This window comes from Wocania arenilitoris (genome assembly GCF_021728535.1).
Taxonomy (GTDB): domain Bacteria; phylum Bacteroidota; class Bacteroidia; order Flavobacteriales; family Flavobacteriaceae; genus Wocania_A; species Wocania_A arenilitoris.
Genome location: NZ_JAKKDU010000014.1, coordinates 33,563 through 91,233 on the forward strand (window position 1 = coordinate 33,563; position 57,671 = coordinate 91,233).

Sequence of the window (57,671 nt, forward strand, 5' to 3'; positions counted from 1 at the left end):
TAAGTGTTGAAGTATGAATAGAAATAAATCTGAATTAGATTACAACAAATCGCATAATCCATCAAAAATTTTTTCGTCAGTGACGAACCAGTAGAAAAAACATTACTCTGAAAGAACCTGAAAACTCAAACCAAAATTTTACAAATTAATTTACTATAGAATTGTTTACCATTGAATGACTTTGAAGTATAAGTCTAAAATGGGTTAAGTCCAAGAAAGTCTCATTACAAAAAAGATGACCAAGCAGTGACTGCTTTTTTAAAAACTACCTAATACGCTAAACAACATTAGATTAAGTCTAAATAAAGATAAGTATGAAGTTGTGAATCGATATTTTCAAGATGAGTCTAGGTTTGGGCTCATTATTAGAGCATTCTTTTAATTAGAGCTTCTAATATTATGTAAAATAGAAATTAAACTGTAGAACTTTTTTAGGTTTCATTTATCTTTTTTTTTTTGATAAAAAAAGAAACAAAATAATCAAGACTGCATAAAACTTTGGAAACAATTAACGGTTCGTTGCGCTATATTTTAGACTATTTAGCGTTTAGAGAATGTCCAGTGGACATTTTTAGCTAAATACAATTCGAAGCAAACTTTTAGTTAAGTGTTATATACAAATCCAATCATCCACAGGATAATTGCATTTGTATAACCTATAATATGGTCACTCCACTCTCCTATTGTTTTAGCCAAAGTTTTATGAGGTCAGATTAAAGGAAAGCATATATAAAAAACCTTATGCTTAAAAGTATTTAATGAAGTTTATTTTTAAAAAACTGTCATTTTTAAAGTTAGAAAGTATTAGTTCTTGACTATCTATATTTTGAAAAAACCTACCAACTATTTCTAACTTATAACTACTTCCAAACCTTCTTGATGCTTCAATACTTAATATTTTACTACTATTTTCAATATCGGATATCATACCAGCCAAAATAGAAGTATCTTGTATATCGTTAAATGCTATTCTGGTTCCAATGAAAATATCATTTTGCATAGCACTTAATGCCAAATCATCCCTTTCATCATAGAGGTATTCCCCAATAAGCCCAACATCCATTCCAGAGTTTTTAATATTACTTATGGTATACTCAACACCAGCAGTCAATGCAAAAAAATCTTGAAAATCACTTTGTCTATATATGCTCTCCATCTTCCATAAAAAAGCATTATGAGTAAGCTGTAAATCTAAACCTGTTTGGTTAATCACTGGATAAAAAGCATCAATACCTCCTTGATTAGTAAATTGAAATAAAGGCTCTCTCCCAGTACCATAAAAATGTGATAACCCAATGTCAATTATTGAAAAGCTATGAGCATATCTTATAGCGAAATCTTGATGCCATTCTTTTGATGAAGATTCATATTTAATATCATCTGAATGGATTACAGTTGAAAACCTAAAGCGTCCTTTTTCGCCTGGATAATTTCTTTTGCGATGAAAGGGTAAATAAAAAAAATCTAATGTGCCAAAGCTTGTATTTAATGAATACTGCACCATTGGCTGTCCTAACTTTTGTTCACCATCAAAGCTTTCTACTACATCTGTTTGGTTTATGATGTCAACTAAATGGTTGCTTTCTGTAACGCCCCAAAATATTTTTTTAAAACCAACGCTTAATTCCCAATTGTTTTTAACTGTTTGGTAGTATAATTCTCTAATATCCCAATGAGTACGCTCATTATCTATATCTAATCTAAAAAAAGTTTCTGTATTTATACTTTCATACCCTTTATTCCAGTCTAAAGTATATTTTGGTCTAAATGCCATTGATGGAAAATTACTTTTTTGACCGTCAAAAGAAGGTGAGTTATAAAAGGATCTGTATTCTGCTTCAAGGTCTAACTCAAAATCGTGATTGACACTTGCATTTTGAGCACTTACTGCGTGAGCAAATAATGTGAATATGAATAAATAATTAATTTTCATGACTTTTGAATTTGCGGATAGAATACCGGAAACCAAAACTCTGTCTCCGGCCTCTATCAAATCAACAAACAACTAACTAAACCAGCTAATACTACCAATCAATTTCTTTTTAAGGCATTTTGAGTAAAATCTTCTTCGTTTAGATTTGCATCAAAATTATAATCGAAGAAGTCCAATAAAGTTTCTTTTTTACTTTGGTGATTTACCATTTTTAAAGTATTGGCTCTCCAAAATTTATCTTTATACAGTTTATAAAAAGTGTAATTGAGAGTTTTCAACAGCATGTTTTTCCTGTCAAAAAACTCTATTTTTTCAATTCTATACCCTTTATCTTTATTGTAAGTAACAATCCTTCTTGTGTAACCAGATTTTGGGTCAACAGGGTCTTGTTCTACAATTAATAGATTCTCTTTTTCTTCCAAGAACTTATAATTATACTTTTCTATTTCTTGAGAGGATAAGTCTTCATACGCAAATTCGCTACCCACAAAAGGGCCAGATTTGTTGTTTGAAGAAATTCTTTTAACACGTTTTATAGATGGCAGATACAACCATTGGTCATCAGAGCCAATTTTGTGGGTATAAGTTAGCGTTGATGTTCCTTTAACATCTCTTGGGCTTTCAAATACTATAAGTGATTTATCACCGTCTTCGTGCAATTCAAGGGTCTTTATTGTTAATGCACGTTCACTAATTTGTCCATTACTATTTGTTAATAGCATTTTAAGGTTCACCATTGAACTATTAAAACCTAAATCTGCTTGAACTGCAGCTTTAGCAATTTCTAATCCTTTGTTTTCTTGAGCTATACCCATTGCAGTAATCGCAATTGAGGTAACCATTGTAATAATTAAATTTTTCATTGTTTTGAATTTTTAAAGTTTATCTGAAAAAAAAGAAAGATGTGTACTTCTTTTTGACTTTCTTTTTTTCTTTATTTGTTAATATTAGTAATGATGGTAATAGAATAAAATCGATAATTAATGCTGATATAATAATTACCACTGTTATTCTTGCCATATAACTGTTAAGTGCAAATGAAGATGTTGACAACACTGCAAAACCAGCCAAGAGAACTACTGTTGTTGTTATTAATGCTTGTCCAACAGTTTCAAATGCATACTCTACAGCTTGATTAGCATTATAACCATACTCTCTTTTAGCCCTTAAGAATTTACTCATGAAATGAACTGTATCATCGACTATAATTCCCAAGGTCATACCAAACACTATAACCATTCCTGTATTAATTTGCGCTTTATATAATGCCCAAATACCAAAACCAATAAGCACAGGTGCTACATTAGGAATTATACTCAACATTCCTAATTTAAAGTTGCGTAAAGCAATCATAAGAACAAGAGATATTAATATGAGCGCAATAATGTTTCCTTTAAGCATACTATCTGCTTGTCTAAAACCAAGTTTAGAAAACATTAACATTGGACTTACACCAATGGCGTGCATTTCTGTAGGTGTGTTATCTCTTAACCATTGTTCTCCCCTTTTTGAAAATTCAATCATTTGAGGACTATCAAGGTTTTTCACTGTAACTGTTACTCTTGTTTCAGATTTATCTACATTAATTTGATTGTTTAAGTCTAAACCAAAGGGTAATGACAGTTCATAAAGTAATAAGTACTGTGCAGCTTCTTCACGAGTGCTTGGAATTTTATAAAAACGCTCATCATCTCCATTCATAGATTTATTAATACGCCTTGCTACTTCACTAAAAGCGTTTACATGAACTACTTCCGGTTGCTGTTTTAACCAGTTTTCAAATTCATTAAGTTTATTGAGATAATTTGGGTTGTTAATACCTCCACTTTCTCCACTTCCAATTGAGTACTCTACATTATATACTCCTGTTAAGTTCTCGCTTATATAATCTGTATCTGTTCTAAATTCAACACTCTCATCGAAATAATTAATAAACTCATCATTAAATGTGTTTTTACTTGCCAAGTATGTTAAAAAACCAATTGCCAAAAATGAAATAATTGACAATTTTATAGGTTGCTTTATTACAAAACGTGCCAATTCTGAATACCAATTAAAATAATATACTGGCTCATTTTCTTTAATTTTAGACTTAACCTTTATTGGAAGAATTGCCATTAATGCTGGTAAAGTAGTAGTTGAAAAAAGAAATGCCATAGCCATCCCAAAAGCTGTAATATTTCCTAAATCCCAGAATGGTGGAACATCTCCAAAATTCATTGTTAAAAAGCCAATAACCGTTGTGAGGCTTGTTATAAAAACTGGCATAAAATTTAGGCGCATAGACTCTATTAAAGCCTCATTTTTGTTTAAGCCATCTTTACGCATTTTTTGTAGCATTGTTATGATAATATGTATACTATCTGCTACTGCTAATGTTAATACCATAGTAGGAAAAACAGAGGATGGTGGTGTCAATTTAATTCCTGTAAGCCCCACAAACCCTAACGTACTAATAATAGAAAACATAACAACAACAAGGGTTGTTAATGTGCTTTGAATGCTCCTTGTAAGTAAAAATGTTGTAATAATGACAATTAATATCATTATACCTGTTAATCCCATATCTTTCATTGAAGCCTCAAAAAATGCAGTGTTTAGAGGAACCATTCCAGAAATGTGTACATCGAAATGTGGATATTTACTCTTAAAGTTAGACACCATATCTCTAACATATTTAGTTACTTCAGGAACCTCTTTTGCACTATCCTCTCCTGGTAATCTAACAGTAATATTAATAGCAGTGACGCTACCTTCTTCATTAACAATCCTATTTACCAACATTGGCTCTTTTAAAGCTATTTCTTTAATTTTATTAATCTCTGCTTCGCTTTTATTTAATGAATTATAGGATAAATCGTCAACATATAAATCATCACCATGAGCACTTGTATGCTGAAAATTTGTAATTGCATCAACCCTCGAAGAATATGGTGTATTCCATGATTGAGCCGTTAAATCCTCTATTGCTGTTAAGTTTAATTTTGTAAAAACATCTTTGTTAGATGGTGATAATACCATAATTACATTATCATCTTTTGTGTATTTTTCTTGTAATGCATCAAAAGCCTCCAATTCTGGATTTGATTCACTAAAGAACACATGGTAATCTCCATCAAACTCTAATTCACCTTGAGAACCAAGACCAATTACCAATAAGAATGAAAACATCAATACAGGCCATTTATTTTTTATCACAATTTTTGCCCAATTACTTGCAAATTTGTTTGTCGAGTTTTTTATTTTTTTTATTGCATTCATCTTATTTAATTTTTAATAATCTGATTAATTATTATTGCTTCACTGATGAAACTATTTTACTGTTTCTCTTGTTTTAATATTTCTTTAAAAATATTTACCACTGGTAGCATTATTTGCCAATGTGTTAGAATCAAAATATCTAACTCATCACTTGACACTAATTCTGATGACAATAATGTTTCAAATGTTAAACTGCTTTTTGTTTTTCTTAATTCACCACAATAGCTAACAAATGTCTGTTTGCTTATTATTGGGTTTACCAAGTGCATATTATTGCCTATATGCTTCATTTGTTTTGGTGTTAGCTTAAAACAACCACCTGAAATTTTTATATCAGTTGCACCAATTTCTAAATAGAAGCCTGGTTCTGCTTTATGTCTTCTTCCTTTTGAGCTAATTAAAGCAGATTTAAAAACCTTATATGGCGACTTATCTTTTGAAAAACGCAAGTCTCTATTTAATCTAAAAATCGCTTCACTTGCATTAATCCTTATTGTTCCATCAAGTTTGCATAAGATTTCTAATAACCTTTTTACAAATAGGTTAAATGGTTCGTCTACAAATTCTTCATAATTGGGTTTATTTTTATTAAACCATTCTTTATTATTATTACTTTCAAGCTCTTTAAAGAATTTGATAAAATCTTGCGTGAAATATTTTTTTGTACCATTCATGTTATATAGTTTTTATTATGTTTAAGGTTAATTTGAAATTAATTTGGGCTTCTTTTCAAGAATCAACTTTCTTAACATAAAAACATGTAATAAAAGAGCCATTGGTGCGGCAATGCCTATAATAAGCATCATAGGAAAAGACCCAGCAGAAGCTGTAGAAGGAATAGCACTACTCCAGATTGGATATTTGGTAAGAAGAATAAAAAGAACTATGAGTAAGTCAACTACTCCAAAAGCTACTAATCCAAACATTGATATTTTTGACCAACCATATCCTTTACTTAAAGACCAAACTGTAAGAATGGCTATTGCTCCTGTTGTAATATCACCTATTCCTGAACCAATAAATTCTTTTGGACCAATACCTGATATGGCAACTAAAAAGAAAATAGCTCCTAATACTCTCCAAGTTTGACCTAATGCCAAATATCTAAAGGAAATATTGTTAAGTATTGTTCTAAGATTTTTGTTGCTAAATAGAATTAGAACAGCGCTTACTGGAACTAACAACCCTAATAAGAATTTAGGAAAGCTTTCTCCTTCATTATATGAGAAAAAGTTATTTAGTGTTAAAAGAAACACCGCCAATACCCAAAACGATACTCCAATGAATAATAGTCTATTAAATTTTAATTTTAGTTTTGTTTCAAAGTTTGAGTTTTTAATTCCCTCTCTAATATTAACATAGAAGAATGTTGGTGCTATCAAACTTATTAGCACAGATACAATTTGAATGATTTTAATAGTTTCCATAATTTATTTATTAATTGTTATTTAATATGATTTCTCCTGTAAAGGCGTACTGGTCCCATTTTGGTAATGGGTGAAAATTACCAGCTTGAACGTCTCTAAACATTCTTTCTATTGAATGACTCTTATAAAAACTTTGTCCACCAACTGCGTCCATGCATTGATTAACAGTATCTATACAAGCATCGCTGACGTTTGTTTTTAAACTTAAAATGTCTATAGTCTTTTGATTATCTGGGTCAAATCTTAAGTTGTTAGCAGTAAGTACCATACTATGCCATTGGGTTAATGCCAGTATATAAGAGTTGTACATTTTACCTACTATGTACTTAAGATGCTTATGATTTCTTTGGTATTTTTTACCAATTTTTATTGCCTCACTATAAGCACCTTTGGCAATACCAACATAGGCCGCCATAATCAATGGCATTGCAACAGGAATTACTACATTCCAAACACCATGAAATTCACCTTGTGGTCTCTCTAAAGAAATGGCTGAATTAGGAATAAACACATTATCAAAAACAAGCGTTTGAGACCCAGTAGACCTCATCCCCATAACGTGCCAATCGTCTAATAAACTAACTCCTACTGAATTAGTTGGCACTCCAAAATGCAAAACACTTTTTTGGTTATTTGTATCTTCATAAATACTACTTGTAATAACCATATCTCCAATAGCAGATTGGCTTGCAAAGTGTTTTTTTGCAGAGAATAGGTAGCCTCCATTGGTTTTTTTGAGTTCTCCATTAGAGCCTAACCAATCTCTTGCTCCTGTACTAATGAGTATCAATTCATGATTTGAAACATTTCGCAATAATGTTTCGTTTGAGCCATCTTTAAAATACTTCCAAACACTTGCTGCAATTAAATGCTGATGCATGGATAAAGCCAAAGCGGTAGAACCACAAGATTCACCTACAATTTTGACACATTCACACATAGCTGTATGAGATAACCCTTCACCGCCTAACTCTTTAGGTATCATGGCAGAGAAAAATTTATGTTCTTTTAAAACATTATAATTTTCGTGTACAAATGTGCCACTTTCATCATGTTGTTTTGCTTTTTCAGCAAATCCTTGGGATATCTTTTCTGTTAATGATATCCATTCTATATCTGTTTTATTCTTAAGCATGATTCATTTATTTTATGATTCAATGCAAAGGAACGTGACAAAGAGAGTTTAGATTATCCTTAAAGGCTCAATCACTTGACTGAAAAGCCCAATGCTATTTTTGTAGTGATTATTTAGCATTTTTAAATGAAGATGGGGTGATATTATACTTGATTTTGAATGTTCTACTAAAATGAGCAGTACTTTCAAAACCACAATCATAAGCAACTTGCGAGATTGACTCAAAATCCGATTTTAATAATTTTGCGGCTCTTGACAACCTTCTATCAAGTATCCATTTACCAGGGCTGCAGTTATAATGGTTTTTGAAGTCTCTTTTAAAACTTGACTTGCTTCTATTACATAAAGTTGCAAACTCGTCGAGTTTTAAATTATAGCAAAAATTAGCTTCCATTATATTAGGTAATGAAGGAAGTTCGTTTAACGCAATATTTTTTAAATGAGAAGCAATCTCTAAATTTTGCTTACTATTAATTATATTTAAAATAAGTTCTTTTACTTTTAATTCTAATATCCCTTCTAATGGCATATTTTTATCATGAAAATATCCCAATGCAGATTGAAAGAATGTTTCTAATTGATTATTTATCTGAATTTTATTGATAACAAATAAATCTGCTTCGTCAATATTTTTTATAGGTGTAGCTTTTATTACATCATCTAAAGTATGTCTAATTAAATCATCTGAAATAAAAAAGCCAAGCATACAAAAATCATCATCAAACTTCTGTTCGATAATTGTAGCACCTTTTTTAATATATAATGCTTCACCTTTTTTGGCTACCCAAGATTTTTCTCTGGTGCGCCAAGTTTTTTCTCCACTTAAAATGTATACAACATAGTCATACTTTGACCAAATTTCAACCACATCTTGTTTTAATGGACACTTGTATTCTACGAAAAGGACATTGTCGACTTCAAATTTATTGAAGACAACTTCACTTTTCATTATTGAATAAAAATCGTACATACTGGATATTATAATTTATGTAATACTAAAAGCAAATTTAGTTAATAAATATTATCATTTCCATTCCACACACATTCCACTTCTCTTCTATCGTCGCTTCGTGTAAAAAGTGTTTCATTAACATAATCAAAAGAAGCTTTGGATAATAAAACTTTTAAAATAAAAATCAGCAAATGAAACTATTGCTTTTACCAAAGCAAAGTAACATAATGCGGACCATTATAATTCATTTTCAATATTATATTCGACATTATATAAAATGTCTTTATAACATTAAAAACGTGAGTTTTATTGTAAATAAACAAAGAAAAATATAGCTATAAATTCTTTTCGTAATCCATACTTTGATTTAGCACACGAACAATTAAAATATCAATATCTGTAGCTAAATAAAAAATAGTGTGAGATTTATACGAAAATCTCTTTAATGATAGCATAAATTCTGATGCATCACGTCCAAGAGTGGCATTATCAGCTAATATTTGAAAAAGCGTGTGCATTCCTAATAAATACGCTTGGGCTTGTTTTAATCCAAATGTTTCAATACCATATTCGTACATTTTGGCAAGATCAATTTCGGCTTTTCCAGATACTTTATAAACGCCCATCAGCTTGCATACGTTCTTCGACTTCCTTCATAATATCAGGAACAGATTTAGCACTAATACCACTATTCATACCTTCAGTTATAGCTGCTTTAAGGGCGGAAAATTTAGCGTTCTTTGCTTGATCACGTCTTACTAAATCACGAAGGTATTCACTATCATTAGTAAATTCTCCTATTGTAATTCGTGACTTTATCCACTTATCCTGCTTTTCCGTAAATGTTATTGTTTTTCTAATTATTGCCATAAGATATGTGTTTTAATAATCATACTATTGGTGCAATTTAACATATTTGATTGAATATTACAAAAAATAGAGTTCTAATTTCATGTATTTAGCGACTATTCCCATTCCATACACATTCCCACTTCGCTCCTATCGTCACTTCGGGCAAAGCGTATTCCATTACAGTATCCAAAGAAACATTTGAGAAGAAAAAAATAAGAAAAGGAAGTAGTTTAAACTTCGCTTTTACCAAAGCAAAGTTGCATAACGCAGAACATTATAGTACATTTTATAAATAGGTTTATCCTGTGGATGAAGCTATTTATAACACAGATGGTGCGTTGGCGAAATTATGATGTTATACGTTAACATTCATTTATAAAAACATTTGATAGCTATAATGTAGTATTATGTAAAATATCCTAGAAGCATTTGTTTTCATTTGATATATAATATACAATAAACCACTATGGATTTGAAATCCATAGTTTTAAACAAAAGAATGAAATTCTTTCTTAACACTACTCTAATATCCAGTTGCCTTTTTCTGAATTTGGCTTATCCTCGTGATGCTCTAGATATTCCTGAACCATCTCATCTGTTATCTTTCCAGTACTCCAAGCCCCATAACCCAAAGCCCAAAAGTGTCGACCCCAATATTGCTTATTCAACTTGGGGAATTCCTGTTGTAAAATGCGAGATGAGCGAACTTTTAATTTCTTTACTAAAACACTTATACTTAATGATGGCGGATACTCAATATGCATATGTATATGATCCTTACTCACAACACCTTTTAGAACATGGACATTTTCAGAATTACAAATCTGAATTAACAAATCACGACAGCGATGTTGGATATCTCCTTGTAAAACATCATATCGATATTTGGTTGCCCATACAACATGGCAACTCAAATTAGTTATCCAATGTGAATTCTTTAGGTAATCTGACACATAACAAATCTATAACATTTATAAAAACTAAAGTAACTGCAATGAAATTGCAGGGTTTTAACCTTTAACTAGATAATAAAAGCTTACTTAATGTTACCACCAACTTGCAGCCCACTTGGTACTTTTTCAGGAATAGTTTTGTCAAAACCTTCATCATTTAAAGTATTTAAAAATGAAATGATAGACGACATATCTTTAACTTTTAATGTCAAATTTTTAGCCAAAGTATCAATAGCATTTGTAGCAACTTCGATATTTCTTGACTTATTAAATGATAAATCCTCGTAAAACTCTAATACCATTTTAAGGTTTGGTAACGTGCCATTATGCATGTAGGGTGTCGTAAATCTTAAATTACGTAACGTTGGTGTACGAAACCCAAATTGTTTCTCGAAACCATCGTCAACCTTATCGAGTTTATCATTTTCAGGCACGCTCAACGTGTGTATTTTATAATCTGAAAACATGGGTCCGTTATGACAATTAACACACCCCACTTTTTTAAACAACTCAAAACCTTCTTTTTCTCCCAGCGACATACTATTTGTATCACCACGCATGTATTTATCAAAACGAGAGTTGTTAGTAACTAACGTCCTTTCATATGCAGCAATAGCTTTCCCAATATTTTCAATACTTATTGGTTCTTCTTCTTCATTAAATACCGTTTTAAAAAGGACTTTATATTCAGGGATATTTTTTAGTCTTAAAACCACTTCGGTTAAAATTTCGGCTTCTGTGTAATGCGCTCCACGCATTTCTTCAAACGCTTTAATAGGTTCTATAGCTTGGGCTTCTAAGCTATTAACTCTAGAATCCCAAAACATAGGGGCGTCTTCTGGATTATAATGTTTTGAAGGGGTTATGCCATTAAATGCGGTATTTAAAACCGTATGTGCATTGCGTTTTACAAAAGGAATATTATTGGGATTATTAAATTTACGATTAATACCAAAACCCTTGCCGTTTGCACCAATGGAAAGGTCTCTAAACTCTGCATAACCGTTATCTGGATGATGACACGTAGCACAAGCTACATCTTTGTTTCCAGATAAAATAGGATCGAAAAACAAGAGCCTGCCTAAGTTAATTTTTTCGTCAGATTGCGAATTATTTACTGGATGCTTTATGTTTAAAGGCAGTGCATTTACACGGGTATCAATTTTTATTATATTGGTGTATGCTTCAGTATTCTTTTTCTTGTTTTCAGAAAGGCAACCAACAATAATTAAAACTAATATTAACAAAACGATTTTATATGTTTTTTTTAAAATTAATTGCATTTAATTGTAATTATATGTGATAAAAAAGAATACCTAAAATTACTTATTTTTTTCTATTTATCGCAAATACTCATTGCCTTTTACAAAATGTTTATGTAATGATTTAAAAAACAAAACAGATTTTAAAAATTATTTTGCTTTTAATAATTATTTTAAAGTCGAGTTTACAAATACAGATATTTTTTTCATTGATTTACAAGTGCTTAACCCTATTCTCTGTTTTTTGGCACGCTGTTTGTAAATACATAATCGTAACCCTTAAAAATTTACAATTATGAAAAAATTAATATTCTTATTAGCAGGTTTAATCCTTACAGGATTTACAGCTAATGCAACGGCAACAAACACAACAGAAAACACTATGGCAACTTTTTATGGTGGTTATAGTAATTCTTTCATATTTGTAGAAGATGGTATCGAGTTTTCGGTATTCCGAGATGGACAATTCGATTTTAATATACTAAGAGGTAACTCGCGCTTTGGTGTATCAGTTGGTTCTAGAAATGTGAATTTAAGCTTTAACTCTGGTTTCGATTACAACGCTTACGTACAATATGATGAATTTGGAGCTATAATTCAAATAGAAAATACGCCAATTTTTTACGATTATTACGGACGTGTAAATCAAGTTGGTAATGTCAATATTTATTATAACAATTTTGGTTATATCTCTAGAATTGGTGGTTTATATGTACACTATAACCGTTTTAACCACTACTCGCATTTTACGGGCTTTATAAATATTTATAACAGAGGTTATATTTACAGACCATGGCACAGATTTTACAGTGTACCTGCATACGATTACTGTGTAGTATATAATAGACCTTACAGACAATTTTACAATCCTATCCGTTATACTTATAACAGACCGTTTTATAATAATTACAGACCAAGAACTGCAATTGCTACAAGACGTGGAAATAAAATTTATAGAAATAGAAATTACGCTACGGTTAACAGAAGTGCAAGAAATAAAACGCAAATAAACAGTCGTGCAAATTCTAGGCGAGATATTGCTCAAGCAAATTCTACAAGACGTAACAGCACTTCTAACATAAACAGAAGTTCTAGAAATAGTAATGTAGATGTTGATAGAAGGTCTTCTTCAAGAAGAAATAACTCTTCTACTGCTAATAGAAATACTAGAAATACTAATGAAGGTGCAAGAAGAACAGCAATAAGTCGTAAAAATATAAGTACTAGAAATAGTACGCGTATAAATAACACTAAAAGAACAACAGAAAGCGTTACTAGAACTACAAGACCTAATGTTAAGAGTACTAGAACAGTAACTAGAAAAAACACTTCGGTTACAAGAAAACCAAATAACGCTAATACGCGTATATATAATAGCAGAGATAATAAAACTAGAAATACACAACGTGTTGCTACACGAACTGCTCAAAAACCTAGATCTGTACAACGTTCAGTAACTAGAACGAGTAAACCAAGAACAATTCAAAGAACGGTTACAAGACCTACACAAAGACAGAGTAAACCAAGAGCAACACAAAGTAGAAGTACTTCTAGAAACAATAATACAAGATCGACTTTAAGAAGAAGATCATAACAATTTTGGTTGGTTAGTTGGAAAGCCCCGCGATACGTTTGCCTCAAAGCAAATTCGTGGGGTTTTCTTTTTAGTGAAACTCAATATCTTAAAAATTGTAAAACAATGCATTAAATATTGATAGTTGAATTAATTCTGAACTAGTTTCAGAATCTCTTTATAAATCCAAAATAAAGAATTTTTTGAAACCAACTATCCTCGAGGCAGAGCCATAGAGGTATTTCACTGGTTTCATTTTGACCTTTTTTAGGTCAAAAACCAAAATTCTGTATTTAGATTTCCGTTTTCACGGGAATGACAATCTAGCGCTTCAACACTTTATCAATTAACTCTGTAATATTATCTGAAAACTTAAATAGGTAGATAGCAAGACCATATAAAACGGTAATCAATGCAGATTTTAAAATGATATTTATAATGGGATGAAACGAAAAATCCCAGAAATAAAAAACTAAAACTCCAACTAGAATACACGCTCCTATTTTTAATGTATTGGCACTAAAAGGTAACATTTTAAATTTTCTGTAAACAAAGAAGAGTTTTATAGAATTATATAAAAAGACGGCTAAAAAAGTTGCTAAAGCAGCGCCATTAATACCATAAAGCGGAATAAATAGCATGTTTAGAAAAATCATTACAATAACCAGAATAACCCCAAAAAACAACACCATTCTGTAATAATCGCTATTAAATAAAATAGCATTATTACTGCCTAAAATAGCATCGTACAACTTGGCAACACTAATTATAAAAACTACAAAAAGACCGCCATTAAATTCCTCTGGAATAATGTTATACAACTGGTTAATATTTAACACAATGAGCAAGAAAATAAATCCACTTACTATAAATAGGTTTAAAGAGCTTCGTTTGTATAAGTCTTTTAAATCAACAAAATTATTTTCGTTTAAATATTTAGCCGATAATGGCATTAATATTTGATGCATAGAGCGCATTGGAACTGCTATAACTGCTGAAATAAATATAGCTACATTATAATAGGCAATCTGTTCTATGTCAATATAATGCCCTAACATTACTTTATCAATATCTAAAAGAATGGTTGCAATAGAACCCGCAATAATGATTAAAAAAGAATATTTTAAAATAGATTTTAAGCCAGATACCTTTTTAAAAGTAATAACAGGTAATTTAACGCTAAAAGCGTACAGCTTCATTATCAACATTCGCAATACATAAACTACTACTAATCCAATCATAAACTGCTCTATATCAATTACTTTAAAATAGAGACAAAACAGTAAAGTCATAGTAAAAGCTCTATGAAACACTTCTTTCATAAAATTACCAAATACCGTTTGCATTTGCACTTTGGTCCATGCAAAAAACACTTCAAAATAGGCTAAAGCAATAGCTATAATAATAGTATGCCACAAATAGTTTTTTATAATTGAATTTTTAGTTGATAAAAACTCACCAATCATTTCGTAACTAAAATGGGTAATTACAATCAACGGAAAAATAATTACTAAAGGCAAAAACAACATTAGCGTTAAAAAACTATTTAACGATATCCTAGTTTTAAAAGATGAATAGAATTTAATTAAAGAGTTATGTACACCAAAAGCCATAAGCGGCATAATAACATAGGCTAAAGACAGCATATACCCTACCATACCGTAATACTCGTCGCTTAAAAATTCGGTATACAGGAATAATGTGTTTATCGCACCAATTAAAAACCCTAAATAAGTGGATACTATGTTTTTAAATGATTGTGATGCAACAATGCCCATTTGTTTTAAATTTCAATAAATCAACTTTAAAATTCCAAAAATAATATTAATCAAAATTCAAATAATTGGAATTTGGAGCTTTAATTTTTTTGTTTTTTAATTAACTCAGCTAATGCCTGTGTTAATTTTTTTCTGCTATATTTTTGTAAGCCAATGGCATGCGATTGCAATGTGCCATTTTTAAATGCTTTATAGTGTGTTAATATAGTGGTTTTTAACGATTCGTAGTCGTTATAATAAAAGTAGTTTCCTGTGTTCGTTTCTTTGATGATTATTTCAATATCTGAACCTTTTGGGCCTATTGCTACAATTGGTCTGTTTGAAACCATGTATTCAAATAATTTACCAGGAATAATGCATTTGGTATCTTCTGAATCAATTTCAATTAACAATAGTAATTGTGATTTTTTTTGATACTTAATAGATTCTTTATGTGAAAGATAACCTACATTATTTATATAATTACTTAACATATAATTTTTAACAGAATTAAGCACGTCCTCACTTACAATTCCTACTAAATTTAGTTGAAAATCTTTAGCAAAATCTTTATCAGCTTTAATTAAATCACTTAAAACTTGCCATAACACTTTAGGGTTTCTTTTTGATAATAAAGACCCTATATGCGCTATTGAAAACTTGGAATCTAATATTATTTTTTCAACAAGTTCATTATCGTATCCGTTTGTGATGACTTCGATAGGTTTTGCTGTGAGGTTTTCAAACTCCTTTTTTGTTACTAAGCTTGTTACAATAATTTGGTCGGCTGTATTTATAACCTGTTTTTCAAGTGCTTTGTGTTTTTGCTGAGATTTTTTGGTTAGCTTTAATTGTTTATGATATCCAATAGTCGTCCACGGATCTCTAAAGTCTGCCAACCACTTCACTCCTAGCTTTTCTTTTAAATTTAAACCAATAAGATGTAAGCTATGAGGAGGCCCTGTAGTTATAACAGTATCTATATTATTTTCAGAAATATATTTTGAAAGGTAAATAACGGAAGGTTTTACCCAATTTTTTCTAGCATCAGGAATAAAAAAGTTACCTCGAATGTAAAGCATCACTTTTTCAATAAAACTCTGCTTACTATTTTCTAAAATAACGCCTTTACTTATCGTTTTAGATGATTTTTTTGAAAATAGACTAGCTAATTTATAAGGTTCTTTTATGGGGTGTTTTATAATAGTTAATTCGTCCGAAACTTCATCAATTAAACTCTCATCAATTAAAGGGTAATTGGGGTTTTCAGGAATGTAAACAATGGGCTCAATATTAAATTCAGGCAAATATTTAACAAATTTCAGCCAGCGTTGTACCCCAGGGCCCCCAGCAGGTGGCCAATAATAGGTTATGATGAGTGCTTTTTTACGCACTTTCTTTTCTTTTTTTCTTAAACTCGTAAAATAATCCGGTTAATAGCAATAACCAAAAAAAGATTGAACTTGTTAGCGCAATACTACTTCCTGTTTTTACAACCTCAGGGTCAAACTTAAACTCGATAATATGTTTACCAGCAGGTATTTCCATTCCACGGAGTATATAGTTTACACGCACATGTGTTGATTCTTCAGCATCTATAAACGTCTTCCACCCATTACCATAATATACTTCAGAAAACACAGCAAATCCATCGTTAGTATTATTTGATTGGTATTTCAAATAGTTAGGTTGATGCTCCACTAATTTAATTGAAGCTAAAGAATCAACAACATAGCTCTTTTTAGGTATATTAAACTGCTCAATGTCTTTTGGTTTTACATAAACCGCTATGTTTTTATTATCTAAAGAATCTAAACGTTTTATTTCTTGATTTGCTGAATCAACTTTCTCTAAAGATTTAACAAACCACGCATTTCCATTAGCATCTTCATTAGTGTAAGTAAACATGCCCCCTTTTTCATCCTGAGCTATAATATATTTGGTATTTAACATATTAAGCACATTAATATTGTTTTTGGCAATATACCAATCAAAAACCTCTCTGTAACGTTTTAATTCTGCTGCATTATAACCATTTAAGGAATTATGATAATATGAAGGTTTTGATGGACCCGAAACCAAATCGAATACTCTAAAGTGTGTGGTATCTTTCAATATTTCTTTATCAGCTTCATTCATTTGAAAAGGCTGATTTACTTGTATTGCAGAAACAAAATCATCATTATTTACATAACGCTTATTTACACCAACTAAATCAAAAAGAATAAGTGCTGCAAAAATCGCAATCACCCATTTTTCTTTTAGTTTTTCTTTTAAAAACGCCCAAATTATCCCTGCAGAAAGTAATACTAGAATTAATGAACGAATCGTATCTTGAGTAAAAATAGCTTTTCTATCGGCTTTGATGGCATCAATAAAAGCTTGTCCGTAATTCTGACGATAAAACCCATCATTAACACCAGCAAAATCAAATGATGATTTAAATAACAAAAACAAAATAGCTATACCACCTGTAATTCCTAAAGTAATTTTTAAAGCTTTTAATTTTTCTTCTTTCTTTTCAAAATCATTAAACAGCCTTACGAGTCCGAAAATTGCTAAAACAGGTATGCATAACTCTAAAATAACCTGTATAGAAGTTACAGCTCTAAACTTGTTGTAAAACGGTACATAGTCGATAAAAAAATTAGTTATTGGATTACTATCTGGTGCTGGATCTGTGACAAAAAACCAGTTTTTACCGAAAGACAAGACTAAAGACATTATAACACCTGCAACTAACCACCATTTTAAGCGTCCTTTTACTAGAAATAATGCCAATACAAACAAAAACAGAACGACTGCCCCAACATAAGCAGGCGCTTCTACAATAGGCTGGTCGCCCCAATACATAGGCGCACGTTTCGATTCCTGTAAAGCTTGACTTGGAGATGCTCCTAATTTTCTGTAAGCTTCAAACATTGCGGAATCTTTACCAACATTCTCTCCATTTCCACCGCCCATAAACCTTGGTATATAAAGATTAAAGGTTTCTAAAATACCGTAACTAAACTGTGTAATATAATCTCTATCTAAACCAGATGTTACTTCTTTTGTAGATCCGTCAGGATTAATAGTTAACTCGCTTTTACCGCGTGTACTTTCTTTTACGTATTCTTTGGTAGCTAAAATTCCAGTAGCATTTAAAGCTAAGGCAAGAAAAACAGCAGCAAATAAAATACCTACCGATTTAAAATAATGTGGCAATATTTTTTTCTTGTAAGCATCAATTAAATAAACTACCCCTAAAACAATAACCAATAGCATTAAATAATAGGTCATTTGGAAATGATTTGCGGCAATTTCTAAACCCATCGCAACGACAGTAAGCAAAAACCCTGCAATATATTTTCGTTGAAACGTTAACAAAATACCACTTAAAACCAAAGGCATATAAGCAATGGCATGCGCTTTACTGTTATGCCCAACACCAAGAATAATGATTAAATATGTAGAAAACCCAAAAGCAATCGCACCAAGTGCTGCGAGTTTAAAATCGACTTTTAAAACCAATAACAGCACATAAAAACTTAGTAAATATAAAAAAAGATAATCTGCTGGTCGTGGCAAAAACCGTATCATTAAATCTAATTTTTTAATATAATTATGTGGGTACTTAGCACCTAATTGATAGGTTGGCATACCACTAAAAGCACTATTAGTCCAATACGTTTCTTCTCCTGTTTTAACACGAAAATCTTTTTGCTGCTTACTCATGCCAATATATTGCACGATATCGCTTTGTAAAATTTGCTTACCTTTTAAAACAGGACTAAAATATGCCAGTGATAGTACTACAAAGCCAACTAAAACCAGTAAATGTGGAAGTATTTTTTTTAATGAAAATTGCATGAATATGTATTAAAAACAATGAGTGTGAAATTAACTATTATTTTTGATAAATGCTTAACCTAAAACAAGTAAAAATTATTCAACTTCTTCAAAATCTACATAATCACCAACATCATTATTAGATGTTTTAGTATTTGGTATTTTATCAATGGTAACTTCACCTTCTCGTTTTGGCTTTTCTTGCTGTGGTTTTCTTTGAAATTGCCCAAATTGATCTCCAAAACGTTGTTCTGCTTTTTTAGCAACATATTTAACTAAAAATGGCGCAAATAGTCGTGATAATATTTTAACACCAAAATATATCAGCATTATAATTAGTAATGTTTTCACTAACCCTACAACAGATGCATACTGTAACATAAAAAAATATTTTAAACAAAAATACAATTCTAAACACTTAAAAAACGTTCAAAAATGATAAAAAAAGTATAAAATATCTATATTTGAGCATCCTGTAAATATAATTAGCAAAAGTATTACGCAACAGTAAAGTATGGATATACTCTAAAACCTTCATTATGAACCCAATCAAATCTACCTTAATTTTATTGCTAAGCTTAGTTACCACTCAAGCTTTTAGTCAATATACCGATGTTATTAATTCAAACCGCCCTGGAGTTTCTAGAAGTGCATTTTCAGTAGGAACAAACGTGGCTCAATTTGAAGTTGGCCCTTATATCTTAAAAGAAAAAAGAACACCAGCCACTGCCTTTGAAGTTTCTGGTTTTGGAGTAGATTTTGCTGCACGTTATGGTTTACTTTGGGAAGAATTAGAATTAAATATTGAAGGTACATACCAAAACGATACTAAAACATACACTTCTAATTTTGCAGCTGAAGATTCTCGTTCAAATTTTAAATTTGTAAGTGTTGGTGCAAAATATTTAGTTTATGACCCTTATAAAAATGCCGAGGAAGAAAAGCCAAATTTGTACAGTTGGAAAGCAAATCACCGCTTTAAATGGAAATCGCTAATTCCTGCTATCTCAGTTTATTTAGGCGCAAATTACGATACCCAATCCAACCCATATACAGCACCTGGAATTGAAGGTTTTAGCCCTAAAGTTATGATTGCTACTCAAAATAATTTTGCTGGTGGTTGGGTTTTTGTAATGAATTTAATAAAAGACAGAATTGGCACAGATCAATCCGATTTTCAATACATCCTAACTTTAACACACTCCTTTAATCCAAAATGGGTGATATTTGGTGAAACCCAAGGTATTAAAAGTGATTTTTATGCCGATAATTTGTTTAGATTTGGAGGCGCTTATTTATGGGGAAAAGATTTTCAGCTAGATACAGCACTTACATTTAACACCAAAGACACCCCTTCGGTTTTTAGTGTAAATTTTGGCGCGTCATATAGATTAGATTTTCATAAAGACAAAGAAATAGATAATGGCAACACAGCTAAAGAAGAATCCACTAGAAGATCTAGATCAAAAAAGAAAAGAGAAAATAAGGACATTGACACCAAAGAATTAAAGAAGAAACAAAAAAGAAAAGATACCGATTTTGATAATTAACACCTCGAATCGATTATTTATTATATGATTGAACTTAAAGAAGTAACCACCAAAAAGGAACTAAAGACCTTTGTGAAGTTTCCATTTAAACTCTACAAAGATTCTAAATATTGGGTACCACCTATCATTTCTGAAGAAGTAAAAGCTTTAGATAAAAATGTAAATCCTGCCTTTAAAGATGCAGATGCGCGTTTTTTTTTAGCTTATAAAAACAATGAAATTGTTGGAAGAATTGCATGTATTATTAATTGGATTGAAGTCAATCAGCAAAAACAGAAAAAAATGCGTTTTGGCTGGTTTGATGTTATTGATGATGTTAATGTGACTGAAGCCTTATTGGAAATGGCAGCCGAAATAGGAAAGGCTAATAATTTAGATTTTATTGAGGGTCCTGTTGGGTTTTCTAATTTAGATAAAGTTGGTGTGTTAACGCATGGTTTCGATCAAATTGGTAGCATGATTACATGGCATAATCACCCTTATTATGCTGCACATTTTGAAAAACTGGGTTATGCTGTCGCTAAAACTTACTCAGAGAATAAGATGGAATTTAAAAATATTCTTCCAGAATATTTTTCTAAAATTCAAGATTTAATTAAGAGGCGTTATAAACTAAAAGCACTTAATTTCACAAAGAATAAAGATATTATGCCTTATACAGATGAAATGTTTGAGGTGTTTTCAAAATCGCATGCTACCCTTTCTTCCTTTGTAGAAATAAATGATGAACAGAAAGCATATTTCAAGAAGAAATTTATTGGATTTTTAAACCCTGAGTATGTAAAATTTGTACTAGATAAAGATGACAAGCTAATTGGTTTTGGAATTGTAACACCATCGTATGCTGAGGCTTTACAAAAAATGAAAGGCAAACTATTCCCTTTTGGCATTAAGCATTTATTACATGCAAAGAAACATGCTAAAACCGTAACTTTTTATTTGATTGGCGTTTTACCAGAATACCAAAACAAAGGGATTACAGCTATTATATTTAATGAGTTTCATAAAACATTTACAGAAAAAGGTATTGAAATGTGTATTAGAGGACCTGAACTTGATGATAATGAGGCCATCCATAAACTCTGGAAAAACTTTAAACCAGTCACTCACAAAAGGCGTTGTACTTTTAGAAAAGATATTTAAAAAAGATAAAAGACCGCTACGCTTTTAGACACAAGAATCTAGACTACTTTATTATAAAACAAAAATCCGATTTATTTTGATAAATCGGATTTTTTAATTAAATATTTTTATAAAGCAACTACTCACCCATCGCAGCTAACACCGCAGCCGATAAACGTTTGTATGTTCCGTTTTCTAATCTATCTCTAATAGCATCAAAAGCATCTAAAGTTTCTTCAACATCTTTTAAAGTATGTGTTGCAGTAGGAATCATACGTAATAAAATTAATCCTTTAGGTATCACTGGATAAACCACTATAGAACAGAATATTCCGTAATTTTCGCGCAAGTCTCTAACAAGCGCCATAGCTTCAGGAATACTTCCTTTTAGATACACAGGTGTAACACAACTTTGTGTTGTTCCAATATCAAAACCACGGGCTTTTAATCCAGATTGTAAAGCATCAACAATAGTCCATAAGTTTTGTTTTAGCTCTGGCATTGTACGCAACATATCTAAACGCTTTAATGCGCCAACAACAAGTTGCATTTGTAGAGATTTAGCAAACATTTGAGAACGAAGATTATATTTTAAATAATCTATAATTTCTTGATCGGCTGCAATAAAAGCACCTGTACTAGCCATAGATTTAGCAAATGTTGCAAAATATACATCAATATCATCTTGCACACCTTGCTCTTCTCCTGCCCCTGCTCCTGTAGCTCCTAGTGTTCCGAAACCGTGTGCATCATCAACAAAAAGTCTGAAATTAAATTTCTTTTTAAGAGCTACAATTTCTTTTAAACGACCTTGTTCTCCTCGCATTCCAAACACGCCTTCAGAAATAACTAAAATACCACCTCCGGTTTGTTCTGCCATTTTTGTAGCGCGCTCTAAGTTTTTTTCTAAGCTTTCAACATCGTTATGTTTGTAGGTAAAACGCTTTCCGTGGTGCAATCTTACACCATCAATAATACAGGCGTGCGCATCAACATCATATACAATAATATCGTTTTTAGAAACCAAAGCATCAATTGTAGACACCATGCCTTGATACCCGAAATTTAAAAGATAGGCAGCTTCTTTTTTTACAAATGCTGCTAATTCGTTTTGTAATTTTTCGTGTAAATCGGTATGACCAGACATCATTCTGGCCCCCATTGGATAAGCCGAACCGTATTGAGCAGCAGCCTCAGCATCTACTTTACGTACTTCAGGGTGGTTTGCTAAACCTAAATAATCATTAATACTCCATGTGATGACATCTTTTCCTTGAAACTTCATACGATTAGAAATCTCTCCTTCTAATTTTGGAAATACAAAATACCCTTCAGCTTGAGAAGCCCATTTGCCTAATGGCCCCTTATCCTTATATATCTTTTCGAATAAATCCTTCATCTAATAAAAATCTTAATGCTATTAATTTTTTAGTTTAGTTGACGCAAAATTAAATATTTATATTGTTTGTACATAATTTTTAAGGTTCAATTATTTGCAAAGCAAAAAAAGAGCCTTATTTAGAAAAAAATAAGACTCTTTATAAATATCTTTTAAATGATTTATTTTATATACTGAATAGTTTTAGCAGCAGCTTCATTAATGCTATCAAAAAAGCCTTGATCGTTCATCCATTTATCACTATAAATCTTACTCATGTAACGCGATCCGTGATCTGGAAATATAATTACAATATTATCTTTTTTACTAAACTCGCCAGCTTCTTCTAATTGTATTACTGCTTGCATGGCCGCTCCAGATGTATATCCTACAAATAAACCTTCGGTTTTTGCAATTAATCTAGCTGTGTGTGCGCTTTCTTCATCTGTAACTTTTACAAACTTATCAATAGCATCAAAATCTGTAGCAGTAGGTATTAAATTTTTACCTAAACCTTCAATTCTGTATGGATAAATTTCTTTTTCGTCAAACTCTCTAGTTTCGTGATATTTTTTAATAACCGACCCAAAAGCATCTACACCAATTACTTTAATGTTTGGATTTTGTTCTTTTAAATATTTAGCAGTTCCAGAAATAGTTCCTCCCGTTCCACTACATGCTATTAAATGGGTAATTTTACCTTCAGTTTGATTCCAGATTTCTGGACCTGTATATTGATAATGTGCATCAATATTTAAATCATTAAAATACTGATTAATATATACTGAACCTTTAATTTCTTCATGCAAACGTTTTGCAACTTGGTAGTATGATCTAGAATCGTCTGCACTAACATGCGCTGGACAAACATAAACCTTAGCTCCCATGGTTTTAAGCATATCAATTTTATCAGCAGATGATTTTGAGCTTACAGCTAAAACACACTCGTACCCTTTAATAATACTAACCATAGCAATACTAAAACCTGTATTACCAGAAGTTGTTTCAATAATAGTGTCTCCTGGATTAAGGATGCCTTTTCTTTCTGCTTCTTCTATAATATGTAACGCTATTCTATCTTTTGAAGAATGACCTGGGTTAAAGGCTTCTACTTTAGCGAAAAAATTGCCTTTAAATTTTGAAGTTATTTTATTAAGTCTAATAAGCGGTGTATTGCCTACTAAGTCTAATACATTATCAAAAACCTGATTGTTGTGTTTCATAAATGCTTTTTATAAGCTACAGTAATATTACTAAAAATATTTGTAACTTAAAACTGGGCAAAAATAAGTAATTTTTTTATCATGCAATAATTCCTTCTAAATCTAATATAAAAGCATACTCTAAAGCGACTTCTTTTAAACTTTCAAACCGCCCAGATGCGCCACCATGCCCTGAATCCATATCTATATACAACAATAATTTATTATTGTCAGTTTTTAATTCTCGTAATTTCGCCACCCATTTTGCTGGTTCCCAATACTGTACTTGAGAATCGTGTAAACCTGTAGTAACCAACATATTTGGGTATGCCTTTGATTCAACATTGTCATAGGGTGAATACGATTTTATGTAATTATAATATTCTTCTTTATTAGGATTTCCCCATTCGTCATATTCTCCTGTGGTTAGCGGAATAGTATCATCAAGCATAGTGGTTACAACATCTACAAACGGAACTGCAGCCAGAATTCCATGATATAACTCTGGGTTTATATTAATAATAGCTCCCATTAATAAACCACCTGCTGATCCGCCATAGGCATATAAATGCTGTGGTGACGTATATTTTTTTTCAATTAAATATTTAGAGCAGTCAATAAAATCTGTAAACGTGTTTTTTTTGGTTAAAAGCTTTCCGTTTTCGTACCAATCTCGCCCTAAATATTCACCCCCACGAATGTGTGCAATAGCATAAACAAAACCTCTATCTAACAAACTTAATCTGATGGTTGAAAAAGATGGATCGATAGTAGAGCCATAAGAGCCATAGGCATATTGCAACAATGGATTTTTTCCATTTAGCGAAATACCTTTTTTATAAACTAAGGATATTGGAATCTTTACACCATCTCTGGCAGTTGCCCAAATACGTTTAGACTGGTAGTTCGCTTTATTAAATTTACCACCTAAAACAACTTGTTCTTTTTTTATTTCGCTTTGCTTAGTTTGTAAATTGTAATCAATAACAGCATTAGGAGATGTTAAAGAACTGTAACCATAACGCAAGATGCAACTGTTAAAATCTGGGTTATTACCAATAAAAGTAGTGTAAGTTTCAGAATTAAACGGCAAATAGTAATCTTCTGTTTTGTCCCATTTTATTATGCGTAGCCTATTCAATCCGTTTTCGCGTTCGTTTACTACCAAATAATCTTTAAAAATCTCAATATCTTCTAGTAGAACATCTTTTCTGTGTGGTATAACATCTATCCAATTTTCTTTTTCAGTTGAAGTCTCTTTGGTTTTTAATAGTTTAAAATTAGTGGCTTTATTAGCGTTTGAAATAATATAAAAGCTATCATTATAATGTGCAATACTATACTCTAAATCTGGTATTCTTTTTTGAAATATTTTAAACTCACCATTAGGTGTATTGGCATTTAAAATTCGGTATTCTGAACTCAACGTACTTGAACAGCCAATAATAATATACTTTTTAGACTTTGATTTGTAAACAAAGGTGTTAAACGTTTCATCAGTTTCATGATAAACCTCAATATCTTCTGTAGTATCAGTATGTAGTTTGTGCTTAAGAATTTTATGAGAACGCAATGTAACCTCATCTTTCATAGCATAAAATAAGGTTTTATTATTGTTTGCCCAAGTAACGCTTCCGGTAGTATTTAAAACTTTATCGGAGTAAATTTCACCTGTTTCTAAGTTTTTAATTTGAATAGTGTATTGTCTTCTACTTACTGTATCGGTTGAAAATGCTGCCAATTTATTATCTGGACTAATAGCAATGCTTCCTAAATTAAAGTAAGCAAAATCTTTAGCCATTTTGTTACAGTCGAACAAAATTTCTTCGACAGCATCTAAACTTTCCTTTTTCCTTGAATAAATGGGGTAATCATTTCCTTTTTCAAAACGGGTTAAATACCAATATCCGTTTTGTTTATAAGGTACGCTCGTATCGTCTTCTTTAATGCGTCCTTTCATTTCTTCAAACAAATTCTTTTGAAACTCTTCTGTATGCTGCATGACATGCTTTGTATAGGCATTTTCAGCATTCAAATAGTCTATTACTTCTGGGTTTTCTTTATCATTTAACCAATAATAATTATCAATTCGAGTATCGTTATGAATTTGTAATGATTTTGGTATCTTTTTAGCTCTTGGAGCTTTTATATCTGATTTCAATTGAAGATGTATTTATTCTTAAATTAAGGCTTCAAAAGTACATGATTTTTTTCATTTAGAAATTGACAAAAAACTAAATGAAAAAATTTTTGAACTAACATAGTGGTTGCTAATGTGAAATTAAATTTTGTTCTTTTTTAATACAAAATTAAATTTTACAGAAGAGAAATAGAAAAATTAAATAGCTTTGTAACCTAATTAATAAACTTAAAATTATGTTTGGAGATATGATGGGTATGATGGAAAAACTTAAAGAAACCCAGCAAAAAGTTGAAGCCACTAAAAAACGTTTAGATACCGTTTTAATTGACGAAAAAAGTAACGACGAATTGTTAAGCATAACATTAACGGCAAACCGAACTATAAAATCTATTGAGATTGCAGATGAATTGCTTGAAGATAAAGAGCAACTTGAGGATTACCTTATTTTAACTTTAAATAAAGCTATTGAAAAAGCTACAAACGTAAACGAAGCAGAATTAGCTGCCGTTGCTAAAGAAGGTATGCCTAATATTCCTGGGATGGATATGTTTAAATAGGTTTTAGGCAAACAATATATTTTATAATCACAACCAATCTAATTCTAAATAATCTTCTAAATTCTTTAGTTAATTAGGCACCATTTAAAAGCGCTTTGTAACTGCATTACTAAATTATATGTTTATTTTTTGAACTATATTAAGCAAATTGTTATGCATATCATCTGTATAATCTAAATGCGTAACCATTCTTAATTTGCCACCACCCATTCCTATAATTTTGATGTTTTTGTTAGCTAGTTTCTGCATAAAATTAATTTCATCAACATCTTGATTCAATTCAAAAATAACAATATTAGTTTCAATAGGTTCAACGGTTTTTACCATTGATAATTTGCTTAAAATCTCGCCTATTTCTTTGGCTTTTTTATGGTCTTCTTTTAGTCTTTCAATATTATTATCTAAAGCATAAAGTCCTGCTGCAGCTAAATAACCTACTTGCCGCATACCGCCACCAAATATTTTTCTAATTCTAATGGCATTACTCATAATAGTTTCATCACCAATTAAAACCGACCCGATTGGGCAGCCTAAACCTTTACTTAAACATACCGAAATAGTATCGAATACTTCGCCATATTGTTTTGGTGTTTCTTTTTTTGCTACTAAAGCATGCCATAAGCGCGCACCATCTAAATGAAATCCTAGTTTGTGCTCATCACAAACTTCTCTGATTTTTTTAATCTCATTAAAGTCCCAACATGCGCCGCCACCTTTATTGGTTGTGTTTTCTATTTCTACTAAAGAGGTTAACGGACTATGATAAAAATCTGGTGGATTTATAGCTTTTAAAACTTGATCTGCTGTAAACATGCCGCCATTGCCATCTATTAATTTGCAAGACACACCGCTATTAAATGATGCGCCTCCACCTTCGTAATTATAAATATGAGCATATTTATCGCAAATAACTTGATCTCCTGGATTAGTGTGTAGTTTTATTGCGGCTTGATTTGCCATACTACCTGTTGGGAAAAATAATGCTTTTTCTTTTTCAAACATTGTGGCAATGCGCTCTTCTAAAACATTAACTGTCGGGTCTTCTTTATATACATCGTCACCAACTTGAGCTTGCATCATGGCATCTAACATGCCTTTTGATGGTTTTGTTACGGTGTCGCTTCTTAGGTCTATTGTCATTTTTTGCATTTCATCTTTAATAATATGAATTTAAACTATTTAGCGAATAAAAAAACACACTTAACTAGTTTTTTTTAAAAGCCTATAAATTACAAGTATTTTCGTGTTAAATAGATATTAATCTAAAATATACAAATTATGAAAAAAAACATTTCAATTTTATTGGGGGTGTGTCTTCTTTTTGTGTCTTGCCAGACCGAAAAATTGGATACAACAGAAAATGCTGTATTAGAAAGCACAAGTGTTAGCTCAAATAAAAATGAAGCTAAAAAGCTAAAAGAGCCTAAAGTTATAAAAGAATGTAAAGTAATAGATTTAGATCGTTGTGATTTAAATCTAACTTCAAATTTTTGGTGGCCTAACCAGCCAACTGCTTGGACGAATGGACTATTCACTTCATCTGATGCTCATCAAATGTCTTTCTTAGAGTATGACAATGGCACAGCTAACATAAAAGGTTCTGCAGTTATGGGAACTTGTGTCATTGAAGTAGATGTTTGGTTAACAGATAAAAAGGATTGGACTACTTTCAGTGCTGATGGAGGTGATTTTAAGGATGAAGAAAATGATTGTACCAATGTGGTAAAAGAAGATTTACATTATTATGTAATTGACTCATCAAAAAGTACTATTACTGCAACTGGAGGCGATTGTTTAGAAGAAGGCACGTTTGGGGTAGAACAAAGACCAGATCCAAATGATGATACAACGCCGCATCTAGGAGTTATTGTTGGTCCTGGAGCAGGTTTATTTGATGATTCAGATCCGCTTGCTTATGGCCTAAGCACATGGGGTTGGTTGCTTAATGATGCTGGTGAACGTTCATGGATATTCGATTTTAATTTCAATCTTGAGTGTGAAGATGAATGTGATACTGCTTTTGCTAAAGGAAACACAGATGCTGGCGAAGGTGATGATTCTACATGCTTTTTAGAAGATGGATTTAATAGATGGGGCTGGACAATAGGTCCTCTTTCTGAAGGCGAATACACCTATGATGTATACGCTGGCGCTGGCCAATGCGATACTGACAAAGGAGAATTGGTAGGTACAGCCACTGTTAAATATGATAGTGGAGATGTTACGGTAACTTATGATATAGATGAAGATTATACTGTAAGTGAAACACATACATATGCTGGAAACGATCCTTATCCGACTAAAAATGGATCAGATACAGTAGCTCCTGGTCAATATACTATAACGCCAAATTTATCAGGTGATATATATGTAATTGCTCACGCAGTAGTATGTGAAAAATAATAACTTAGTAAATTACTATTAAAAAAGCCAGAGAAGTTTTCTCTGGCTTTTTATTTTATAATAAATTATTTTACCTACAGTTTATACTTTTTTGTACAGCTGCTTTTAAAATATCTGATGTTGGTTTTTCAAATTTTCTTGCAAACAATTTATCGGAGGTTGAAATTTTTTCAAAATCGCTGAGATTCAGTATGGCAGGAGAAGGATTGTGTTTACCAACACGATCAGGGTTCCAATCTATATACCTTAAATTATTGTTAATGATTTGTTTCGAAAATGCAGAATTGATTATAACTGTTTGAAAATATATTTCTTCAGGGCAAAAAGTATATTTAAGCCTGTTAAATAAGTACGGTTTTTTACTGGTATAATCTACAACGTATTGTAATACCCCTCTAGATAGACTCCACCAAGTAGATCCTCCATACAACTTGGGGGTTTTATTTGTAATTGACCTCTTTACATGTAACTTCTTTTGGAGATTAACAAACTTCCACATCCATTTTATATGCTTTTTTGCATTTAAGACATCATACAAATGATAATAAGTTACCCTGTCTAATCCTCCGTTTTCATTTCCCCAACCTTTTGTAGGAATTTCAAAATATTCTAAAAACCCTTTTGCTTTAGAGTCGTCTATCATTTTTTTAAATTGTATGATATTTTTTATTGGAAAATCTTGCCCGCTAATCAAATGAAAATATTGTATGTCCTTATTTTTTAATGCAGCTCCTCCTAAAAATAAAATACTCTTTAAATGATTCAAACCACCCCAGTTTACAACAAATTTTTGTGACACCATCTTAACATACACATTGGTTTGTAATTCTTTATAAATCTTTTGAGGTATTTTGCTTTTCTTGTCAATATGTATGTATATATAAAAGCTATCATCAAAAAAATCAATTATATCAACCAAATGTGCAAAATTTTTATAAGCTGTAATTAATATCGCTTGCTTCATACTATTAATGAGTTATTTGGTAAAAAAATTTCTATCTTTCCTAAGATTATACGCTAAGGTATTTAACCTAGTTTAGCATAAATTTTGTGCAATTTCGCTAAAATAAATAATAACGTTTTATGATTTAAAGCATAGGTTAACAGCTTGTATTTAAAACTTTTATATTCTTCCCTTACAAATGAATCTATAGGGTAAGCTCCAATCTTTTCTAACTCAAATAGTTTTTCTTCAATTGTTTTTATACTAAAATCTGCTTTAATCATTTTGATTATAGTGAAAAAAGTAAAAGCATCTCTTCTAAATTTAAAATTATCAGCTATATCTTTCTTATGCTTAATAGGAAATCCATCTAATGCCTTTATTAAGTTATTTAAGTCATTAATTAAAGCCATAAAGTATAGTACAATTTTTCTTTTATATACTTTGTTCTCGCTACGCATAGTAGATTCTGGAGATTGAAAATATCTATAGATGACAACAGGGGAATAAGCAACCTTTTTGGCATATAAAAATAATCGTAATGTAAAAACTACGTCACCATCATAGTCTCCTTCACTAAAAGCTAGCTTATGTTTATGTAAGAAATCTTTACGCACTAAATACCACCAAATCTCTATTCGAAGGTTTATATTTTCCTTAAGAAACTGATCTCCAGAAATTATTTTTGGTAGCTCCATTTCCTGAAAAGTTTCATTTAAATTAAATAAAGCTGCTTTTTTAGTTACTAAAGTATTAAACCCCATAATGTCTATCTCGTTTTGCGTTGCAAATTTAAGCACGTCACTCAAAGAGTTATAAGCAATGTAATCATCAGCATCCATAAAATAAATGTAAGCCCCTTTTGCTAGCTTTAATAACTTATTCCTAGTTGATATGACGCCCTCATTTTTATGAGAATACAAAAAGACATTATCATGTGTTTTTATAAATTCTTCAACTTTATTTTTACTAGTATCGTTTGACCCATCATTGAATACTAGCACTTCATAATCTTGCTTTGAAATATTTTGATTCATCAAACTCGCTAAACATCTTTCAATAAAAGATTCTGCATTGTACATTGGGATTAAAATGCTCAACTTCATAGTATGTGAAATAAGTATAAGTTTTTGTAAAAATGAATTATCATCTACTAAAGAAGGTTTATTAACTTAAATTTGTGAAGAATTCTAAGTGGATATAATAATATATAGAAAATATATTTATGATTAAAAATAAATATTGTAATCTTAAACTTTTTATGAAAATATTGCTCTCCAATAAAGTTTTTTAATGGGTACATATCTATCTTTTTAAACTGTTTGAGAATTTCATTTATTTCTTTAATTGTCTTTTTAGATTTTATAAGCTTAAAAAACATAAAGTAAATGCTTACCGTACTTTTATAATTTATACTGTCAACAATATTCGATGTATTTACAACATTATTTTTAGTGACTTCAACAGAAAGGGAGTTAAACCTAAAAACTAAACTAATATAATCTTCTATAACCTTTAATAAGTGTTCTTGTTTATTATTATTCATGATGGAATTTTCAGTCGTAACATACCTATGTGCATCTATTGGTAAAAACATAGAGCGTTTTGCTTTTAAAAAAATATTGAAAGTAAAAATAGCGTCCTCCATAAATTTTCCTTCTTCAAATTCAAACCCTGTTTTTAGCAAATAATCTCGTTTAATTATATACCACCATGCCTCAAGTCTATGGTATTTATATTCGACTAAAAAATCTACACCACTTAAAACATAAGCTTTATAATTGTTTTTAATCGTTTTAGAAATAAAAAAATCTTTTTTTTTGGTAGCAATTGTATTAAATCCTAACAATTCCAAATGAAACTCTTCAGCATGCTTTAAGATGATATCTAATGTATTAAAAGCCAGATAATCATCGGCATCAATAAAATAAATGTAATCTCCTGTTGCCAATTTTATCCCTTTGTTTCTTGTAGCTCCCAAACCAATATTAGATTGACTATAAAGTTTTATATTAGAGTGCTTTTTTATAAACGATTCGACAACAACTTTTCCATTATCAATAGAACCATCATCTATCAATAATATTTCATAATCATTACTATTTATGTTCTGATTAACTAAACTATATAGACATCTTTCTATATGTGACTCAGCATTATAAAATGGGACTACTATACTTAATTTCATATATGAAAATTATAATTACTAAAATAACAAGAACAGTTAGTTAAGAAACAATTAATAGATTAAAAGCTTATTTATGCTTCAAAAGTTTAGTTAAATACAATATTATGACTATTTTAATAGCTTTAAATATTACAAAAAAATTAAACAAAAAATTATTCGCTTAATTTATGATACAGATAAAAAAGTATAATTACTGTTTTTAAATATAATTCAAAGAGTATATGGAGAATTTATTTACTAATCATTACATAATTTCTAAAAAAATAACACTGATTATTTTTATTACTCCCTTTATCTTAACGCTTATAATGGGTTCTTTTTTTATTTTTAGATCAACGGAAAATTTCGGGTTTTGGCTTCTTGAAGAAAACTCTCCAATTGAATTACTTACATTTATTATTTTCTTGATTAGTGGTGTTTTTGGAATATATACAATAAGAAATATTAATTTACCTTTAGAAAAATATGCCAAACTTTTTTATATAGTCTTTTCTCTTTTTTTGATTCTAATTGCTATGGAAGAAATTTCATGGGGTCAATGGTTTTTTCATTTTGAAACCCCTCGCGAATGGTCAAAAATAAATGGTCAACAGGAAACTACCCTCCATAACCTCAATGGGATGCAAGGGCATTCTGAATTTCTTCGGATGTTTTACGGTGCAGGAGGTGTCTTTGGAGTTTTGCTAGGTTTTTTTAACAAGTTCAAAAAGATAAGTGCTCCTCCTGTACTTATATCTTGGTTTTTAATTATTTTTTGTCATGCAGTGGTTGATTATATTCAAGATAGAGTATCTATAAGTGTGAGGTATGATTTTGCTATTGTAAAAACCTCAGAATTCATTGAATTATTAATAGCTGGGAGTTCTTTTTTATATTTATGGTTAAATTTTAGAACGTTGTTAAAGCATGATAAAAATATTATAAAGTCATAATACTTTTTCGGAATAATAAAAACTAAAAACATACACAAAAATAAAACTCATAACTACCATTTCCCCTCCATCTTCTATAAGAGCTAGTTGATTTTTACCATAAGGTATAACTATATGAAATAGATCTATACAGATTCCAAAAAATGCTAGTATTAAGAACAATAAAAAAAGTTTTTTGGTTATTAGTTTTCCCTTTAAATCTGCTTTTAAAAATGCAAATACAATCGATATAAAAAAAAGAAAAGCAAAAAAAGCAAAAAATAATAGCTCTCCAAAATCTTCTGGACGCAAATTAAATTTTGGTTGAATATTTAAATAATCTGCTAAATAAAAACCATAATTTTCATGAATACTTAAAGAGTCATCCAATAATAAGTATAAAAATATTATAGCCCATACTAAATATATAAGTTGTTTTTGTTTATAAAACAAGTAAAGAAGCAGTGAGAGAATTCCAAATTCTTTTAAGTACTGATAAAACTCTGCATATCCTAAATCTTTTTCAATTGAAAAGTTAAGATTATAATCTATAATATTCCACAAAAGGAAACAGTGCATTAAGATAAAAACAAAATCTACAAGAATCAATAAGGTAACTAACGCTTTATTTTTTTTTAAAAAAATAAAAGCCTTACTTAAAACTTGATTTAATTTCATTTTACACATTTAATATTACTAACTAACAATATTTAATATTTTTGATAATTTATTTATAGTATATTTTGCTAAATATTTTTTGTCGATTAAAGAAATATCCTGCTTATGAATGTTTAAGCCACTATCCTTTAAACAAATAGTAACCCAACCTAGTTTGTTTGGCGTTATAAAATCTTTTTTAACATTATCTCCAATATAATAGTATTTTGCTTTTCCGAATAAGTTTTCAAAATGCTTATAATTATTAGCGTTAGGCTTTTCACTACCAAATTCTCCTGAAATAAGTATTTCTGAAATCCAAGTGCTAAGTTTTAAAGCTTCAATTTTACTTCTTTGTTGTTGACTTCTACCATCAGTTAAAAGTCCTAGCGCTATACCTCTACACTTTAATTCATTTAGTACCTCTACTCTGTCTTTCGATAATTCTAACTTTGGATTATGATTTCTATAAATATCAAGTAACTCGTTGATGCTAATTGACAAATTATGTCTATTAATTAGATCTTCAAACACATTCTCTTTATTATAAAAACATGCGAGCATTTGATTATAAATAACTGTTGATTCTACAGAAACTACTTTACCTATTTTTAAGGAAATCTCTTTGTAAGCAGATTTTAAAAAATCTATTTCATTGTAAAGTGTATCATCTAAATCAAAAACAACAACAGTACTATTCTTCATGATTTTTTATTAAAATCTCATCATCATACCTTAGCATTAATAGGTTGTTTTCCCAATTATCAAAATAGTTTAGTTTCTCATTCAAAATATATTCTTGAATAATCCATTTTGGGTAGTTTCCGCCTGCTAAATAAGATAATGGAAAACCACCACCAAATCTTGGGTTAATTTCTATTCCAATAATATCATTGGTTTCTTTATGTAAAAAAAACTGAACGGTTATGCATCCGATTGCTCCCTCTAGAAAAGAAAATTTATTGTCAATAAAAGTTTTCAATACGTTTCTTTTTGTGACACCTTTACTCACTTCACCAGCTCGAATTTCTATGCGTTTTCTAGGTATAGCACATTTTAAATTATTAGTTACATCATAATATAAATCGCATGTATACTCATCATATAGTTTTAGGTCAAAATATTCAAAAAATTTAAGAGATTTCTTTTTCAGCAAATACTTAGAGATTTGAGATTTCTTTTTTATAATAAAATTGCTTTTACTACCACTACCATTTATTGGTTTAATATAAATGGGGAGCTTATAATTATCTTTTGAATATTCCTTAGCTACTTTAACATCTAATTTTTTAAATAAAGTATGCGTGTTTATTTTATCAACACACACTTTTACCAAATTTTCATCTGATATAACTATAGTAATATTATGTTTTAAAAACTTTTTTTTGTTTTGCGATAATATTAATAACTCAGTATCTATTGTAGGTATAACTATCTTTATATTATTATCAACACAAGCTTTTAGTAAACAATCTGAATAATTTTTATCGGTTACTTTACATACTTCTATACACTCATCTGCAATTTGAGATGCTGGTGATAGTTTTGGATTAAAATCTGCTACAAATACTTTAGCGGATGGAAAAAAAACTTTCAATTCTTTCATAAATGCCTTCACCAACGAAACTCTTCTACCTCCAGATGTAATTAAAATATTATTCATATAAATTCTATAATCTCTATTTTATTTTTTTGATTTCAATATAGGATTTGAAATTAAAAATATTAAATAATACAAGTTTTTAATGTTAAACAATTTTACCAATAATGAGTAAGTAAAACCATTATAATCGTTTCCAAGAAAAGAGTTTAAAGGATATGCGTTTACAGCCTGCATACGCTCAATTATTTTTCTAGCTTCTTTTAACTTAATAGTTGATTTTAACATCCTTATCATCAAGAAGAAAACAAACGATTGTTGCCGTGTTTTTAGGCGTTCAATACAATCTTTATTTTTTTTAATTGACTTAATAAGTGGCATAAATAGTTCCGCTGCATTAGCATTATCATAAATAACTTTTAAATAATGACTCGGTTCTTTGCTTGTCATTGCTGAACCAGCTACTCTTACATGCCTATGAGTATCAATAGGTAAATGTGCAACATTATTTGCATTTAGCAGTAAATTAGCAGTAAAAACAGCATCCTCCATCCATCTACCTTCAATAAATCTTAAACTTATTTCTTCTAAAAAGTCTTTTTTAATAATGTACCACCAAACTTCATTTTTATAGCTATTTATACCAATATAATCGATTCCACTTAATTTAGTAATACTAAAAGCCTTACTAATATCTGTAACAGAGTCATGCAAATTTGTAGCTGTAGTTCCTTTTGATATAAAAGTTAGTACTTGCAAATTATTTGTTTTAGCACAATCTAAAATTGGTTTTAAAGTGTTATTAGCTAAGTAATCATCTGGATCTATAAAATAAATATAATTGCCTTTAGCTAAATTAAGACCATAATTCCTAGCACTACCAACACCACCATTTTCCTTGTTATAAATAAATATATTGTTATTATCTAATTGAAACTGCTTAACTATCTCAATGCTTTTATCTTTTGATCCATCATTAACTACAATAATTTCGTAATCAGAAGTGCTTAAGCCTTGATTTAAAAGACTTTGAATACAACCAGAAATATATAATTCTACATTATATACAGGAATTATAATACTTAACTTCAATAGATGTTTTTTTTTTAAGACCTAGTAACTAATACTCTCGGTATTAAAAGCAATATATACTTTTATATATTCAAATTTTTTATAAACGAAAATGAAAGCTTTTGAAAATTTATTGGTTGGTCTAATAAGTTAATAGCAATCAAATATAATTTATTAATTATTAGTTCTATAAAAATATCCGTTGAAATGTAGAATTTTCCCATTAACTAAAATTTGTGTTTTTATATAGATTTATTAATTCTATTTTTGTTCAAAATAAAATTACTATGATTACTTCCGATCAAATTAAAGATCTTAACACACGCCTTGATAAATTAAGGCACTATCTTTGACGTTGATGCCAAACTAATAGAAATACAAAACGAAGAAGAACAAACTTTTGACCCTGATTTTTGGAGCGATTCTAAAGCTGCTGAAGTGGTCATGAAATCGATTCGAGTAAAGAAAAAATGGGTAGAAGACTACAATAAAGCCAAAACACTTGTTGAAGATTTAGAAGTACTTTACGAGTTTTACAAAGAAGGTGAAGCCACTGCAGAACAAGTTCAAGCACGTTTTGATAAAGCCGCTGCACTATTAGAAGACATTGAGTTTAAAAACATGCTTTCTGAAGAAGGCGATAGCTTAAGTGCTGTATTACAAATAACTGCAGGCGCAGGCGGAACGGAAAGTTGCGATTGGGCAAGTATGCTTATGCGTATGTATCTCATGTATGCAGAAAAAAGTGGATTTAAAGTTAAAGAACTTAACTTTCAAGAAGGTGATGTTGCAGGTATAAAAACGGTAACCTTAGAGATTGAAGGCGACTTTGCTTTTGGTTGGTTAAAAGGTGAAAACGGTGTACACCGGTTAGTGCGAATCTCCCCATTTGATAGTAACGCAAAACGCCATACTAGTTTTGCTTCGGTTTATGTTTACCCTTTAGTTGATGACACTATTGAAATAGACATAAACCCTGCAGATATTGAAATAGTAACAGCCCGTTCAAGTGGTGCCGGCGGACAAAATGTTAATAAAGTTGAAACCAAAGTACAGCTAACGCATAAACCTACAGGCATACAAATATCTTGTTCTGAAACACGATCGCAACACGATAATCGAGCCCGTGCTATGCAAATGTTAAAATCTCAATTGTATGAAATCGAATTGCAAAAACAACTCTCGCAACGTGACGATATTGAAGCCAGTAAAATGAAAATTGAATGGGGAAGTCAAATTCGTAATTATGTAATGCATCCTTATAAGCTAGTGAAAGATGTAAGAACAACCCATGAAACTGGTAACGTAGATGCTGTTATGGATGGGAATATTGAACCCTTTTTAAAAGCATATTTAATGATGATGGGGCAAAAAGAAGAAGATAATCAATTATGAATAAGATAGATGCTATAATTTTCGACCTTGGTGGTGTTTTAATTGATTGGAATCCTGAATATGTTTATTTAGATGTGTTTAATGGAGATCGAGATAAAATGCAATGGTTTTTCGATAATATTTGCACGAATGATTGGAACGAAAACCAAGATGCAGGTTACCCAATGGCAAAGGCTACTAAAGAGCGTATTGCAATGTTTCCTGAATGGGAAAAAGAAATTGAAATGTTTTACGGGCGTTGGATAGATATGTTGGGAGATCCTATTTCTGGCACTGTTGATATTCTTAAAAAATTAATAGATTCAAAACAATACAAAGTGGTTGCACTTACCAATTGGAGTGCAGAAACTTTTCCAATTGCTTTGGAGCGTTTTGAGTTTTTACAATGGTTTCAAGGTATTTTAGTTTCAGGTGAAGAAAAAACTAGAAAACCTTTTGATGAAATATATCATTTAACCTTAAATCGTTTCAATATAAAGGCAGAACATGCTATTTTTATTGACGATAATCTTAGAAATGTTGAAGCTGCCAATAATTTGGGTATAAACGGAATTCATTTTAATTCACCCAATAAACTTTTTCAACAATTAAAAACCTTTAATATTAATTTATAATGATAAAAATATACCACAATAACCGTTGCAGTAAATCGCGTTTCGGGTTAAAAATATTAGAGAACTCTGGTAAAGAATTCGAAATTATTAAATATTTAGAGAATATGCTTTCCGCGAAAGCACTAAAAGATATAATAACAATTTTAAAAATAAAACCAATTGATTTAGTTAGGAAAAATGAAGTCATCTGGAAAGAAAATTATAAGAATAAGACCTTAACAGATACAGAAATTATTAATGCAATGGTAGAAAACCCTAAGCTTATTGAGCGCCCCATTATAGTAAATGGCAATAAAGCTGTAATTGGCAGACCTCCTGAACTAATTTTAGATATTATTTAGAGGATAATCTTTTAACAAACATTTAACCACTTCTCTTAAACCATGGGTTATTTTTATTGTCTAAAACGGTAAACCTAACCATGAACAAATTTTTTATTTTTGCTCTCTCTTTAACTTTTTGCATCGCAAATGGTAATTCACAGCCTAAAAAGCCAGAAGCTTCTACAATTAATAATATAATAATTAAAGAAGTCATAATAACAGGAAAAGTAATTGACAAAGAAACTCAAAAGCCTTTAGAATATGCAACTATTGCTTTTTTTAGTAAAAAAGAAAACAAAATTGTTACTGGAGGTATAACCGATATAAATGGAGTTTTTAGTATTCTCGTAAAAACTGGAATTTACGATATATCTATTGAATACATTGCTTTTAAAACTCAAAGAATACTAAACAAAAAAGTAACTGTTAATGAAAATATAGGATTATTCTCCTTAGAAATTGATGCTGAGTCTTTAGCAGAAATTGAAGTTATAGCAGAACGCACTACCGTTGAAATTAAACTAGATAAAAAAATATATAATGTAGGTAAAGATTTAACCGTTAGCGGTGGAACTGTAAGTGATGTTTTAGATAATGTTCCTTCAGTTTCTGTCGATGTTGAAGGTAATATAGCACTAAGGGGTAATGATAATGTTCGTATTCTAATTAATGGAAAGCCCTCTGGTTTAGTTGGGTTAAACACAACAGATGTGTTGAAGCAATTACCTGCCGAGTCCATTGAAAAGGTAGAAGTAATTACGTCTCCGTCTGCTCGTTATGAAGCAGAAGGAACGGCTGGTATTTTAAACATAATTCTACGCCGTAGTAAATTACAAGGGTTAAACGGTGCAATTACGGCAAACGGCGGCTATCCAAATACAGCTGGAATATCAGGAAATATAAACTACAGAACTGGAGATATTAACTTTTTTAATACCACATCCTATAACTATAGAGAATCACCGGGGTATTCTTATAATTTCACCAGATACAAAAACACAGGAAACTTTCTGGATGAAAAAAATAATTGGCTTAGTAGAGGAAACGGTATAACAAGTAATATAGGTTTAGAATGGTATGTTAACGAAACATCTTCTATTACCACATCATTAGTGTATAGTGACAGAAGTGGAGATAACGAGTCCGTTAATGTGCTTACTCAATACGATTCTAACTTTGATTTAACAGGTCAAACTATTAGAGAAAAACCAGAGCTAACTGAAAACAAAACTATTCAATATGCTTTAAATTATACAAAAAACTTTAAAACTTCTGGGCATAAATTATCTTTTGATTTTCAGTATGAAGATACAGATCAAAATAGAAGCGAATTTGTAAATCAAGATGGTATAGACACCGAAATAGCTTTTACTCCAGAAGAAGAATCAAAAATTTTAATACAAACTGATTATGTTTTACCTATAGGAGAAAACCAACAATTTGAATTTGGTTTCAGAGGAGATTACAGCGATACTACTACCGACTATTCAGTTGAAATTTTTAATCAAAATTTAGATAATTTTGAACTGGATACAAACCTATCAAACTTATTTAATTTCAAAATGTATTTAAATTCTGTTTATAGTCAGTATGGAAGTAAAATAAATAAGTTTTCATATTTACTAGGACTCCGTCTAGAAAATACTCAAATTACTATAGATCAACCAACATCTGGAGATTTTGAAAAGAAAAACTTCACTGGTTTATTCCCAACAGTAAATTTAAATTATGAAATAAGTGATACAGAAAACGTTACCTTAGGATATAACAGAAGACTTAGCAGACCTCGTGGGTTTTATTTAAACCCTTTTCCTTCTAGATCTAGTCTCACCAATATATTCCAAGGTAATCCAGATTTAGACCCTAGTTATTCAAGCAATTTCGATTTAGGCTATTTAAAGCGTTTTGGCAAGTTTACCTTAAGTTCTTCTATGTACTATCAACATACTATACAAGAAGATGAATGGGTAAGTATTGATACTGGAAATACAGTTATTATTAATGGAGAAACACTTCCTGTAATTCAAAGAACACCAGTTAATGTAGGTACAAATGATAGGTATGGTTTTGAATTCAACTTAAACTACGCCCCTTCTAAAAAGTGGCGTATTAATAGTGATTTTAATTTTTTTAAATCTATTACCAAAGGTGAATTTAATGGAATAAATTTAGATGCTAATAACATAACTTGGTCTATGCGCATAAATAATAAATACACTTTGCCAGGTGATATTGATTGGCAAACAAGCCTAAGATATAGAGGACCTAGAGAAGACGCTCAAAATAAAAGAAGAGGTAATTTTTCATCAAGAATGGCTCTTAGTAAAGACTTATTTAAAGAAAAAGCATCAATTGCCTTTAATATAAATGATGTTCTAAATAGTAATAGATTTCAAGGTGATGTAGATTCTGAAACTTTCTTTAGCACCAGAGAAATACGATTTAGAGGTGTAAGAAACTACAACTTATCGTTCACTTATAGATTTAATCAGAAAAAGAAAACACAACGTGGAAAGCGTGGTAACGGTGATTTCGATTTTGAAGGATAATTATTTAGTATATAAAAGATTAGGCTTCTTGAAAAGTTTTTCCAAGCCGCTCAGAATTGCATACATGACAAAATTATTTTGTATGTCCGCAATAATTATTAAAACGCTCTAATTTAATGGTATAAAAATGTTAAAAATTAACTCCTCGAAATATATCAATGGAACATAGTATAAGGTTTATATTGATTTATTTTCTGGTACTAGTGGTCTTGCTAATTGAATTATTGCATAGCTATCCATCTGTGTTTATTAGAAAATATACCTACCCCAACCAACCTTCTCTATCCAAACTCCTATATTGTATTGCTTCACTAATATGCGAACCATTAACCTCATCAACACCTTCTAAATCAGCAATAGTACGCGACACTTTCAAAATCCTATCGTAAGCACGTGCCGATAAGTTTAAACGTTCCATGGCTGTTTTTAGTAGTTGTTTTGAAGCGTCATCTAAAACACAATGCTTACGTATTTGCTTGGTATTCATTTGTGCGTTGTAATGCACACTATCAGAATCCTTAAAACGATTGGTTTGAATTACTCTGGCTTGTGTAACACGTTTTCTAATATCAACTGAGGTTTCGCCTTTTCTATCATCACTTAGTTTTTCAAAAGGCACTGGAGTAACTTCAATGTGTATATCAATCCTATCTAACAACGGACCAGAAATCTTACTTAAATATCGCTGCATTTCTGCAGGACTTGAGGTTACTGGCGCATCAGGATCGTTAAAATAACCACCCGGACTTGGATTCATACTCGCCACCAACATAAACGATGAGGGGTAAGTTACTGTAAATTTAGCACGTGAAATAGTGACTTCTCTATCCTCCAACGGTTGACGCAAAACTTCTAAAACGTCGCGCTTAAATTCTGGCAATTCATCTAAAAACAAAACGCCATTGTGTGATAAAGAAATCTCTCCAGGTTGCGGAAAACTACCCCCACCAACAAGCGCAACATTTGATATGGTGTGATGTGGACTACGAAACGGACGTTGTGCCATTAACCCAGAATCTTTAACTCTACCTACTACCGAATGTATCTTAGTAGTCTCTAAAGCTTCATGTAAAGTCATTGGTGGTAAAATACTTGGCAATCGTTTTGCTAACATGGTTTTTCCGGCTCCCGGTGGACCAATTAAAATAATGTTATGACCACCAGCGGCTGCAATTTCCATACAACGCTTTATAGATTCCTGACCTTTTACATCTGAAAAATCAAACTCTGGAAACTCTAGGTTTTTATAAAACTCTTTTCGCGTGTCTATTATGGTTTGCTCGAGCGCTTCTTCTTTATCAAAATAATTAATAACCTGCTTAATATTATCAACGCCATAAACTTCTAAACCATCAACAATAGCAGCTTCTTTAGCATTCTGACTTGGAAGAATAAAGCCTTTAAACCCTTCTTCTCTAGCTTTAACAGCAATAGGTAAAGCGCCTTTTATGGGTTGTAAACTGCCGTCAAGCGAAAGCTCACCCATAATTAAATAACGCTCTAAATCTTTGGCTTTAATTTGAGATGTAGAAGCCAGAATTCCAATAGCTAAAGTTAAATCGTACGCACTTCCCTCCTTTCTTAAATCGGCAGGCGACATATTAATAATAATCTTTTTGCCCGGGATTCTATAACCGTTGTTTTGAAGCGCAGCAGCAATTCTATAATTACTTTCTTTTATAGCATTATCAGGCAATCCAACAAGATGATAACCGACACCTTTATCTACATTTACCTCAACCGCAATCGTTGTTGCTTCAACACCAAAAACGGCACTTCCATAAACTTTTTTAAGCATATTCTTTATTTACTGCTTAAATGTAAGAAAAGTATTTTTAAGTGTTATAATCGATTTTCTTATTTAATCTTAAGCAAAATGTTTCATCAATAAAACCAAATCGTTATATTTGGTAGGGTATAACGAAAATGTAACATGATTTTTATCTCCGAAGCTATTTCAATTGTAAAACAAAACAGCAAACCACTACTACAGTCTATAATTAAAAAGGTTGAAAAATCTGGTGGATACAAGCTGTATGAAGATATTTTATCTCCAATAAACATGCCCCCTTTCAGACAATCGGCTATGGATGGTTATGCTCTGAATTTACAAGATAACCTATCGTATAAATTAATAGGTGAAGTGAAAGCTGGTGATGCCCATAAAATTGTTTTAAAAAAAGGTGAAGCTGCTAGAATATTTACGGGTGCCCCTGTTCCTGACTCTGCAAATGCTATTATGATGCAGGAAAAAGTGAAGGTTGACGGAGAAACCATTACTATTTCTGAACAGGTTTCTTTGGAACATAATATTCGTCCGTTAGGAGAACAGGTTAAAACTGGAGACATCGCTTTAAAAAAAGGTACAAAGTTAACACCAGCAGCAATTGGGTATTTAATGTCTATAGGTATTACTGAAATTTCTGTATTTAAGAAGCCGAATATTGCAATCGTTACCACTGGAAATGAACTAATTGAAGCTGGACAAGATTTACCTTATGGAAAAATCTACGAAAGCAACTCAAAAATGTTATTGAGTGCACTTTACAATTTAAAGTTTTATGATGTTACACTTTATAAAGTTGAAGACGATTATAATAAAACTGTTGAGACGCTTAAAGGTGCATTAGATAACAATGATTTGGTGTTAATTACAGGTGGTATCTCAGTTGGAGATTACGATTTTGTTGGAAAAGCATTAAACGAATTAAAGGTAAAAGAACTCTTTTATAAAGTAAAGCAAAAACCTGGAAAACCTTTGTTCTATGGTAAAAAAGAAAACACACAGGTATTTGCGCTTCCCGGAAATCCTGCAGCAGCATTGTCTTGCTTTTATGTATATGTCTTTATCTCTTTACAACAAATGATGCATCGTAAAGATTTAGAATTACCAAGAATAAAAGCTAAAACTATAAATGGTTTTGTAAAGAAAGGTAATAGGCCACAATTTTTAAAAGGTATTTACAGCGATGGGCAAGTTGAAATTTTAGACGGACAAAACTCATCAATGTTACAAACTTTTGCGCTATCAAACGCTTTAGTTTTTGCTCCTGAAGATATGAGCATTATTAATATTGGTGATACCATAGAAGTGATATTATTGCCACAATAATTATGAGTTATGGGTTATAAAATAAAAAGTCGCATTTGGATTGAATCGGAAAACAATGTGCTTCTTGGTGAAGGTCGAGTGCATTTGCTTAAAGCAATTAACGACACTGGATCGCTTTCTAAAGCCGCAAAATCTTTAAATATCTCATATAAAAAGGCGTGGCAACTTTTGGATTCTGTAAACAAATCGGCTAAAAAACCTGTCACTATTAATAGTATTGGTGGCAAAGGTGGTGGTGGTGCAGAATTAACAGAATATGGAAAATCATTGATTAAAGCATTTGATGAAATTAATAAGAATTGTTGGGCGTTTTTGGATGAACAACTGAGTAAAATAGAACAACTTTAAATGCTACAAACCGAAAACATATATCTTTTTTTAATCATTCTACCTGTAGTATCATTTTTATACTCAAGTGTAGGACACGGAGGTGCAAGTGGGTATTTAGCTTTAATGGCATTGTTTTCATTTGTCCCAGAAAGCATGAAACCTACAGCATTATTGCTCAATATTTTTGTTTCTGGAATTTCGTTCTACTACTATTTTAAAGCAGGACATTTTAATAAAAAACTATTTATCTCATTCGCCATAGCTTCTATTCCGTTGGCCTATTTAGGAGGTACAATTGAAGTTGATGCTTCAATTTATAAAAAGATTTTAGCTATTTTATTAATCTTCGCTATTCTTAAAATGCTGAATGTGTTTGGAAAAGAAAGTGATAATACAAAACAAGTTAAACTGTGGCAAGGACTAATTGTTGGCGGCATCATAGGTTTCTTTTCAGGACTTATTGGTATTGGTGGCGGTATCATTTTAACACCAGTAATCCTGCTACTACATTGGGGTAAAATGAAAGAGGCTGCAGCGGTTTCTGCCTTGTTTATCTGGGTGAATTCAGCGGCGGCTTTAATAGGTCAATTCAGTAGTGGCGTTTCAATAAAAAAAGGCGCTTTTGTGCTAGTAACTATCGCGCTTATTGGTGGTATTTTAGGAGGTTATTATGGTAGTAAAAAAATCAACAATCAGCGTCTAAGATATATATTAGCTTTTGTATTAATTATAGCTTGTGCTAAATTATTTTTTACTTAAATGATAGAAAAAAAGAGCGTAACGGGTATTATTTTAGCTGGTGGAAAAAGCTCAAGAATGGGTTCTGATAAAGGGTTTTTAATGTTGAATAATAAGCCATTTATTCAATACAGCATTGACGCTTTAACACCTTTAGTTTCTGAAATTATTATTATTTCAGATGCCTCAGAATACGATGATTTAGGGTTAAAACGCATAACAGATATTACCAAAGACGCTGGACCTATTTCTGGTATTTATTCAGGATTAGAAGCTTCAAAAACTGAACTTAATTTGGTTTTGAGTTGCGACATCCCACTGATAACTTCTGAAGTATTACAAAAATTGATAAACGCTATTGATGATGAATCAGAAATCATACAAGCTGAAAGTAATGATAAAACGATGCCTTTAATTGCACTTTACAAAAAACCTGTTAAAGATAGATTTAAAAACTTTTTAGAACAGGATGAACGGCGATTGAGAGTCGCTATAAAAAGTTGTAATTATAAAAATGTTGTTTTAGATGAAGCATATCAAAATGCTACATTAAATGTGAATACCAAAGAAGAATTTAAACAAATTGAAGATGCTTATTACCATTAAATATTTCGGACAAATAGCAGAAGTCACTCAAAAAGAAGAGGAGCAATTAGAAGTTAATAAAAATTCGGTTTCAGGACTTTTAAACACTTTGTATTCGAAGTACTCAGATTTAAAAAACAAAGATTTTCAAATAGCGCAGAATCAAGAGTTAGTGGATTTAGATGCGGAATTAACTGGAGCGGAAATCGCTTTATTACCACCCTTTGCAGGAGGATAAGCAAATGAATAGATACAACAGACATATTATTCTATCAGAAATTGGTCAAGAAGGTCAAGACAAGATTTCCAATGCTAAAGTTCTGGTTATTGGTGCTGGTGGTTTGGGCTGTCCTGTTTTACAATATTTAACCGCTGCTGGCGTTGGCACTATTGGAATTATAGATTTTGATGTAGTTGAACTTTCAAATTTACAGCGTCAGGTGCTCTTTGGAACTTCATCTCTGGGAAAAAATAAAGCTATTGCAGCCAAAGAAAGGTTACAGGATTTAAATAATGATATTTCAATAATTGCTTACCCAGAACCGCTTACCTATCAAAACACAATTCCCCTTTTTAGACAATACGATATCATAGTTGATGGTTCAGATAATTTTGAAACACGCTATTTGGCAAATGATGCCTGCATTATCACAAATAAACCTCTAGTCTTTGGAGCTATTTACAAATTTGAAGGTCAGGTTTCGGTTTTCAATTATCAAACCGGACCAAGTTACCGATGCCTCTTCCCTAACCCACCACAAAAAGATGCCGTACCTAATTGCTCAGATATTGGTGTTTTAGGTGTGCTTCCTGGAATTATAGGCTGTATGCAGGCCAATGAAGTTTTGAAATTGATTTTAAGTTTAGGAGATGTACTGTCAGGAAAACTATTATGTTACAATGCTTTAACATCAAGCACTTCAACTTTAAAAATTAGGCGTAATGCTATTATAATTCAAAGCATTTTAGATAAAAAAGACCATTTTAAAGAAAAACAAATCAACATAAATTGTATAAATGAAATCGATGAGATTTCAATAGAAAATATTCAACTTAATACCCAAATTCAATTTATTGACGTAAGAGAAACTCATGAAACACCTAAAATTAAAGGTTTAGATGTTACATCCATCCCTTTAAGCAAATTAAAAGACCATTTAAACGCTTTAGATATTAATAAAATAAAAGTTATATTCTGCCAATCAGGAATAAGAAGCAAAAAGGCAGTTGACATGCTAAATGAATTAAACATTTACAATTGTTTTAGCTTGATTGAAGGCGCAACCGAAATAAACAATTACTTAAAAGAACACCATAAAATACTATCCAATGAAAGATAAAAAATTTAAAAACGTGTTTAAAGAAGGTGCTATTTCCTCTAATTTTATAGAAAACTCTATTTATAAGCATCAAACTAAAACCAATATTGGTGCACACAATATTTTTCTAGGACAAGTTAGAGCCGATATCATTGATGGAAAAACAGTTTCTGCTATTGAATACACCGCTTATGAAGACATGGCTAATCAAAAATTTCATGAAATACGAGAATCTGCTTTTAAAAAATTCAATTTAACCTGTATGCACACGTACCACAGCCTAGGAACCGTAAAAGCAGGCGAAATTTGTCTTTTTGTATTTGTGTCATCACCAAGACGCAAAGTGGTTTTTGAAGCTTTAGAATATATTGTTGAAGCTATTAAAGCTAATGTTCCTGTATTTGGAAAAGAGATTTTTGAAGATGAGAGTCATCAATGGAAGAAAAACAAGTAAGTGTTTTATTTATGTGTTAATTCGTTTAACTGTTTAATCGTAAAAAATGGCTTATACATTTTCATTTAAAAAACTAAATGTTTGGTTTGATTACAAAGAATTAGTGAAACATATTTATCTCATTACTAGAGAATATCCTAGTGAAGAAAAGTTTGGATTAACTAATTCGTTAAGACGAGCTTCAATATTTATGGCTTTTAATCTGGCTGAAGACACCTCAAGAACCACAAATAAAGATAAAGCTTACTTTCCAACTCAGGCTTTTAGTTCATTGATGGAAGTTCTAAATCAAATTATTATTGCCAAAGAATTATTTTTTTTAGACGAAAACGAAATATTTAAAGATAAGAACAGAAATTGAAAAAATGTCCAATAAGTTTGATGCACTAGGCATATCATAATTAAACAACTCAATGAATCTAGATAATAATGGTCGATATCACACATAAAAACACAACACTCAGAACTGCAGTAGCACAAGCTATTGTAAAGGTGAGTAAACCCGAAACAATTACTGCAATTGAAAATAACACAGTTCCCAAAGGTAATGTATTTGCCATGAGTAAAGCTGCAGGTCTTTTAGGCGTAAAACGAACTCCAGATATTTTACCAGATTGCCATCCCTTACCTATTGAGTACGCTGGTGTAGAGTACAAAATTAATGGTTTAGAAATTACAGTTCTTTTTACTGTAAAAACCATTTACAAAACTGGTGTTGAAGTTGAAGCCATGCATGGCGCCAGTGTAGTGGCTTTGAATATGTACGATATGCTTAAACCTATTGATAAAGGTATTGAAATTCACACCATAAAACTATTGAATAAAAAAGGTGGGAAATCTGATTATAAAGACGCCTTTAGAAAAGACTTAACAGCTGCTGTTGTGGTATGTAGCGACACCATTTCTGCTGGACATAAAAAAGATAAAGCAGGAAAAGCTATTATTGAAAAACTAAAATCTTGTGATGTTTCTATTAAAGAATATGTAATTATTCCTGATGAAGTTAAAGATATTCAGGAAAAAATAAAAACATACCAAGAACAAGCCATTGATATGGTAATTTATACAGGAGGTACAGGACTCTCAGGTAGAGATGTTACACCAGAAGCTATAATTCCTCTTTTACATAGACGAATACCAGGTATAGAGGAAGCCATAAGAAACTATGGTCAAAAACGTATGCCATTTGCCATGTTATCAAGAAGCGTTGCAGGTACCATTGGCGACACTTTAGTTTTAGCTTTACCTGGCTCAACTAATGGCGCCAAAGAATCAATGGATGCCATATTTCCAGCCGTACTGCATAGTTTTAGAATTTTAAAAGGTGCTAGACACGATTAGTGTTAGTTGTTAGTTGTTAGTTGTTAGTTGTTAGTTGTTAGTTGTTAGTTGAAGATAATAGAATGGCAAAAAGTATAAACATATTGCAAGATAGTCACGGAAGAGCTCATGCTTACCTTCGTATTTCATTAACAGAACGCTGTAATTTACGTTGCACATACTGTATGCCAGCGAATGGCGTTAAACTATCGCCAAAAAGTCATTTAATGACATATGAGGAAATTTATGATATTGCAAAAACATTTGTTAAACATGGAGTTACTAAAATTAGGTTAACAGGTGGTGAGCCATTAATTAGGAAAGACATCCCTGTAATTCTTGAGAAACTGGCAACACTTCCTATTGAACTTTCTATTACTTCAAACGCAGTTATTATTGACAAGTTTATTGATGTTTTAAAAACCAATGGTATTAAAAAATTAAATATAAGTTTAGACTCGTTAAACGAAAGCAAGTTCAAACATATTACTAGACGCCACGAGTTTAAAAAAGTATATGATAATATTTTACTATTGGTAAAAGAAGGATTCACCGTTAAAGTAAATGCTGTTTTAATAAAGGGGTTCAATGATAATGAAATTATTGATTTTATCAATTTCACTAAGAATTTGCCTATTTCAGTTAGGTTCATAGAATTTATGCCCTTTGATGGTAATAAATGGGATATGAGCAAAATGGTGTCTTACGCTAAAGTAATGAACTATGTAAATAGAGCTTTCTCAAAAGACAGAATTGAACGTTTACAAGATGCTCCAAATGACACCTCTAAAAATTACAAGATAAAAGGTTATGAAGGTTCTTTCGCTATTATAAGCTCTGTTACTAATCCGTTTTGCGATTCTTGTAATAGACTACGATTAACGGCTAATGGTCAATTAAAAAATTGTTTGTTTTCATCTGGAGAATCTGATTTACTATCTGCACTTCGTTTAGGCAAATCTATTGAACCTATTATTCAAAAAGCGGTTAAAGCAAAATTAAAAGTTCGCGGTGGTATGGATACTTTAGAAAAACTTCAAGAACCTAAATTGCACAGTAAAAATAGAAGTATGATTACTATTGGGGGCTAATACTAAATTATTTATTAAATTTGTATATGACTCTTGATATTTTCAAATATTTTAAGAATAGCCCGCAGTATAATAGACTTATTAGTAATGACTATATGTTTGTTGAGTATAAATGTCCGATTGATGTAGAAAAATTTAAACTATGGACAGACACACCTTTTATAACTTATGTGATTAGCGGTAAAAAAGACTGGACTTCTGTTAATAAAACCTATCCACTACATTCTGGAGATGCCCTTTTTATTAGAAAAGGCATTTATAACACAAAACAGTATTTTGAAGAAGACTACTGTACCATTCTCTTTTTTATTACTGAAGATTTCATAAGACGTTTTATGGCTAATAACACCTCGCTAATAAAATCTAGAAATCCAAAAGAACATTACAATCAAATATTTCCCATACATGTTACTAACTCGTTAAATTCCTTGTTTTTATCTGTTTTTAACTATTTTGATATGGGCGGTGAAATTCCCAGAGAATTAGTTGAAATAAAATTTAATGAATTACTTTTTAATATCGCACTTAACCCTTCTAATCAAGATTTGATTAGTTTCTTCAACACATTAAAACAAGTAGAAAAAACTAGTATTCAAAATATTATGATGAAAAACTTTCATTATGATTTACAATTGGAGGAATATGCACGTCTTTGTGGAAGAAGTCTATCTACCTTTAAAAGGGATTTTAAGTTACACTTTAATGAAACACCAGGGAAATGGTTAACTAACATGCGTTTAGATTATGCAAAAACCTTATTACAAAATTCCGAATTAAGTATTAATGAAGTGTGTTACGAAAGCGGCTTTAAAAACACCTCTCATTTTAATAACAGTTTTAAACAGAAGTTTAGATATCCTCCCAACCAATATAGAAACCTTCATTTAGCTATCTAGCCCATATTTTTTTTGTTTGAACTTTTAAGCTCTCGTTTCAGAATACTTTTGCCATATCATTTAAAACTTATATGTCATGAAAAAAGTATTACTATTCTTGTATTCAATTATCGCCTATCTTATTGCGTTTGCATCTTTATTATTATGGATTATATCTGTAAGTAATTTGGTTCCAGAAATATCTATTGATCAAACCACTACCCTACCATTTCACTTAGCTGGACTTTCTATATTAGACTGGACATTAAGTTGCGAGATTTAGAGTTATAGTAAAACGTCTTAAGGGAAGGACATCTCGTCGTCTTCAAGAAGAATTTCCTGAATTGCGTAAGCATTATTGGGGGCATCACTTTTGGGTGATAGGATATGGTGTTTGAAGCACAGGAAATATTACAGATAAAATGGTTCAAGATTATCTGGAACATCATAGAAATCCACCTAATGAAGATGGAGATGATACCATTATTTTGGAATAAGAATTTCATTCTTTATTGAAACCTATGGACTTGCAGTCCATAGTGGTTCATTTAAATTGAATATTTTATAACACTACATCTCCACTTTAAATACCACAGCCATTGTGTCGACAACTTCTGTTGGAAATACAACCAATAATCCCTCATCGGTCCATTCAAAATCAATTTTCTCATCACTGCCCAGCAGTGTAACATTTTTAATTTCTTTCGCATCTGCCCATTCTGTTTTAGAAAATGCCTTTAAAAGAAATTTCTTATTCTTACCCGGCCAGCCTAAAATGGTGGCATAAATATTACTGTTTTTTGTAGTGTACCGAACATCTTCGGCCGAATATTTTACTTTTAAGAAAGCCTCATGATTCTTAAAATGTCCTTCCGGTTCTTTGGTGGGTCCTTCGCCAAAAGTGTACCACGGACGGGTTCCATAAATGCTTTCACCATATTTATTAAGCCATTCCCCCATTTGCAGTAAGACATCTTTTTGGTCTTCAGGGATGGTGCCATCAGCTTTCGGAGAAATATTTAAGAGAAGTACTCCATTTTTACTAACAATATCAATTAGTACATGCAATACATCTGCTGCCGATTTAATTTTCAAATCTTCGGTATAAGACCAACTCCCGGTGCTAACAGTTTCATCAGTCATCCATGATTTTTTTTCTAACTTGTTTTTTCTCGATTTTTCCAGATCATCCACACTGCAGGTTAATGGCAAGTCATCTTGTTTGCGCACAATCACTACTTCTTTGCCCCATTTCTTTGCTTGATTTAAATAGTAAGCACAAAATTTCTGACGATAAGCTTCTGGTATTTGGTCGAGCCACGAATCAAACCAGATTATATCCGGTTGGTATTTGTCAATAACTTCTTTTAATTTACCAAACCAAATATCCTCATTCCATTGTTCTTCAGGAATATTTCCGTACAAAAATTTCAACTCTTCATCTTTACTTGCGGGTGGCATTCCTTCAAAAAGCGGATAATGACTTTTCCCAAAATCGTTTTCGTCTGGCTTCCCATTATAGCGTTGAAGATTTCGCGCATGATGAAAAGTTGTGATAAATTTCATTCCACGTTTAGTAATCGAGCTCTTTAGCAAACCCGTAATATCTTTATGAGGTCCTTTGTTAGAAACATTCCAGGGCGTCACATCGCTGTCCCACATCGAAAAACCATCGTGGTGTTCGGCAACTGGTCCGGCAAACCGTGCACCTGCTTTAACAAACAAATCTGCCCATTCTTCAGCATCAAACTTTTCAGCTTTAAACAGGGGGACAAAATCGTGGTAGCCAAATTCAGAGGGATGTCCATATTTATCGATGTGATGTTTGTATTCACGAGTTTGCTCAAAATGCATTTTTCGCGGATACCACTCGCTGCCAAATGCAGGCACCGAATAAACTCCCCAGTGGAAATAAATACCCAATTTCGCATCCTGAAACCAGTCTGGTGCTTCATTGTGCTGTGCAAGAGATTCCCAACTTTCTACATATGGGTTAGTATTTTGTGCGCCACTATCTTTTTTAAGTGTCTGATTACAAGACAATAATACTGTCGCAACACACAATAATAATAGAAGATTACTTTTCATGTTAGTTTTTAGTATTTAAATATTTAATTTTAAAAATTTATACCGAATATAATTCGGTTGCGGTGCAAGAGCTATTCAATTCTGTTCAAATAAGCACAACCCCAGTCATAAATATTTAATATGCCCTTGCTCTGGCGGGAAAGATATCCCTGTTTTTTCGATTTCTCATCTAGGTGAACGTAGCTCTTCCTTTAAGCCTAATTATTTTACTCATATTTTCTTTTCTTTCTTTAATTCTTATGCCGCTTCGACGAGCCTGTCAATCTCTTGCCTTCTACCTTAATATTCAATTCTCCAGTCTCCAATCTCTAAATCATTGAAACTATTTCTTTAATTTTCTTCCAATTTCAAGCAAAATCTTAACCTATTTTTCAGGAATCTTAACGCTCCCATCCGGGTCCAATATTCAATAGAAAACTTCCGCCTTTTGCTTTTATATCCTTCAATTTACTATAGACAGTTTGTGAGTCTTTCCAGCTGTTATTATTTTGTTTAATTTTTGTCCAGCACGTTTTTGAAAGGGGTAATGCCTAAATTAGCTAAATGGTATTGTTCTAGCCTTTAAAATTCAACTTTTGTCAACTTTAGTTTATGAGATACTGAAATAGGTTGGACTAGGTCCTGTTTTACATCTTTATCGCTTGCTAAAATAACACAATTTATTTTTATGCTCATTCTTAAAATAGGAAATATAAAAAAGTAAAAAAAAGACTGCCTTTAATTAGACAGCCTCTTAAGTATATATTGAACGAATGTTTCTTTTTAGAGCCAGTTGCTGGTATACTTTATGTTTCATTCGTGATTCTCTTTTAAATAATCAAAATACATGCCAAAAGTTGAATTTTGATAAAATTTAAAACATTATGAGTATTCTTTATTTTTTCCTTTAACGTCTTTAAAAAAACTATGCATAAAATTAAAATCTGCCTTGATATCGTTTGTAGGATAAAAAGGTTCAGAAATTTTATTTTGTTTGTTTTCAAAATCTAGCGTAAACATTATAATGGGGACTTTGGCTTCTTTAGCTATATAATAAAACCCAGTACGCCACTCTTTTACTTTTTTTCTAGTGCCTTCGGGTGCCATTGCCATTCTAAACTCGTCATGCTCAGCAAACAATTTTGCTATAGCTTGTACTTTATTTTCGTTAGTTTGTCTATTTATTGGCGCCCCACCTAGAGCTCTAAAAAACCATCCGATAGGAAAAACGAACAACTCTTTTTTACCAACAAAATTAGTTTTGACACCTAATACAGATCGCAATAAAATACCTATATAAAAATCGCGCCAACTAGTATGCGGTACTGCAATGATAATAGCTTTTTTTACAGTATTATTAGAAAAATTGATGTTACCAACTGCTTTCCACCCCAAAAGTTTAAAATAAATAAATTTGGCTAAACACCGCATATTACATTTTTTGGTATAGTTCTTTTAGCTTTTTTGGTGTTATTACTTTTTTCCAGTTTTTTCCTATTGCATTTTCCCAAAGTGGTTCTAAACTAAGCGATATTTTTATCATTATATCAAATTCTTTGTCACTTAAATCAGAACAAATGCCCTTGGGTAAATTAATATTGTGTTTCTTTTTCATGGCTTTAAAAGTTTTTACCCCTTCAGGGTAAAATTCTTCCAAATGATCAAAAACAATACAGTTCCCAATACCATGTTTAACACCTAGTAAATAAGACAATCCATAACTCATAGCATGTGCTACACCTACTTGGGAGTAAACAATACTCATGCCACCATGCCATGATGCCATCATGAGCTTTTCTTGCGCTTCAATTTTTGACAAATTATTGTTTAAAAAGATGTCTTCGCATAACTGCAATGCCATTTCTCCATAGCTTTGACTAAAAGTATTTAAGTAAGTTCCTGTAAGCGATTCTATACAATGTATGTAGCAATCCATACCTGTGTAAAACCACTGTTCTGTAGGTACATTTTTTGTAAGTTCTGAATCTAAAACAACTTGGTCAAAAGGCGTATAGTCTGAGTTAATTCCTAGTTTTTTTTCTGGTCCTGTAAGTACCGTTGTTCTAGAGACCTCTGCTCCTGTTCCAGATATTGTAGGAATACCAACATGGTATATAGCTGGATTTTTAACTAAATCCCACCCTTGATAATCTTTAGTTTCTCCCTCGTTTGTTAACATTATAGATACTGCCTTTGCTAAATCTAATAAAGTGCCGCCACCAATACCTATAATACCTGATGGACGTTCTTTTGTGCTAAGTATAATATCTTCAACAAGCTCGTCGACTTGAGATGTTTTAGGCTCTACTTTGGCTGAAACATATATAATTCTATCATCATAAGAAGTAGGGATTCTAGATGTTAGCCATAAGTTGTTCTTAAAAACATCATCAACCAAAAAAATAAATGGTGCATGAATATTTAAGCGTTTTGGGGCAATAATATCATTTAATTGATTAAAACTACCTCTGCCAAAAATTACTCTTGGCACCATTGGAAAGTTTTTATAATTCATTTAATATATTTCTTTTTTACAAAAAGTAAAAGTAGTACTATTTTTACTTCTACTCGATTAAAACTAATTGAAACATGGTATTGCTATTTCAACAAGTCTATTACTTCTTTTAAGCTATTAATTTTTTTATAGGTTTTACCGTTTGTTTCTTTTTTACTAACTTCTTCATGTGCCCACGTTGTATGAAATGGTACATGAATAGCATTAGCTTTTATATTTAGCAAAGGTAAAACATCAGACTTTAAAGAGTTACCAATCATTAAAAACTCTGATGGTTCAATATCTAAATGGTTTAATAAGTTTTGGTAATTAAACTCTTGTTTATCACTTAACACTTCAATATGATGAAAATAATTTGTTAAACCTGATTTTTCAAGCTTACGCTCTTGGTCTAACAAATCGCCTTTGGTTGCTAATATTAGTCGATATTTTTTAGACAATTCACTTAACACTTCTTCAACTCCATCAAGTAATTCTACTGGTTTTTCTAACATGTTTTTTCCTATATTTAAAATGGCTTCGATAGTTTTATTTGAAATATTATAATTTGATAGTTCTAAAGCAACTTCTACCATAGATAAAATAAACGCTTTTACGCCATAGCCATATAATGGGAGGTTTTTCATTTCCATTTTAAATAACTCCTGATCTATTTTGTTTGGAGTTTCGTAATCTGATAATAAACGCTGAATTTCATACTCTGCTTCACGAAAATAAGTTTCGTTTACCCAAAGTGTGTCATCGGCATCAAAACCAATTACTTTTATGTATTGATATTCTTTTTTCATGTGTTTATATTTATTGTTATTCAACGGTCACATGTAACATCCTAAATAATCATTTGGTTGTGTGATTAAATATTAATCATGGATGTTTCATTTAATGAGTTACTGAAACAAGTTAAGCACAATCTATTTCCATAATTTTTTAGCACGTTCTAAATCTTCAGGGGTATCAATTTCAACACCTTGCACGTCGGTTTCTACCATTTTAATACGTTTGCCGTATTCTAAATAGCGTAATTGTTCTAGTTTTTCAGAAGCTTCTAACGAAAGCATTGGCAAATGGTAAAAATCTAATAATGCATCTTTTCGAAAGGCATAAACGCCTTTGTGCTTATAATATTTAACATCAACACTTTTGTCTCTTGGAAAAGGAATTACACTCCTCGAAAAATACAAAGCAAAATTAGCTTTATCAACAATTACCTTTACAGTATTTGGGCTATTTATTTCTTCAATTTTAGTAATATGAACCATTAAGGATGCTAAATCAATATTTTTATTTTCATCTTCTTTAAAAACTTCTATTAATTTTCTTAATGATTCACTATCAGTAAACGGTTCATCGCCTTGAACATTAATAACAATATCAACATCTAAATTTTCAACAGCTTCAGCAATTCTATCACTTCCACAATCATGTTCCTTAATGCTCATAATCGCTTTACCTCCATTATTTACAATTTCATCATAAATAACAGCACTATCGGTTACCACAAGAACATCATCAAATAAATTGGTTGCAACAGCAGCTTCGTAAGTACGACTGATTACAGTTTTACCCTCTAAATCCTGCATAAGCTTACCTGGGAAACGCGTAGCGCTATAACGTGCAGGAATCATTGAAATTATTTTCATCTTTTAATATTTATTTGATTTTTAATGGTTATACTTCGACTGCGCTCAGCACAAGGGTGTAATTCAACAATTAACTATAGGTT

The 57,671-nt window shown here is 31.1% G+C and carries 53 protein-coding genes and 1 pseudogene; 22 read left to right on the forward strand and 32 right to left on the reverse strand.

From position 1 onward, the window contains the following. Positions 1-745: 745 nt before the first annotated feature. From L3X37_RS11840 to L3X37_RS11890, 11 genes are all read right to left on the reverse strand, one after another. Positions 746-1,933: a hypothetical protein gene (locus tag L3X37_RS11840; protein ID WP_237240387.1), complete on the reverse strand. Its 1,188-nt coding sequence runs from the start codon at positions 1,931-1,933 to the stop codon at positions 746-748. Between the two features lie 98 nt (positions 1,934-2,031). Further along, entirely contained in the window at positions 2,032-2,796 is a 765-nt protein-coding gene (locus L3X37_RS11845; protein ID WP_237240388.1) for an outer membrane lipoprotein-sorting protein, read from the reverse strand. Between the two features lie 19 nt (positions 2,797-2,815). Beyond that, on the reverse strand, positions 2,816-5,194 hold the full coding sequence (locus tag L3X37_RS11850; protein WP_237240389.1) for an efflux RND transporter permease subunit: 2,379 nt from the start codon (positions 5,192-5,194) through the stop codon (positions 2,816-2,818). 56 nt (positions 5,195-5,250) lie between these two features. Beyond that, positions 5,251-5,868 (reverse strand): TIGR02453 family protein, encoded by a 618-nt coding sequence (locus L3X37_RS11855; protein ID WP_237240390.1) that lies wholly within the window; start codon positions 5,866-5,868, stop codon positions 5,251-5,253. A gap of 27 nt (positions 5,869-5,895) precedes the next feature. Continuing rightward, positions 5,896-6,621, reverse strand: coding sequence for a DUF8737 domain-containing protein (locus L3X37_RS11860; protein WP_237240391.1), 726 nt, complete (start codon positions 6,619-6,621; stop codon positions 5,896-5,898). A gap of 10 nt (positions 6,622-6,631) precedes the next feature. Continuing rightward, positions 6,632-7,756 carry an acyl-CoA dehydrogenase family protein gene (locus L3X37_RS11865; RefSeq protein WP_237240392.1) on the reverse strand — a complete coding sequence of 375 codons (1,125 nt, stop codon included), beginning with the start codon at positions 7,754-7,756 and terminating at the stop codon, positions 6,632-6,634. A 109-nt stretch (positions 7,757-7,865) separates the two neighbouring features. Continuing rightward, on the reverse strand, positions 7,866-8,705 hold the full coding sequence (locus tag L3X37_RS11870) for a helix-turn-helix domain-containing protein (protein ID WP_237240393.1): 840 nt from the start codon (positions 8,703-8,705) through the stop codon (positions 7,866-7,868). 338 nt (positions 8,706-9,043) lie between these two features. Next, on the reverse strand, positions 9,044-9,334 hold the full coding sequence (locus L3X37_RS11875) for a type II toxin-antitoxin system RelE/ParE family toxin (RefSeq protein ID WP_237240394.1): 291 nt from the start codon (positions 9,332-9,334) through the stop codon (positions 9,044-9,046). Further along, positions 9,321-9,578, reverse strand: a complete 258-nt coding sequence (locus L3X37_RS11880) for a type II toxin-antitoxin system ParD family antitoxin (RefSeq protein WP_237240395.1) — start codon at positions 9,576-9,578, stop codon at positions 9,321-9,323. Before L3X37_RS11880 ends, L3X37_RS11875 begins: the two co-directional genes overlap by 14 nt. 500 nt (positions 9,579-10,078) lie before the next feature. Then, a complete protein-coding gene (gene tnpA / locus L3X37_RS11885; protein ID WP_237240396.1) occupies positions 10,079-10,513 on the reverse strand; it encodes an IS200/IS605 family transposase in 435 nt (144 codons plus the stop codon). An 83-nt stretch (positions 10,514-10,596) separates the two neighbouring features. Further along, entirely contained in the window at positions 10,597-11,796 is a 1,200-nt protein-coding gene (locus tag L3X37_RS11890; RefSeq protein WP_237240397.1) for a cytochrome-c peroxidase, read from the reverse strand. A gap of 274 nt (positions 11,797-12,070) precedes the next feature. On the opposite strand from L3X37_RS11890, the gene L3X37_RS11895 reads away from it, so the two are divergent. After that, positions 12,071-13,369, forward strand: a complete 1,299-nt coding sequence (locus L3X37_RS11895) for a hypothetical protein (RefSeq protein WP_237240398.1) — start codon at positions 12,071-12,073, stop codon at positions 13,367-13,369. A 302-nt stretch (positions 13,370-13,671) separates the two neighbouring features. Here L3X37_RS11895 and L3X37_RS11900 read toward each other — a convergent pair whose 3' ends face one another. The 4 genes from L3X37_RS11900 to L3X37_RS11915 all read right to left on the reverse strand — a co-directional run bounded on the left by L3X37_RS11900 (position 13,672) and on the right by L3X37_RS11915 (position 19,317). Continuing rightward, the gene (locus tag L3X37_RS11900; protein ID WP_237240399.1) at positions 13,672-15,126 is read right to left on the reverse strand and encodes an oligosaccharide flippase family protein; all 1,455 of its coding nucleotides are present in this window, start codon (positions 15,124-15,126) and stop codon (positions 13,672-13,674) included. An 80-nt stretch (positions 15,127-15,206) separates the two neighbouring features. Next, a complete protein-coding gene (locus L3X37_RS11905) occupies positions 15,207-16,499 on the reverse strand; it encodes a glycosyltransferase (RefSeq protein WP_237240400.1) in 1,293 nt (430 codons plus the stop codon). After that, on the reverse strand, positions 16,492-18,957 hold the full coding sequence (locus L3X37_RS11910) for a hypothetical protein (RefSeq protein WP_237240401.1): 2,466 nt from the start codon (positions 18,955-18,957) through the stop codon (positions 16,492-16,494). Before L3X37_RS11910 ends, L3X37_RS11905 begins: the two co-directional genes overlap by 8 nt. 75 nt (positions 18,958-19,032) lie before the next feature. Then, positions 19,033-19,317 (reverse strand): DUF4834 family protein, encoded by a 285-nt coding sequence (locus L3X37_RS11915; protein WP_237240402.1) that lies wholly within the window; start codon positions 19,315-19,317, stop codon positions 19,033-19,035. A 158-nt stretch (positions 19,318-19,475) separates the two neighbouring features. On the opposite strand from L3X37_RS11915, the gene L3X37_RS11920 reads away from it, so the two are divergent. Together L3X37_RS11920 and L3X37_RS11925 are read left to right on the forward strand one after the other, a co-directional pair. Beyond that, positions 19,476-20,486, forward strand: coding sequence for a transporter (locus tag L3X37_RS11920; RefSeq protein WP_237240403.1), 1,011 nt, complete (start codon positions 19,476-19,478; stop codon positions 20,484-20,486). A 24-nt stretch (positions 20,487-20,510) separates the two neighbouring features. Then, positions 20,511-21,629, forward strand: a complete 1,119-nt coding sequence (locus L3X37_RS11925) for a GNAT family N-acetyltransferase (RefSeq protein WP_237240404.1) — start codon at positions 20,511-20,513, stop codon at positions 21,627-21,629. A gap of 118 nt (positions 21,630-21,747) precedes the next feature. Here L3X37_RS11925 and capB read toward each other — a convergent pair whose 3' ends face one another. From capB to L3X37_RS11940, 3 genes are all read right to left on the reverse strand, one after another. Next, complete coding sequence (capB, locus tag L3X37_RS11930; protein ID WP_237240405.1) at positions 21,748-23,007, reverse strand: cysteate-C-fatty acyltransferase; 1,260 nt, start codon at positions 23,005-23,007, stop codon at positions 21,748-21,750. Positions 23,008-23,168: 161 nt separating this feature from the next. Beyond that, positions 23,169-24,209 carry a cysteate synthase gene (capA, locus tag L3X37_RS11935; protein WP_237240406.1) on the reverse strand — a complete coding sequence of 347 codons (1,041 nt, stop codon included), beginning with the start codon at positions 24,207-24,209 and terminating at the stop codon, positions 23,169-23,171. 79 nt (positions 24,210-24,288) lie between these two features. Beyond that, positions 24,289-26,349, reverse strand: coding sequence for a S9 family peptidase (locus L3X37_RS11940; protein ID WP_237240407.1), 2,061 nt, complete (start codon positions 26,347-26,349; stop codon positions 24,289-24,291). A gap of 215 nt (positions 26,350-26,564) precedes the next feature. Here L3X37_RS11940 and L3X37_RS11945 point away from each other — a divergent pair, with 215 nt between their 5' ends. Beyond that, positions 26,565-26,888: a YbaB/EbfC family nucleoid-associated protein gene (locus L3X37_RS11945; protein ID WP_237240408.1), complete on the forward strand. Its 324-nt coding sequence runs from the start codon at positions 26,565-26,567 to the stop codon at positions 26,886-26,888. 114 nt (positions 26,889-27,002) lie between these two features. Here L3X37_RS11945 and L3X37_RS11950 read toward each other — a convergent pair whose 3' ends face one another. Further along, complete coding sequence (locus L3X37_RS11950; RefSeq protein WP_237240409.1) at positions 27,003-28,028, reverse strand: threonine aldolase family protein; 1,026 nt, start codon at positions 28,026-28,028, stop codon at positions 27,003-27,005. A 138-nt stretch (positions 28,029-28,166) separates the two neighbouring features. Between L3X37_RS11950 and L3X37_RS11955 the strand changes: the two genes are divergently transcribed. After that, positions 28,167-29,291 carry a hypothetical protein gene (locus L3X37_RS11955; protein WP_237240410.1) on the forward strand — a complete coding sequence of 375 codons (1,125 nt, stop codon included), beginning with the start codon at positions 28,167-28,169 and terminating at the stop codon, positions 29,289-29,291. A gap of 70 nt (positions 29,292-29,361) precedes the next feature. Here L3X37_RS11955 and L3X37_RS11960 read toward each other — a convergent pair whose 3' ends face one another. The 3 genes from L3X37_RS11960 to L3X37_RS11970 all read right to left on the reverse strand — a co-directional run bounded on the left by L3X37_RS11960 (position 29,362) and on the right by L3X37_RS11970 (position 32,422). Further along, positions 29,362-30,255, reverse strand: a complete 894-nt coding sequence (locus L3X37_RS11960) for a beta-1,6-N-acetylglucosaminyltransferase (protein ID WP_237240411.1) — start codon at positions 30,253-30,255, stop codon at positions 29,362-29,364. A 62-nt stretch (positions 30,256-30,317) separates the two neighbouring features. Continuing rightward, the gene (locus L3X37_RS11965; RefSeq protein ID WP_237240412.1) at positions 30,318-31,340 is read right to left on the reverse strand and encodes a glycosyltransferase; all 1,023 of its coding nucleotides are present in this window, start codon (positions 31,338-31,340) and stop codon (positions 30,318-30,320) included. A 47-nt stretch (positions 31,341-31,387) separates the two neighbouring features. Further along, positions 31,388-32,422, reverse strand: a complete 1,035-nt coding sequence (locus tag L3X37_RS11970; protein WP_237240413.1) for a glycosyltransferase family 2 protein — start codon at positions 32,420-32,422, stop codon at positions 31,388-31,390. A gap of 221 nt (positions 32,423-32,643) precedes the next feature. Between L3X37_RS11970 and L3X37_RS11975 the strand changes: the two genes are divergently transcribed. Then, complete coding sequence (locus L3X37_RS11975) at positions 32,644-33,354, forward strand: hypothetical protein (protein WP_237240414.1); 711 nt, start codon at positions 32,644-32,646, stop codon at positions 33,352-33,354. On the opposite strand, the gene L3X37_RS11980 is transcribed toward L3X37_RS11975, so the two are convergent. Genes L3X37_RS11980 through L3X37_RS11995 form a run of 4 tightly spaced genes read right to left on the reverse strand, consistent with a single transcriptional unit; the run spans position 33,349 to position 36,682 of the window. Continuing rightward, positions 33,349-34,011, reverse strand: a complete 663-nt coding sequence (locus L3X37_RS11980) for a DUF8692 domain-containing protein (protein ID WP_237240415.1) — start codon at positions 34,009-34,011, stop codon at positions 33,349-33,351. The genes L3X37_RS11975 and L3X37_RS11980 overlap by 6 nt on opposite strands. Before the next feature lie 18 nt (positions 34,012-34,029). Further along, positions 34,030-34,695 carry an HAD family hydrolase gene (locus L3X37_RS11985; protein WP_237240416.1) on the reverse strand — a complete coding sequence of 222 codons (666 nt, stop codon included), beginning with the start codon at positions 34,693-34,695 and terminating at the stop codon, positions 34,030-34,032. Next, positions 34,685-35,653 carry an ATP-grasp domain-containing protein gene (locus tag L3X37_RS11990; protein ID WP_237240417.1) on the reverse strand — a complete coding sequence of 323 codons (969 nt, stop codon included), beginning with the start codon at positions 35,651-35,653 and terminating at the stop codon, positions 34,685-34,687. Before L3X37_RS11990 ends, L3X37_RS11985 begins: the two co-directional genes overlap by 11 nt. Before the next feature lie 21 nt (positions 35,654-35,674). Continuing rightward, positions 35,675-36,682 carry a glycosyltransferase family 2 protein gene (locus L3X37_RS11995; RefSeq protein WP_237240418.1) on the reverse strand — a complete coding sequence of 336 codons (1,008 nt, stop codon included), beginning with the start codon at positions 36,680-36,682 and terminating at the stop codon, positions 35,675-35,677. A gap of 266 nt (positions 36,683-36,948) precedes the next feature. Here L3X37_RS11995 and prfB point away from each other — a divergent pair. The 4 genes from prfB to L3X37_RS12015 all read left to right on the forward strand — a co-directional run bounded on the left by prfB (position 36,949) and on the right by L3X37_RS12015 (position 41,542). Then, a protein-coding gene (prfB, locus tag L3X37_RS12000) for a peptide chain release factor 2 (RefSeq protein ID WP_237240419.1) occupies positions 36,949-38,056 on the forward strand; the annotation gives its coding sequence in 2 pieces (ribosomal slippage) (positions 36,949-37,011 and positions 37,013-38,056; 1,107 coding nt in all). Beyond that, positions 38,053-38,670, forward strand: coding sequence for an HAD family hydrolase (locus L3X37_RS12005; RefSeq protein WP_237240420.1), 618 nt, complete (start codon positions 38,053-38,055; stop codon positions 38,668-38,670). Before prfB ends, L3X37_RS12005 begins: the two co-directional genes overlap by 4 nt. Beyond that, positions 38,670-39,011 (forward strand): arsenate reductase (glutaredoxin), encoded by a 342-nt coding sequence (arsC, locus tag L3X37_RS12010; protein ID WP_237240421.1) that lies wholly within the window; start codon positions 38,670-38,672, stop codon positions 39,009-39,011. The genes L3X37_RS12005 and arsC overlap by 1 nt, the downstream gene beginning before the upstream one ends. Positions 39,012-39,091: 80 nt before the next feature. Then, entirely contained in the window at positions 39,092-41,542 is a 2,451-nt protein-coding gene (locus L3X37_RS12015) for a TonB-dependent receptor (RefSeq protein WP_237240422.1), read from the forward strand. A gap of 262 nt (positions 41,543-41,804) precedes the next feature. On the opposite strand, the gene L3X37_RS12020 is transcribed toward L3X37_RS12015, so the two are convergent. After that, the gene (locus L3X37_RS12020; protein ID WP_237240423.1) at positions 41,805-43,340 is read right to left on the reverse strand and encodes a YifB family Mg chelatase-like AAA ATPase; all 1,536 of its coding nucleotides are present in this window, start codon (positions 43,338-43,340) and stop codon (positions 41,805-41,807) included. A gap of 135 nt (positions 43,341-43,475) precedes the next feature. On the opposite strand from L3X37_RS12020, the gene L3X37_RS12025 reads away from it, so the two are divergent. The 12 genes and pseudogenes from L3X37_RS12025 to L3X37_RS12080 form a co-directional block, all read left to right on the forward strand. After that, complete coding sequence (locus tag L3X37_RS12025; RefSeq protein ID WP_237240424.1) at positions 43,476-44,654, forward strand: molybdopterin molybdotransferase MoeA; 1,179 nt, start codon at positions 43,476-43,478, stop codon at positions 44,652-44,654. A gap of 9 nt (positions 44,655-44,663) precedes the next feature. Next, complete coding sequence (locus L3X37_RS12030) at positions 44,664-45,002, forward strand: winged helix-turn-helix domain-containing protein (RefSeq protein ID WP_237240425.1); 339 nt, start codon at positions 44,664-44,666, stop codon at positions 45,000-45,002. Further along, entirely contained in the window at positions 45,003-45,743 is a 741-nt protein-coding gene (locus L3X37_RS12035; protein ID WP_237240426.1) for a sulfite exporter TauE/SafE family protein, read from the forward strand. Beyond that, positions 45,744-46,328 (forward strand): molybdenum cofactor guanylyltransferase, encoded by a 585-nt coding sequence (gene mobA / locus L3X37_RS12040; RefSeq protein WP_237240427.1) that lies wholly within the window; start codon positions 45,744-45,746, stop codon positions 46,326-46,328. Next, positions 46,312-46,545 (forward strand): MoaD/ThiS family protein, encoded by a 234-nt coding sequence (locus L3X37_RS12045; protein ID WP_237240428.1) that lies wholly within the window; start codon positions 46,312-46,314, stop codon positions 46,543-46,545. The genes mobA and L3X37_RS12045 overlap by 17 nt, the downstream gene beginning before the upstream one ends. 4 nt (positions 46,546-46,549) lie before the next feature. Next, the gene (gene moeB, locus L3X37_RS12050; protein ID WP_237240429.1) at positions 46,550-47,647 is read left to right on the forward strand and encodes a HesA/MoeB/ThiF family protein; all 1,098 of its coding nucleotides are present in this window, start codon (positions 46,550-46,552) and stop codon (positions 47,645-47,647) included. Next, entirely contained in the window at positions 47,637-48,080 is a 444-nt protein-coding gene (locus L3X37_RS12055; protein ID WP_237240430.1) for a molybdenum cofactor biosynthesis protein MoaE, read from the forward strand. The genes moeB and L3X37_RS12055 overlap by 11 nt, the downstream gene beginning before the upstream one ends. Before the next feature lie 46 nt (positions 48,081-48,126). Further along, the gene (locus L3X37_RS12060) at positions 48,127-48,441 is read left to right on the forward strand and encodes a four helix bundle protein (protein ID WP_237240431.1); all 315 of its coding nucleotides are present in this window, start codon (positions 48,127-48,129) and stop codon (positions 48,439-48,441) included. Positions 48,442-48,509: 68 nt separating this feature from the next. Then, entirely contained in the window at positions 48,510-49,421 is a 912-nt protein-coding gene (moaCB, locus tag L3X37_RS12065; protein ID WP_237240432.1) for a bifunctional molybdenum cofactor biosynthesis protein MoaC/MoaB, read from the forward strand. A 62-nt stretch (positions 49,422-49,483) separates the two neighbouring features. Continuing rightward, positions 49,484-50,491 (forward strand): GTP 3',8-cyclase MoaA, encoded by a 1,008-nt coding sequence (gene moaA, locus L3X37_RS12070; protein WP_237240433.1) that lies wholly within the window; start codon positions 49,484-49,486, stop codon positions 50,489-50,491. Between the two features lie 26 nt (positions 50,492-50,517). After that, complete coding sequence (locus L3X37_RS12075) at positions 50,518-51,387, forward strand: helix-turn-helix domain-containing protein (RefSeq protein ID WP_237240434.1); 870 nt, start codon at positions 50,518-50,520, stop codon at positions 51,385-51,387. A gap of 266 nt (positions 51,388-51,653) precedes the next feature. Then, positions 51,654-51,863: pseudogene (locus L3X37_RS12080) on the forward strand (transposase); the annotation flags it as partial. Between the two features lie 73 nt (positions 51,864-51,936). Here L3X37_RS12080 and L3X37_RS12085 read toward each other — a convergent pair. From L3X37_RS12085 to kdsB, 5 genes are all read right to left on the reverse strand, one after another. After that, positions 51,937-53,454, reverse strand: a complete 1,518-nt coding sequence (locus L3X37_RS12085; protein WP_237240435.1) for an alpha-L-fucosidase — start codon at positions 53,452-53,454, stop codon at positions 51,937-51,939. Positions 53,455-54,315: 861 nt separating this feature from the next. Further along, positions 54,316-54,864 carry a 1-acyl-sn-glycerol-3-phosphate acyltransferase gene (locus L3X37_RS12090; RefSeq protein ID WP_237240436.1) on the reverse strand — a complete coding sequence of 183 codons (549 nt, stop codon included), beginning with the start codon at positions 54,862-54,864 and terminating at the stop codon, positions 54,316-54,318. Between the two features lies 1 nt (position 54,865). After that, entirely contained in the window at positions 54,866-55,948 is a 1,083-nt protein-coding gene (locus tag L3X37_RS12095) for an iron-containing alcohol dehydrogenase family protein (RefSeq protein ID WP_237240437.1), read from the reverse strand. Positions 55,949-56,031: 83 nt separating this feature from the next. Beyond that, positions 56,032-56,736 carry an HAD family hydrolase gene (locus L3X37_RS12100; RefSeq protein WP_237240438.1) on the reverse strand — a complete coding sequence of 235 codons (705 nt, stop codon included), beginning with the start codon at positions 56,734-56,736 and terminating at the stop codon, positions 56,032-56,034. Between the two features lie 123 nt (positions 56,737-56,859). Further along, the gene (gene kdsB / locus L3X37_RS12105) at positions 56,860-57,588 is read right to left on the reverse strand and encodes a 3-deoxy-manno-octulosonate cytidylyltransferase (protein WP_237240439.1); all 729 of its coding nucleotides are present in this window, start codon (positions 57,586-57,588) and stop codon (positions 56,860-56,862) included. Positions 57,589-57,671 lie beyond the last annotated feature (83 nt).

Excerpts from the sequence above, each read along its gene's own strand:
- L3X37_RS11845 (WP_237240388.1), bottom strand. The coding sequence starts at position 2,796 with ATGAAAAATTTAATTATTACAATGGTTACCTCAATTGCGATTACTGCA.
- mobA (WP_237240427.1), top strand. The coding sequence starts at position 45,744 with ATGATAGAAAAAAAGAGCGTAACGGGTATTATTTTAGCTGGTGGAAAA.
- L3X37_RS12015 (WP_237240422.1), top strand. The coding sequence starts at position 39,092 with ATGAACAAATTTTTTATTTTTGCTCTCTCTTTAACTTTTTGCATCGCA.
- moeB (WP_237240429.1), top strand. The coding sequence starts at position 46,550 with ATGAATAGATACAACAGACATATTATTCTATCAGAAATTGGTCAAGAA.
- L3X37_RS11865 (WP_237240392.1), bottom strand. The coding sequence starts at position 7,756 with ATGCTTAAGAATAAAACAGATATAGAATGGATATCATTAACAGAAAAG.
- L3X37_RS11945 (WP_237240408.1), top strand. The coding sequence starts at position 26,565 with ATGTTTGGAGATATGATGGGTATGATGGAAAAACTTAAAGAAACCCAG.
- L3X37_RS11970 (WP_237240413.1), bottom strand. The coding sequence starts at position 32,422 with ATGAAATTAAGTATAGTAGTCCCATTTTATAATGCTGAGTCACATATA.
- L3X37_RS11875 (WP_237240394.1), bottom strand. The coding sequence starts at position 9,334 with ATGGGCGTTTATAAAGTATCTGGAAAAGCCGAAATTGATCTTGCCAAA.
- L3X37_RS11955 (WP_237240410.1), top strand. The coding sequence starts at position 28,167 with ATGAAAAAAAACATTTCAATTTTATTGGGGGTGTGTCTTCTTTTTGTG.
- L3X37_RS12090 (WP_237240436.1), bottom strand. The coding sequence starts at position 54,864 with ATGCGGTGTTTAGCCAAATTTATTTATTTTAAACTTTTGGGGTGGAAA.
- moaA (WP_237240433.1), top strand. The coding sequence starts at position 49,484 with ATGGCAAAAAGTATAAACATATTGCAAGATAGTCACGGAAGAGCTCAT.
- L3X37_RS12100 (WP_237240438.1), bottom strand. The coding sequence starts at position 56,736 with ATGAAAAAAGAATATCAATACATAAAAGTAATTGGTTTTGATGCCGAT.
- L3X37_RS11965 (WP_237240412.1), bottom strand. The coding sequence starts at position 31,340 with ATGAAGTTGAGCATTTTAATCCCAATGTACAATGCAGAATCTTTTATT.
- L3X37_RS12095 (WP_237240437.1), bottom strand. The coding sequence starts at position 55,948 with ATGAATTATAAAAACTTTCCAATGGTGCCAAGAGTAATTTTTGGCAGA.
- L3X37_RS11950 (WP_237240409.1), bottom strand. The coding sequence starts at position 28,028 with ATGACAATAGACCTAAGAAGCGACACCGTAACAAAACCATCAAAAGGC.
- L3X37_RS11925 (WP_237240404.1), top strand. The coding sequence starts at position 20,511 with ATGATTGAACTTAAAGAAGTAACCACCAAAAAGGAACTAAAGACCTTT.
- capA (WP_237240406.1), bottom strand. The coding sequence starts at position 24,209 with ATGAAACACAACAATCAGGTTTTTGATAATGTATTAGACTTAGTAGGC.
- L3X37_RS11870 (WP_237240393.1), bottom strand. The coding sequence starts at position 8,705 with ATGAAAAGTGAAGTTGTCTTCAATAAATTTGAAGTCGACAATGTCCTT.
- L3X37_RS12045 (WP_237240428.1), top strand. The coding sequence starts at position 46,312 with ATGCTTATTACCATTAAATATTTCGGACAAATAGCAGAAGTCACTCAA.
- L3X37_RS11990 (WP_237240417.1), bottom strand. The coding sequence starts at position 35,653 with ATGAATAATATTTTAATTACATCTGGAGGTAGAAGAGTTTCGTTGGTG.
- L3X37_RS11910 (WP_237240401.1), bottom strand. The coding sequence starts at position 18,957 with ATGCAATTTTCATTAAAAAAAATACTTCCACATTTACTGGTTTTAGTT.
- L3X37_RS11895 (WP_237240398.1), top strand. The coding sequence starts at position 12,071 with ATGAAAAAATTAATATTCTTATTAGCAGGTTTAATCCTTACAGGATTT.
- L3X37_RS11890 (WP_237240397.1), bottom strand. The coding sequence starts at position 11,796 with ATGCAATTAATTTTAAAAAAAACATATAAAATCGTTTTGTTAATATTA.
- L3X37_RS12075 (WP_237240434.1), top strand. The coding sequence starts at position 50,518 with ATGACTCTTGATATTTTCAAATATTTTAAGAATAGCCCGCAGTATAAT.
- L3X37_RS11840 (WP_237240387.1), bottom strand. The coding sequence starts at position 1,933 with ATGAAAATTAATTATTTATTCATATTCACATTATTTGCTCACGCAGTA.
- L3X37_RS11900 (WP_237240399.1), bottom strand. The coding sequence starts at position 15,126 with ATGGGCATTGTTGCATCACAATCATTTAAAAACATAGTATCCACTTAT.
- L3X37_RS12055 (WP_237240430.1), top strand. The coding sequence starts at position 47,637 with ATGAAAGATAAAAAATTTAAAAACGTGTTTAAAGAAGGTGCTATTTCC.
- L3X37_RS12060 (WP_237240431.1), top strand. The coding sequence starts at position 48,127 with ATGGCTTATACATTTTCATTTAAAAAACTAAATGTTTGGTTTGATTAC.
- L3X37_RS12025 (WP_237240424.1), top strand. The coding sequence starts at position 43,476 with ATGATTTTTATCTCCGAAGCTATTTCAATTGTAAAACAAAACAGCAAA.
- L3X37_RS11880 (WP_237240395.1), bottom strand. The coding sequence starts at position 9,578 with ATGGCAATAATTAGAAAAACAATAACATTTACGGAAAAGCAGGATAAG.
- L3X37_RS11975 (WP_237240414.1), top strand. The coding sequence starts at position 32,644 with ATGGAGAATTTATTTACTAATCATTACATAATTTCTAAAAAAATAACA.
- L3X37_RS11850 (WP_237240389.1), bottom strand. The coding sequence starts at position 5,194 with ATGAATGCAATAAAAAAAATAAAAAACTCGACAAACAAATTTGCAAGT.
- L3X37_RS11855 (WP_237240390.1), bottom strand. The coding sequence starts at position 5,868 with ATGAATGGTACAAAAAAATATTTCACGCAAGATTTTATCAAATTCTTT.
- arsC (WP_237240421.1), top strand. The coding sequence starts at position 38,670 with ATGATAAAAATATACCACAATAACCGTTGCAGTAAATCGCGTTTCGGG.
- L3X37_RS12035 (WP_237240426.1), top strand. The coding sequence starts at position 45,003 with ATGCTACAAACCGAAAACATATATCTTTTTTTAATCATTCTACCTGTA.
- L3X37_RS12005 (WP_237240420.1), top strand. The coding sequence starts at position 38,053 with ATGAATAAGATAGATGCTATAATTTTCGACCTTGGTGGTGTTTTAATT.
- L3X37_RS12085 (WP_237240435.1), bottom strand. The coding sequence starts at position 53,454 with ATGAAAAGTAATCTTCTATTATTATTGTGTGTTGCGACAGTATTATTG.
- moaCB (WP_237240432.1), top strand. The coding sequence starts at position 48,510 with ATGGTCGATATCACACATAAAAACACAACACTCAGAACTGCAGTAGCA.
- L3X37_RS12020 (WP_237240423.1), bottom strand. The coding sequence starts at position 43,340 with ATGCTTAAAAAAGTTTATGGAAGTGCCGTTTTTGGTGTTGAAGCAACA.
- L3X37_RS11960 (WP_237240411.1), bottom strand. The coding sequence starts at position 30,255 with ATGAAGCAAGCGATATTAATTACAGCTTATAAAAATTTTGCACATTTG.
- L3X37_RS11915 (WP_237240402.1), bottom strand. The coding sequence starts at position 19,317 with ATGTTACAGTATGCATCTGTTGTAGGGTTAGTGAAAACATTACTAATT.
- kdsB (WP_237240439.1), bottom strand. The coding sequence starts at position 57,588 with ATGAAAATAATTTCAATGATTCCTGCACGTTATAGCGCTACGCGTTTC.
- L3X37_RS11985 (WP_237240416.1), bottom strand. The coding sequence starts at position 34,695 with ATGAAGAATAGTACTGTTGTTGTTTTTGATTTAGATGATACACTTTAC.
- capB (WP_237240405.1), bottom strand. The coding sequence starts at position 23,007 with ATGAAGGATTTATTCGAAAAGATATATAAGGATAAGGGGCCATTAGGC.
- L3X37_RS11920 (WP_237240403.1), top strand. The coding sequence starts at position 19,476 with ATGAACCCAATCAAATCTACCTTAATTTTATTGCTAAGCTTAGTTACC.
- L3X37_RS11980 (WP_237240415.1), bottom strand. The coding sequence starts at position 34,011 with ATGAAATTAAATCAAGTTTTAAGTAAGGCTTTTATTTTTTTAAAAAAA.
- L3X37_RS11860 (WP_237240391.1), bottom strand. The coding sequence starts at position 6,621 with ATGGAAACTATTAAAATCATTCAAATTGTATCTGTGCTAATAAGTTTG.
- L3X37_RS12030 (WP_237240425.1), top strand. The coding sequence starts at position 44,664 with ATGGGTTATAAAATAAAAAGTCGCATTTGGATTGAATCGGAAAACAAT.